The sequence below is a fragment of the Pantoea latae genome, assembly GCF_002077695.1.
GTDB lineage: Bacteria > Pseudomonadota > Gammaproteobacteria > Enterobacterales > Enterobacteriaceae > Pantoea > Pantoea latae.
This window is the reverse complement of record NZ_MWUE01000023.1, coordinates 1-57,671: the sequence shown is the minus strand read 5'-3', so window position 1 is coordinate 57,671 and position 57,671 is coordinate 1. Positions and strand designations below refer to the sequence as shown.

The window sequence follows — 57,671 nt, the reverse complement described above, 5'->3', positions numbered from 1 at the left end:
GGCCGTCGTTATAGCTGTTGGTCGCATCTTTAATGCGTCCCATCACCGGCGGAAACGCCAGCCCGGCGATATTAGCCACCGCATTGATCAGCGCCACCGACGCCGCGCCCGCCACGCCAGAAACCGTTTCGGTGGTGACCGCCCAGAAAACCGGCGTAATCGCCCAGTTAAGGCCCACCATCAGCACCAGCAGCAGGTAGGCCATCCACTGCTGCGGCACCGCCAGCGCCGCCAGCAGCAGCAGACCCGACGCCATTAGCGGCAGGCCGAGATGGCGCGCCCGTTCGCCGGTGCGATCGGAATGGCGACCGTTAAGGTACATAAAGATGCAGGCGAACAGGAAAGGCACCGCCGACAGCAGGCTGACCGTCAGGTTGCTGCGATCCGCCGCCACCGCCTTGACGATCAGCGGCAGGAACAGGGTAATGCCGATGGTGCCGAACGCCTGCAGCAGCCACAGCAAACTGAGCGTCCAGACGCGCCGGCTTGTGAGCGCCACGCGCCAGTTATGATCGCGTATCGCCGCATGCTGCTCGTCGCGCGCCAGCGTCTGCTGCAAATAGTCGCGCTGTTCCGCCGTCAGCCAGCGCGCGCGGGCTGGCGCATCGTCCAGATAGAACCAGGTGACGATGCCCAATACAAAGGCCGGAATGCCCTCCAGCAGAAACAGCCAGCGCCAGCCTTCGACCCCCAGCATGCCGTGCAGGTTAAGCAGGCTGCCGGAGAGCGGCAGGCCGATCACCGACGCCAGCGCCGCGCCGATATAGAACAACGACATCGCGCGGGCGCGATCGCTGCGCGGATACCAGCAGCTAAGGTAGAAAATGATGCCGGGCGTAAAGCCCGCTTCCGCCGCGCCGAGCAAAAAGCGCATCACGTAGAGCTGCGTCGGCGTCTGCACCAGGCTCATGCCGGCGGCGATAATGCCCCAGCTCACCATGATGCGGGCGATCCAGCGGCGCGCGCCGACGCGCGTCAGCAGCACGTTGCTCGGCACCTCGAAGATAATGTAGGTGACATAGAAAATACCGGCGGCGATGCCGTACATCTCGGCTGTCATCGCCAAATCGGCGTTCATTTGCAGCGCGGCGACCGAGATATTGGCGCGGTCGATATAGGCGATAAGGTAGAGCACCATGATAAAAGGCATGATGCGCAGGTTCATTTTTTTAATGGTGCTGAGGTGAAGAGGGTGATTCATGGTGTGATCCTCAGAGCATGGCGTCAGCGCGACGCATTCAGCGTATCGAGGCTGTGCGATGCGCCTCGATAACCGGTTGCCCTCAGCGAACAAGGCGTGTCGCCGATTGTAGTACCCTTAAACAAAGTTGTACTACAATGCAGATCACATAACAGACAGGCAACATCTTCTGGCCTGCGCGGGAAGCGAAAAACGTGAGGTCGGACGGCGCAGCGCCGTCCGTGGGGGATTAGAGCACCAGCTCTTCGATGGCGTGCGCCACGCCGTCTTCCATATTGGTTTTGGTGACGAACTGGGCGATCTGCTTAACGGAGTCGATCGCGTTGCCCATTGCGACGCCCATGCCGGCGTACTCGATCATCGCCAGGTCATTCTCCTGGTCGCCAATCGCCATCACTTCGTCGCGCGCCAGGCCCAGCTTCTCCGCCAGCATTTTGACGCCCTGGCCTTTGTTGACGCGGCGGTCGAGAATTTCCAGATAGTAGGGCGCGCTTTTGAGGATGGTGTAGTTCTGCTGCGCTTTCGCCGGCAGGCGCTGAATGGCAGCATCCAGCAGATCGGGCTTGTCGATCATCATCAGCTTGGGAAAGCGCGTCGCGCGATCCATCTCTTCCACCGCGCGATAGCGCACCGGAATGCCGGTCAGGCTCGCCTCATGGATGGTGTACTCGCTGAGATCTTTGTTCGGCGTATAGAGCGAGGATTTGTCGAACGCCTGAAAATGCACGCCCAGTTCGCGCGACAGCTGTTCGATGTAGAGGTAGTCGTCGAACCCCAGCGTGATCTCCGCCACGCACTCGCCATCTTTGGCCTGCTGCACCAGCGCGCCGTTGTAGCTGATGCAATACTGGCCTTCGTCGACCAGGCCTAGCTCCATCAGGTAACGCTGGATGCCGACATAGGGACGACCGGTCGCCAGCACCACGGCGACCCCTTTTTTATGTGCGCGATCGATGGCCGATTTTACGCCAGCGGTGATCTCGTGCTGCGGGTTAAGCAGCGTGCCGTCCATATCAATTGCTACCAGTTTAATCGCCATAGCGTCCTCGTTAAGTCAGGGTTTGGCTTAAATGCTAGCGCGATCTCGCTCACAATGACCAGTTTCGCGGCGCGTCAGGCATAAAAAAACCCTTCCCGCTGGGAAGGGTTCGCAAGCTGGAGCCGGCGTGGGTGACAGAAACCGATCGCAAAGTCGCTGTTCGTCATCCCTGACCGCTCGGCCCGCGCAAATACGCGCCTCTTCCTGAGGCGCACCCGTAAACGGGCCAACGCGCTGCGTTGTTCAAAAACGCTCCCGGCGTTTTTGTCCTTGTCGCGGGACGCTTTGCTCTTCGGTTTCTGTCACCCGCGCTTTAGCTTTAATCGCCGTATGTAAGCTTAAATATCGATATTCGCCGCTTTCAGCGCGTTCTCTTCGATAAAGGCGCGGCGCGGCTCAACCGCATCGCCCATCAGCGTGGTGAAGAGCTGGTCGGCGGCGATGGCGTCTTTGATGGTGACGCGCAGCATGCGACGGCTGTCGGGATCCATGGTGGTTTCCCACAGCTGCTCGGCGTTCATCTCGCCCAGACCTTTATAACGCTGTACCGACAGACCGCGACGCGACTCTTTCACCAGCCACTCGATAGCCTGCTCGAAGCTGGCGACCGGCTGACGGCGCTCGCCGCGTTCGATGTAGGCGTCTTCCTCAATCAGGCCGCGCAGCTTCTCGCCCAGCACGTTGATTTTGCGGTATTCCGGCCCCTGAACGAAATCGGCGTCCAGCGTGTAGTCGGTGTCGACGCCGTGCGTGCGCACGCGCAGCACCGGTTCGAACAGGTTCTGCTCGCGGTTGGCGCGCACCTGCGCAACGTAGGTGCTGCCGTGCGCTTCGCGCTCGCTCAGGAACGCCACCAGCGCGTCCAGCCAGCCCTGAACCTCTGCTTCATTGCTCAGGTCGCTCAGCGTCGGATGGTAAACCAGCGCGCGCAGCAGCGCGACCGGATAGCGACGCTCCATGCGCTTGATCATCTTCTGCGTGCTGTTGAACTCCGCCACCAGGTTTTCCAGCGGCTCGCCGCCCAGCGCCGGCGCGCTGGCGTTGGTGTGCAGCGTCGCGCCGTCCAGCGCGATGGCGATCTGATACTGATCCATCGCCTCATCGTCTTTGATGTACTGCTCCTGCTTGCCTTTCTTCACCTTGTAGAGCGGCGGCTGCGCGATATAAACGTGGCCACGCTCGATGATTTCCGGCATCTGACGATAGAAGAAGGTCAACAGCAGCGTACGGATGTGCGAGCCGTCGACGTCCGCATCGGTCATGATAATGATGCTGTGGTAGCGCAGCTTGTCCGGGTTGTACTCGTCGCGGCCGATGCCGCAGCCCAGCGCGGTGATCAGCGTCGCCACTTCCTGCGAAGAGAGCATCTTGTCGAAACGCGCTTTTTCTACGTTAAGGATTTTACCCTTCAGCGGCAGAATCGCCTGATTCTTACGGTTACGGCCCTGTTTCGCCGAGCCGCCTGCGGAGTCACCCTCCACCAGGTAGATTTCAGAGAGCGCCGGATCGCGCTCCTGACAATCCGCCAGCTTGCCCGGCAGGCCTGCGAGGTCGAGCGCGCCTTTACGACGGGTCATTTCACGGGCGCGACGCGCCGCTTCACGCGCGCGCGCCGCATCGATGATCTTGCCGACCACGATTTTAGCGTCGCTCGGGTTTTCCAGCAGGTATTCGCTCAGCAGCTCGTTCATCTGCTGCTCTACCGCAGATTTCACCTCAGACGACACCAGCTTGTCTTTGGTCTGCGAGGAGAATTTGGGATCCGGCACTTTGACCGACACCACGGCAACCAGGCCTTCGCGGGCGTCATCGCCGGTAGCGCTGACCTTCGCCTTCTTGCTGTAGCCCTCTTTGTCCATATAGGCATTCAGCGTACGCGTCATCGCGGCGCGGAAGCCCGCCAGGTGCGTGCCGCCGTCGCGCTGCGGAATGTTGTTGGTGAAGCAGTAGATGTTCTCCTGGAAGCCGTCATTCCACTGCAGCGCCACTTCCACGCCAATGCCGTCTTTCTCGGTGGAGAAATAGAACACATTCGGGTGGATCGGGGTTTTGTTCTTGTTCAGGTATTCGACGAACGCCTTGATGCCGCCTTCGTAGTGGAAGTGATCGGCCTTGCCGTCGCGCTTGTCTTCCAGACGAATCGACACGCCGGAGTTCAGGAACGACAGCTCGCGCAGGCGTTTCGCCAGGATTTCGTATTCGAATTCGACCACGTTGGTGAACGTCTCATGGCTCGGCCAGAAGCGCACGCGGGTACCGGTCAGATCGGTTTCGCCGGTGACGTTCAGCGGCGCCTGCGGCACGCCGTGCACGTAGGTCTGCTGGTGCACTTTGCCTTCGCGACGAATGGTCAGCTCCAGCTTCTGCGACAGGGCATTAACCACCGAGACGCCCACGCCGTGCAGGCCGCCCGACACTTTATAGGAGTTGTCGTCGAACTTGCCGCCTGCGTGCAGCACGGTCATGATCACTTCCGCAGCGGAAACGCCCTCTTCTTCGTGAATGCCGGTGGGAATGCCACGGCCATCATCCTGAACGGAAACGGAATTATCGGCATGAATGGTCACGACGATATCACTACAGTGACCGGCGAGCGCTTCGTCGATTGCGTTATCCACGACCTCGAATACCATGTGGTGCAGACCGGTGCCGTCATCCGTATCGCCGATATACATACCCGGGCGTTTGCGTACCGCATCCAGCCCTTTTAGAACTTTGATACTTGAGGAGTCATAAGAATTCGACATCAACGTTTCTCGCTCATTTAATCTTCAGGTTGAACCGCTATTTTACCCTGTTCCACGCGGAACATCTTGCCCTTTTCGTCACTCATATCGATGACATGATCGGTGGCGATAGCGCTGACAAACACCTGAGCCTGCGTGGCTTTCAGTCGCTGCGCCAGCAGGCGTCGACGGCTGTCATCCAGCTCGGAGGCGAAGTCATCAATCAGGTAAAGACAGCGGCGTCCGCTCTGGCGCGTCAGGAACTCGCCCTGCGCCAGACGCAATGCACACATCAATAGTTTTAACTGGCCGCGCGACAGCAGATCTTCGACCGGCGTGCCGTCGGCGCGAATGCGGAAATCCGCTTTATGCGGGCCGCTGGCGGTGTAGGTTAACGCGCGATCGCGTTCGAAATTGCGCTCCAGCAGCTCGCCGTAGGCGCTCTCTTTGTCCCAGCCGCGCTGAAAAGAGAAGTTCAGCGCGAATTCCGGCAAAAACTGCGCGCAGGTGGCGACGATCTCCGCAGAAATGGCGTCGCTGTACTCTGCGCGCCACTGGCTGATCTGCTCCGCCAGCGGCACCAGCTCCTGGTCCCAGGCGCGGATTTGGCTATAGCGCGTGACCTGGCGCAGCGCGGCGTTGCGCTGCTTTAGCAGCCGCCGCAAATTGCTCCAGGCGTTAAAGAAACCGGGCGTGTTGTGAAAACAGCCCCAGTCGACATAGGCTCTACGGTATTTGGGGCCGCCGTTGAGCAAAGTAAACCCTTCGGGCGTAATTAACTGCATCGGCAGCAGCTGCGCCAGCTCGGCGACTTTATGGCCGTCGCTGCCGTCGATGCGCACCTTGCTGTCGCCCGCGCGGTTCTTGGTCAGGCCGACCGATATTTCCCGTTCGCTGCTCTCAATGCGGCCGTGCAGCACAAAGGCGGCCTCGTCGTGGCGGATCACGCGTCCCGCCTGCAGGCTGCGAAACGCGCGGCCGTGGCCCAGCGTGTAGATCGCCTCCAGCACGCTGGTTTTGCCGCTGCCGTTCGCCCCGACCAGGAAGTTAAACCCCGGCGCCAGCGCCAGATCGGCCTGCTCGATATTACGAAAGTCTTTGATAAGGAGGCGGGTTAAAGCCATGAATCAGTCCAGCGTGAAGGCATTTAAGAAGTGTCGTTATTCAGGCGATCCAGGCCGTCGGCGTCGCCGCTACTTTGCGTCCGGCCAGCGCGCAGGCCCTGTGAGCATACTAAAGTATGTGACCAGGGACGAGCACTGCCCGGACGCAAAGTAGCAAGTAAGCCAGGCCGATATATCCTACAAGCGCATGGGCATCACGACGTAGGCCGCTGCCGGACTGGCGAGATCTTCAATCTGCACGCTCGACACCGAATCGGTCAGCAGCAGTCGCACGCTCTCGCACTTCAGCGCATTTAGCACGTCCAGCACATAGCTGACGTTAAAGCCGATCTCCAGCTCGCTGCCGCCGTAGGTGACGTCCAGCATCTCTTCCGCCTCTTCCTGTTCAGGGTTGTTGGCGGTGATCTTCAGTTGATTCTCGGTGATATAGAGGCGAACGCCGCGGAATTTCTCATTCGACAGAATGGCGGCGCGCGCAAAGGCCTGCTTAAGAATATCGCAGCCCGCTTCCAGCACCTTATCGGGATTTTTCGGCAGCACGCGGCGATAGTCGGGGAAGCGGCCATCCACCAGCTTAGAGGTAAAGATAAAGTCGCCGACGTGGGCGCGGATATTGCTGCTGCCGATTTGTACCTGCAGCGGCGTTTCGCCGCCGTCCAGCAGACGCAGCAGCTCAATCACCCCTTTACGCGGCACGATCACCGAATGGTTCGGCAGCGCCTGGCCAATCGGCATCGAACAGACCGCCAGACGGTGGCCGTCGGTGGCCACGGTGCGCAGCTCTTCGCCTTCGGTCTCGAACAGCATGCCGTTAAGGTAGTAACGCACATCCTGATGCGCCATGGAGAACTGCGTCGCCTCGATCAGGCGCTTCAGCGTCGCCTGCGGCAGCGTAAACTCCACTTCGCTCTGCCAGTCGTCCAGATTAGGGAAGTCGCTGGCCGGCAGGGTCGACAGCGAGAAGCGGCTGCGCCCGGAGCGCACCAGCATTCGTTCGCCTTCCAGCGTAACGTTGATCTCCGCGCCTTCCGGCAGTCCACGACAGATGTCGAGGAACTTACGCGCCGGCACGGTGGTCGCGCCCGGCTCGTGCGGCTGGGTCAGCGCCACGCGCGCCACCATCTCCATTTCCAGGTCGGTGCCGGTCAGCAACAGCGTGCCGTCGTTAACCTGCATCAACAGATTTCCCAGGATCGGCAGCGTTGGACGACCGCCTAACGGGCCGCTGACTTGCTGCAGCGGCTTTAGCAACTGCTCACGTTCAACAATAAATTTCATAGCGTCAGGAGGATAAAGTTCGGATGAGATTAGAGAAATCTTCTTTTATGTCGTGGCTCTCTTCGCGCAGCTGCTCGATTTTACGGCAGGCGTGAAGCACCGTGGTGTGGTCGCGGCCGCCAAAGGCGTCGCCGATCTCCGGCAGACTGTGGTTCGTCAGCTCTTTCGCCATCGCCATCGCCATCTGGCGAGGACGCGCGACCGAACGCGAACGGCGCTTGGAGAGCAGATCCGCGACCTTAATCTTGTAATACTCGGCCACCGTCTTCTGGATATTGTCGATGGTGACCAGCTTTTCCTGCAGCGCCAGCAGATCGCGCAGCGCTTCGCGCACGAAATCGATGGTAATGGCGCGGCCGGTAAAGTTGGCGTTGGCGATAACGCGGTTCAGCGCCCCTTCCAGCTCGCGCACGTTGGAGCGCAGCCGTTTAGCGATAAAAAAGGCAACTTCGCCCGGCAGGCGGATATCGTTCTCATCCGCCTTTTTCATCAGGATCGCCACGCGCGTCTCCAGCTCCGGCGGCTCGATGGCGACCGTCAGTCCCCAGCCAAAGCGGGATTTCAGACGATCTTCCACGCCGTTGATCTCTTTAGGATAACGGTCCGAGGTCAGAATGATTTGCTGATTGCCTTCCAGCAGCGCGTTGAAGGTGTGGAAAAACTCCTCCTGCGAGCGCTCTTTATTGGCGAAGAACTGAATGTCATCGATAAGCAGCGCATCCACCGAGCGGTAGTAACGCTTGAACTCTTCGATAGCGTTGTTTTGCAGCGCTTTGACCATGTCCTGCACAAAGCGCTCGGAGTGCATGTAAACCACTTTGGCGTTCGGCTTGCGCGCGATGATGCCGTTGCCCACCGCATGCAGCAGGTGCGTTTTACCGAGACCGGTGCCGCCATAAAGGAAGAGCGGGTTATAGGCGCCGCCAGGGTTGTCCGCAACCTGACGCGCCGCCGCGCGCGCCAGCTGGTTGGACTTACCCTCGACGAAGTTGTCGAAGTTATGGCGGTTGTTCACGTTGGAGCGGTAGGTCACATCGGCCGGCGCCGGGACGTTGTCCCAGCTTGGGCGCAGGATCTGCGCGGGCGCGGGACGGCTCTCGACCGGCGCGGGCGCGCTGACGCTCGCCATTGCCGGCTGGCTCATCGCCGCGGGCTGCTGCTGTACCGGGCGCGTGCCGACTTCAAAACGCAGCAAAGGCACGTCTACGCCGCAAAACTCGTTGAGCAGCCCGTTGATATTATTAATATATTTATCTCGTACCCAGTCGAGCACAAACCGATTTGGTGCATACAAGGCCAGCGTATTGTCGTTTAACTCCGCCTGCAGCGGTCGAATCCACATGCTGAATTCGGTGGCAGGAAGCTCATCCTGCAAACGGGCAAGACACTGTTGCCAGAGCGTAAGTGACACGGCGGACTCCACTTGTACAAAATCGATAAGAAATAGTAGGCGCTAATAAAGAAACGTTCATTTTTGACACAGACGGTAGAAAGCGCCTGCGACCGCTATCAGCGGTTTCCGCCCCTGGGATCGCGACCGGATCGTCAGCGGAAGGGCGGATCATAGCGCAAAGCGAGTCAGAGATCTTCACTTTCTACACAGTTTTGATCCTTTTTATCCACAGGCCGTGGACAGGTAAAACAGTTTACGCCTGCTGGCGAAAAAAGCTGCGGGGATCGTTGGCAAAAGCGGGCTTTTTCAGGCGACCTCTCGTTTTAGCCCGCTTTTTCAGGCCGCCGATCGTAAGAAGATCCCGCAGGATCCTTGCGCTTTAAAGCGGAGGCCGTATAATTCTTCCCCCGGCGTTGTCGCGCTCTGCCCAATGCCCGGACTCAGCGGGCTGTATCCGGGTTTCCAGGTACCGCGACCAGCGAAGTAAATTGACTCCGGACTGTACAATTATTACAATCCCGCCTCTTTATTAAAGACACATTGAGGCGTTGGTCGTTTTACTGGCCCACATAACGCGTCACCCAGTGAAATTTTTCAAGTTTAGGTAGAAATCGCCATGAAACGCACTTTTCAACCGTCCGTACTGAAGCGCAACCGTTCTCACGGCTTCCGTGCTCGTATGGCAACCAAAAATGGTCGTCAGGTTCTGGCACGTCGTCGTGCTAAAGGCCGTTCTCGTCTGACCGTTTCTAAGTAATAAAAGCTAACCCTCGTGGTTAAGCTCGCATTTCCCAGGGAGTTACGTTTGTTAACTCCCACTCATTTCACTTTCGTCTTCCAGCAGCCACAACGGGCTGGCACGCCGCAAATCACCATCCTCGGCCGCCTTAATTCGCTGGGGCATCCCCGCATCGGTCTTACCGTCGCTAAAAAGCACGTCAAGCGCGCGCACGAACGCAACCGGATCAAACGTCTGACCCGTGAAAGCTTTCGTCTGCGTCAGCATGAATTGCCGGCGATGGATTTCGTCGTTGTGGCGAAAAAGGGGATTGCCGACCTCGACAACCGTACGTTGGCGGAAGCGTTGGAGAAGTTATGGCGTCGTCACTGTCGCCTGGCGCGCGGCTCCTGATCGTCCTGATCCGCGTCTATCAGCGCGGCATCAGCCCCTTGCTGGGACCACACTGTCGGTTTCAGCCAACCTGCTCTCATTATGGAATTGAGGCGTTACGCAGGTTTGGCCTGATAAAAGGCAGTTGGTTGACACTCAAACGCGTATTAAAATGCCACCCTTTGAACCCGGGTGGTGACGATCCTGTGCCGCCAAAAAACCTTTGATACCAGAGAACATTAACGATGGATTCGCAACGCAATCTCTTTCTCATCGCTTTTCTGTTCGTGTCTTTCATGATCTGGCAAGCCTGGCAGACGGACCACGCTCCGCAGCCGCAGCAGACCCAGACCACGCAAAACACCAACAGCGCAGCAGGTGATGCCGCCAGCCAGGGCGTACCGGCCAGCGGCCAGGGCAAAACGATCACCGTTAAGACTGATGTCCTGTCATTGAATATCAACACCCGCGGTGGCGATGTCGAGCAAGCACAGCTGCTGACCTACCCGGACAAACTGGGTTCCGACCAGCCGTTCCAGCTGCTGGAGACCACGCCGTCCTTCGTTTACCAGGCACAGAGCGGGCTGACTGGCCGCAACGGTCCGGATAACCCGAACAACGGCGCGCGTCCGCTGTTCACCGCCGCACAGGATCACTTCGAAATGGCCGACGGCCAGACCGAACTGCGCGTGCCGATGACCTACACCGCGGAAAACGGCGTGGTTTACACCAAAACCTTCGTCTTCAAGCGCGGCGAGTACGCGGTGGACGTGAACTACAACGTCAACAACACCACGCAGCAGCCGCTGGAAGTGTCGCTGTTCGGCCAGCTGAAGCAGACCATCGATCTGCCTAAGCATCGCGACACCGGCAGCAACAACTTTGCGCTGCATACCTTCCGCGGCGCGGCCTACTCCACCAGCGACGAGAAGTACGAAAAGTACAAGTTCGACACCATCGCGGATAACGAAAACCTGAGCACCACCACCAGCAACGGCTGGGTGGCGATGCTGCAGCAGTACTTCGCGACCGCATGGGTGCCGCGCACCGCTGGCAACAACGCGCTCTACACCAGCAACCTGGGCAACGGCGTGGCGGCGATCGGCTATAAATCTGCGCCGGTAACCGTGGCGGCGGGTCAGCAGCAGGATCTGGGCGCCACGCTGTGGGTCGGTCCGGAAATTCAGGACAAGATGGCTGCCGTCGCGCCGCATCTCGACCTGACGGTCGACTACGGCTGGCTGTGGTTTATCTCTCAGCCGCTGTTCAAGCTGCTGAAGTTTATCCACAGCTTTATCGGTAACTGGGGCTTCTCCATTATCGTCATCACCTTTATCGTGCGCGGCATCATGTACCCGCTGACCAAAGCGCAGTACACCTCGATGGCGAAAATGCGCATGCTGCAGCCGAAGATTCAGGCGATGCGCGAGCGCCTGGGCGACGATAAGCAGAAGCAGAGTCAGGAGATGATGGCGCTGTATAAAGCGGAGAAGGTCAACCCGCTGGGCGGCTGTCTGCCGCTGGTTATCCAGATGCCGATCTTCCTTGCGCTTTACTACATGCTGTCTGGTTCGGTGGAGCTGCGCCACGCGCCGTTCGTACTCTGGATCCATGACCTGTCGGCGCAGGACCCCTACTACATCCTGCCGATTCTGATGGGCATCACCATGTTCTTCATTCAGAAGATGTCACCGACTACCGTGACCGATCCGATGCAGCAGAAGATCATGACCTATATGCCGGTTATCTTTACCGTGTTCTTCCTGTGGTTCCCGTCAGGTCTGGTGCTGTACTACATCGTCAGCAACCTGGTCACCATTCTCCAGCAGCAGCTGATTTATCGCGGGCTGGAAAAACGCGGTCTGCACAGCCGCGACAAGAAGAAGGCGTAACGCGCTTACGCCCGTCTGACAATCTGGTTTACCCTGAGGCGGTCATTACGACCGCCTTATTTTTTAGCGAGAGAAAAATCCATGAGCCACAGCGATACTATCGTCGCCCAGGCGACGCCTCCCGGACGCGGCGGCGTCGGTATTTTGCGTATTTCCGGCGCGCGCGCCGCTGAGGTGGCGCAGCAGGTGCTCGGCAAGTTGCCGAAGGCGCGCTACGCCGACTATCTGCCGTTTAAAGACGCCGACGGCAGCGTGCTGGATCAGGGCATCGCGCTGTGGTTTCCCGGCCCGAACTCCTTTACCGGCGAGGATGTGCTGGAGCTGCAGGGCCACGGCGGCCCGGTGATCCTCGATCTGCTGCTGAAACGCATCGTCGCGCTGCCGGGCGTGCGCATCGCCCAGCCGGGCGAGTTCTCTGAGCGCGCCTTTCTCAACGACAAGCTCGATCTGGCGCAGGCCGAAGCGATCGCCGATCTGATTGACGCCAGCTCCGAGCAGGCGGCGCGTTCGGCGGTGAACTCGCTGCAGGGCGTTTTCTCCACCCGCATCAATCAGCTGGTGGAAGCCCTTACTCACCTGCGCATCTATGTCGAGGCGGCTATCGACTTCCCCGATGAGGAGATCGATTTTCTTTCCGACGGCAAAATCGAAGCGCAGCTCGACGACGTGATCGTCGAGCTGGATGGCGTGCGCGCCGAGGCGCGTCAGGGCAGCCTGCTGCGCGAGGGCATGAAGGTGGTGATCGCAGGTCGCCCGAACGCCGGGAAGTCGAGCCTGCTCAACGCGCTGGCCGGCCGCGACGCGGCGATCGTCACCGATATCGCCGGCACCACGCGCGACGTGCTGCGCGAGCATATTCATATCGACGGCATGCCGCTGCATATCATCGATACCGCCGGGCTGCGCGAGGCCAGCGACGAGGTCGAGCGTATCGGCATCGAGCGCGCCTGGCAGGAGATTGAACAGGCGGATCGCGTGCTGTTTATGGTGGACGGCACCACCACCGACGCCACGGAAGCGGCGCAAATCTGGCCCGACTTTGTTTCGCGTCTGCCCGCGGCGCTGCCGATTACCGTGGTGCGCAACAAAGCGGACGTCACTGGCGAAACGCTGGGCCTGACGGAAGTGAACAGCCACTCACTGATCCGGCTCTCGGCGCGCACCGGCGCGGGCGTCGAGGCGCTGCGCGACCATCTGAAACAGTCGATGGGCTTTTCCGGCAATATGGAAGGCGGCTTCCTGGCGCGCCGTCGTCATCTTCAGGCGCTGGAGTTAGCGGCGACGCATTTACAGCAGGGCAAGGCGCAGCTGCTGGGCGCCTGGGCGGGCGAACTGCTGGCGGAAGAGCTGCGTCTGGCGCAGCAGGCGCTGAGCGAGATCACCGGCGAGTTTACCTCTGACGATCTGCTGGGACGGATATTCTCCAGCTTCTGTATTGGCAAGTGACCATCGCCTCACCATAGCTTCTGCTTATTTGCGCCTTTGCTATTTGGCGGCGCACGGCCCTTGGGGTATAAACGAGAGAAGACCGCGTTGGCTTTGCCGATGCGCCTTCGACACGACAAGCCTCAGGCGGCCGTTTCCGCCAGACAAAGGAGAGTAGAATGCAGACCCCGCTCGACCAACCCGCGCTGGACCAGCTTTTTAACCAGGCCCGCACCCATAGTTACTGGCAGAACAAACCTCTTGAAGCCGGCGTGCTGGAGCAGCTCTACGCGCTGACCGCGCTGGGCCCAACCTCGGCCAACTGTTCCCCTGGCCGCTTCGTGTTCGTCACCTCGCAGGAAGGCAAAGAGAAGCTGAAGCCCGCGCTGTCGTCTGGCAATCTGGAAAAGACCATGACCGCGCCGGTGACGGTGATCGTAGCTCACGATCTGGCATTCTACGAGCAGCTGCCGCAGCTGTTTCCGCACGCTGACGCGCGCAGCTGGTTCACCGGCAGCCCGGAACTGGCGAAAGAGACCGCCTTTCGCAACAGTAGCCTGCAGGCGGGTTATCTGATTCTGGCGGCGCGTTCGCTCGGCCTCGATGCCGGCCCGATGTCCGGCTTCGATCCGGCGAAAATCAACGAGGCGTTTTTCGCCGGCAGCAGCTGGCAGGTCAATCTGTTGATTAACCTCGGCTACGGCGATGCGGAAAAACTGCATCAGCGCCTGCCGCGCCTGCGTTTTGAACAGGCCTGTCAGTTTGCCTGACGCGCTATCCGCTGCGCCAGCGCGCAGCGGCTCTTCTCTTCCCGCCGCTTTTATCAGTCAATTCTGAATATTGCCCGATTCTGTTTCATGCCGGATGCAATGTGCTCAGAAAATTCTTACAATGCGCCCCTGATGATTAAGTGACCATTTTCACGGAGCGACAGATGGCGGGTCATTTTGTACGTTGGATGGGCGATGCTGGCATCGTTGCCGACGCCATGCGCATGCCGCAGGAGGTGATCGATCAGGCGCGCCTGCTTCCTGATAAGCGACGTGGACGTTTTCTTATTGCCCGCCTGATGCTGGCGCAGTTGATGCTGCGCGTTTACGGCATCCACACCCTTCCCACGCTCGTTACCCACAGCAATGGCCGTCCCGCCTTTGCCGATCGCGATCTGCCTGATTTCAGCATCGCCTATGCTGGCAATATCGTCGGCGTACTGCTGGCGGAGGAAGGCGGCCGCGCCGGGCTGGATATGGAGATCGTTCGCGCCCACAGTCGTCAGACGCAGGAGCAGTTGATGCAGGCGCTGACCTCGGGCGAACGCGCCTGGATCAATGCGCAGCAGGATTTTATGGAGGCGGTGACGCAGATCTGGACGCTGCGTCAGAGCATTCTCAAGCTGACCGGCGAAGGCGACGACCATATGGCGTCGCTGCGGCTGCAGCCTGCGGCCGGGCGTCTGCGCTCGACGAGCTACCCCGATATTCAGGCGGTGTGCGACGCGGAGCCGACGCTGGTCTGGTCATGCGCCCTGTCGCCCGCCACGCAGCGTCTGCACCTGTGGGAAGTCGATGCGTCCCAGCAGTGGCATGCGCTGCGCGACGTAGAGATGAGCAAGCCGAATATCGGGCCGCGCACGCTGCGGCTGACCAGCTCGCCGCTGGAGCGCAGCGCCCGGCCAGAGATGTAAAAAAGGCCGCATAGCGGCCTTCTCTTTAATGCGCGTCGATAAACGCGATTTTCAGCACGAACATCAGCGCCACTACCACCACGCAGGGGCTAATTTCGCGCCAGCGGCCGGTGCCCAGTTTCATCACGCAGTAGGCGATAAAGCCCAGCGCGATGCCTTCGGTAATCGAGAAGCTGAACGGCATCATCGCCGCGGTGACGAAAGCCGGCACCGCTTCAGTAAGATCGTCCCAGCGCACGCGTGACAGGCTAGCGGTCATCAGCACGCCAACGTAAATCAGCGCGCCTGCGGCCGCATAGCCTGGCACCATCGCCGCCAGCGGCGACAGGAACATCACCAGCAGAAAAAGCACGCCGGTCACCACCGCCATCAATCCGGTGCGGCCGCCGATGGCCACGCCGGACGAACTTTCGATGTAAGCGGTCACTGACGAGGTGCCCGCCAGCGCGCCGGTTACCGAGCTGAAGCTGTCGACGAACAGTGCCTGCTTCATGCGCGGAAAGGTGCCTTTCTCATCGGTCAGGCCCGCTTTATCGGTCACGCCGATCAGGGTGCCGGAAGAGTCAAACAGGTTAACCAGCATAAAAGAGAAGATCACGCCCGCCATGCCGATATTGAACGCGCCTTTAATGTCCACCTGGCCAACCACGCTGTTAATCGCCGGCGGCGCGGAGAAAACGCCGACAAACTTCACGTCGCCGAGCGCCCAGCCGAGAGCCGTGGTGATCACCATTGAGATCAGCACCGCCGCATGAATATTGCGCGACGCCAGAATGGCGATAATAAAGAAGCCGAGCGCGCCGAGCAGCACGCTGTGCGAGGTCAGATTGCCGACCGCGGCGATGGTGTCGGGATTGGCAACGATAATGCCGGCGTTTTTCAGGCCCATCATGGCAATAAACAAGCCGATGCCGGCGGTAATGCCAACGCGCAGGCTCAGCGGGATATTGGCGATCATCCAGTAGCGCACGCGCAGCAGCGTCAGGATCAGCAGGCCCAGCGCGCCCCAGAAAATGGCGCCCATGCCCACCTGCCACGAATAGCCCATCGCGCCGACCACCACGAAGGCGAAAAAGGCGTTTAGCCCCATCGCCGGCGCCAGCGCCACCGGCAGGTTGGCGAACAGCCCCATCAGAATACTGCCGAAGGCGGCAATCAGGCAGGTGGTGACGAACACCGCCTGGGTGTCCATGCCGGCCACGCCGAGGATCTGCGGGTTAACGAAGACGATGTAGACCATCGTCAGGAAAGTGGTGACACCGGCGATAACCTCGGTGCGCACCGTGGTGCCGTGTTCCTGCAGCTTAAAAACGCACTGCAAAAGGCCTTGTTTACTCATGCCAACGATCCTGATGAAAAGAACTCGGCGCGTATCCTGACCGCTTTGCCGCGCCAATACAATGATTTTTCGCAACCGTTTCCGGGATCGCAATCTGCCGCGATTAGGTTAAAGTGTGGGCTCTCCCGAAAACAAGAGGATGGCGACAGATGTCAGTAGAGTGTGTGTTTTTTGACTGCGACGGGACCCTGGTGGACAGCGAGCGACTCTGCACCGAGGCCTACGTCAACACCTTTGCCCGCTACGGGATCGACTGCTCCCTGCAGGAGATGTTTGAGAGGTATAAAGGGGTTCAGCTCTACGACATTATTCGCGACGTGGCCGACAGGCATCACACCACGCTGCCGCAGGCGACGTTTGAAACCGACTATCGCGCCGAGGTGGCGCGCCTGTTCGACGCGTCGCTGACGGAAATTCCCGGCGCGAAGGCGCTGGTGGAGAAAATTACCGTGCCGATGTGCGTCGTCTCCAACGGCACGGTTAAAAAGATGCAGCACTCGCTGGGGCTGACCGGCATGCTGCCCTGGTTTCGCGACCGACTCTACAGCGGCTACGATATCGGGCGCTGGAAGCCCGATCCGGCGCTGATGCACCACGCCGCCGGGCAGATGCAGCTGCCGGTAGAGCGCTGCATTCTGGTGGATGATTCGGAAGCGGGCGCGCGTTCCGGCATTGCGGCGGGCATCCCGGTCTTCTACTACTGCGCGGACGCGCACAATCCCGACATCGATCACCCGCTGGTGACGCGCTTTACCGATATGGCGGAGCTGCCCGCCCTGTGGCGCGCACGCGGCTGGCAGCTGGTCGCCGACTAATCCTCTGCGACTTACCCAATCGCGCCCAGCGAATCGTCGTTGCCCTGCTTTTTCGGCAGCAGAAAGAGTGTGGCAACGATATCCAGCAGGTAGATCAGCGCCAGCAGGGTAATCGCCGCGACAAAAGAGATCTTCGCTGCCAGCAGGCCAATCACCAGCGGGCCGAAGCCGCCGACGCCGCGCCCGAGATTAAACAACACGTTCTGCGCCGTGGCGCGCGCCTGCGGCGGAAAGGTGTCGGAGATCAGCGCGCCGTAGCCGCCGATCATGCCGTTGACGAACATGCCCATCAGCGCGCCGGTAAACAGCATCACGGTGGGGTCGCGCAGCTGGGCGTAAATCACCACCATCGCCACGGCACCGAACTGATAGAGCAGGAAAATCTTCCAGCGCGCAAAGCGATCCGCCAGCACGCCGAACAGCCAGATGCCGAAGGTCATGCCGACCACCGTGACCGCGGTCCACAGGCCCGATTTGGTCAGGCTGAAGCCGAAGTTAGCCGAGAGATAGCTTGGCATCCAAATCATCAGCCCGTAATAGCCGAAATTCTGCACCGAGGTCAGGATAAAGATGCCGAGGCTCGCTTTCGCCGTGGCGCGATCCTGTACCAGCATTTTCAGACGCGCGGCGAACGACAGCGACGGCGCGCTCTGCGCCTGACGGGTAAAGGCCTCCGGCTCGCCCATGCTGCGCCGCAGCATAAAGGAAAAGAGCGCTGGCAGCAGGCCGACCAGAAACATGCCGCGCCAGCCGATCACGCCCAGCAGCGGCGGGGTGATAAAGGCCGCCAGCAGCACGCCGAGCTGCCAGCCGATGCCAACCCACGCCGAGGCGCGGTTGCGCTTTTCCGCCGGCCAGGCCTCGGCGATCAGCGCCATACCGATGCCAAACTCGCCGCCCAGCCCCATGCCCGCCAGCGTGCGATACGCCAGCAGATCCCAGTAGCCCTGCGCCACTGCGCACAGCCCGGTGAAAACCGAGAACATCAGAATGGTGACGGTGAGAATGCGAATGCGGCCAAAGCGATCGCTGAGATGGCCGAACAGAATGCCGCCGATCACCGCGCCAATCAGCGTCCAGGTGACCAGCGACCCCGCCTGCGACGGATCCAGCGCCAGCGACAGGCTAATCGCCGGCAGCATAAACCCCAGGATCAGCAGATCGAATCCATCCATGGCGTAACCGCTGACCGCGGCCAGCATCGCCTTCGCCGGCGTTACGCTCTGCTTACTGCGGGAAAGAGACATGAATCAGCACCTTAATCGGGAAAAAGTGCGCCAAGTATATAAAGGAAACGGTTGCGTGTGACAGAAAAAGCGGCGAGCCGTGCACCAGGCGGCGCACGGCGGAGGATAATCAGGAGGGTTTGTTGGAGCCGTCGTCGCCGGAGAGCAGCTCGTCCAGCTTATCGCCGCCGACGTGGCGGAAGTCCTGACCTTTGACGAAATAGAAGATAATTTCGCAGATGTTCTGACAGCGGTCGCCGATACGCTCGATGGCGCGAGCGCAGAACAGCGCGGTCAGCACGCTCGGAATGGTGCGCGGATCTTCCATCATGTAGGTCATCAGCTGGCGCACAATGCCTTCATACTCTTTATCAACCTTTTTATCTTCGCGGTAGATCTGAATCGCTTCGTTGAGATCCATGCGCGCGAAGGCGTCCAGCACGTCATGCAGCATCTCGACGGTATGACGTCCCAGCGACTCCAGGCTCACCAGCAGCGGCATATGCTGCTGGCCGAACTTCTCCAGCGCGGTGCGGCTGATTTTTTCCGCCACGTCGCCGATGCGTTCCAGTTCGGAGATGGTCTTGATGATCGCCATCACCAGACGCAGGTCGCTGGCGGTGGGCTGGCGCTTGGCGATGATGCGCACGCAGGCCTCATCGATCTCCACTTCCATCATATTGACCTTCTGGTCGCCGTCGATCACGCGCTGCGCCAGTTCGCCGTCAAGGTTGTGCATCGCGGTGATGGCGTCGGTCAGCTGCTGCTCCACCATGCCGCCCATGATCATCACCTGGGTGCGAATATGCTCCAGCTCCGCATTGAACTGACCGGAGATATGTTTGTTCAGATTGAGGTTATCCATGGCTATCTCCTGAGAATCAGCCGTAGCGGCCGGTAATGTAATCTTCGGTCTGCTTCTGCGCCGGTTTGGTGAACAGGCGGTCGGTGTCGCTGAATTCAATCAGCTCGCCCAGATACATAAAGGCGGTATGATCGGAGCAGCGCGCCGCCTGCTGCATATTATGCGTCACGATCACCACGGTGTAGTCCTGCTTCAGCTCGGTGATCAGCTCTTCAATGCGGCCGGTCGAGATCGGGTCGAGCGCGGAGCAGGGCTCGTCCAGCAGCAGCACTTCCGGGCGAATGGCGATGCCGCGCGCGATGCACAGGCGCTGCTGCTGACCGCCGGAGAGACTGTAACCGCTCTGATGCAGCTTGTCTTTGGTTTCATTCCACAGCGCCGCCTTGCTCAGCGCCCACTGTACGCGCTCGTCCATATCGGCGCGCGACAGCTTTTCAAACAGACGCACGCCAAAGGCGATATTGTCGTAGATCGACATCGGGAACGGAGTCGGTTTCTGAAACACCATGCCGACGCGGGCGCGCAGCAGGGCGATATCCTGGCTGGAGGCGAGAATATTGTCGCCATCCAGCAGAATGTCGCCTTCGGCGCGCTGATCGGGATAGAGCGAATACATTTTGTTAAAGGTGCGCAGCAGGGTCGATTTGCCGCAGCCTGACGGACCGATAAACGCGGTGACCTGGTTCCTGGCGATATCCAGGTTGATGTTCTTCAGCGCGTGAAATTTACCGTAATAGAAGTTCAGGTTGCGCACCTGAATTTTACCGCTGTTGGAAGTCGCGATGCTCATTGCTCGTCTCTCTTAAACGGCGCCGCCTGAGCAGCGCCGAAGGTTAGCTGTTTTTGCTCTTGGTGAAGATCACGCGCGCCAGGATATTCAGCAGCAGCACGCAAAGCGTGATAATCAGCACGCCCGCCCAAGCCAGGCTCTGCCACTCGGCAAAGGGGCTCATCGCGAATTTAAAGATGGTGACCGGCAGGTTCGCCAGCGGCTGCATCATATCGGTGGACCAGAACTGATTCGACAGCGCGGTAAACAGCAGCGGCGCGGTTTCCCCCGCGATACGGGCGATCGCCAGCAGCACGCCGGTCAGGATGCCCGACACCGACGCCTTCAGCGTAATGGCGGAGATCATCTTCCACTTCGGCGTGCCGAGCGCGTAGGCCGCTTCACGCATGCTGTCCGGCACCAGCCGCAGCATGTTTTCCGTGGTGCGGATCACGATAGGAATCTGCAGCAGCGCCAGCGCAATCACGCCCGCCCAGCCGGAGAAATGCTGCATCTGCGCCACTACGATGGTGTAGACAAACAGGCCGACCACGATCGACGGCGCCGAGAGCAGGATGTCGTTAATAAAGCGGATCACTTCCGCCAGCGCCGACTTGCGGCCATATTCCGCCAGATAGACGCCCGCCAGAATGCCCAGCGGCGTGCCAATCACCGTCGACCATAAAATCAGCAGGCCGCTGCCCGCCAGGGCGTTGGCCAGCCCGCCGCCGGCGGTGTTGGGCGGCGGCGTTGATTCGGTGAACAGCGACCAGCTCAGCCCGTCTACGCCGCGCGTAACGGTGGTGAAGAGGATCCACACCAGCCAGAACAGGCCGAAGGCCATGGTCAGCAGCGACAGCGCCAGCGCGATCTTGTTCTTGGTGCTGCGCCACGCCTGCATTTTGCGGCGTGACGCGTCCAGTTCGGCGCGAGCCTGCAGTTCAATCGTCGTCATGAGCGCGCTCCTTCACGCTTCGCGAGGCGCAGGATCATTAATTTGGAAATCGCCAGCACGATAAAGGTGATAACAAACAGGATCAGCCCCAGCTCCATCAGCGCGGCGACATGCACGCCCGATTCAGCTTCGGCGAACTCGTTCGCCAGCGCGGAGGTGATGCTGTTGCCCGGCATAAACAGCGAAGGGCTGTCGAGCTGGTAGGTGTTGCCAATAATAAAGGTCACCGCCATGGTTTCGCCGAGGGCGCGCCCGAGGCCGAGCATCACGCCGCCAATCACGCCGTTTTTGGTGAACGGCAGCACGATGCGCCAGATCACTTCCCAGGTGGTGCAGCCGATGCCGTAGGCGGACTCTTTCATCATCACCGGCGTCTGCTCGAACACATCGCGCATCACCGAGGCGATGTAAGGAATGATCATGATCGCCAGAATCACGCCCGCCGCCAGAATGCCGATGCCGAAGGCCGGGCCGGAAAAGAGCGCGCCGACGAACGGAATGGTCGACATCACCTCGCCGACCGGCGTCTGGAAATACTCAGCAAACAGCGGCGCGAAGATAAACAGGCCCCACATGCCGTAAACGATGCTGGGGATCGCCGCCAGCAGCTCAATGGCGGTGCCGAGCGGACGGCGCAGCCAGCCGGGCGAGAGTTCGGTGAGGAACAGCGCGATGCCGAAGCTCACCGGCACGGCGATGATTAACGCAATCAGCGAGGTCACGAGGGTGCCGTAAATCGGCACCAGCGCGCCAAATTCTTCGTTCGGCGCATCCCAGGTTTTGTTCCACAAGAAGGAAAACCCAAATTTCTGGATGCTTGGCCAGGAGGAGAAAATCAGGGAGACGATAATGCCGCCCAACAGCAACAGCACAATCAGCGCAGCCAGTTTAACCAGCGCGCCGAAAATCATGTCACCTTGCTTACCGGGGGCTTTGAATGCCGGCTTCGTTGCAGCCATAGAAGTCTCATTCTTCAGAAGTTGTCAGGGCGGCGCGCGGCCGCCCGTCGATCTGGCCGGACGCGCGTCCGGCCGGAGTTGTTCGCTTACTGGTACAGCGCCTTGCCTGAACTGTCTTTGATATTGGCTTTCCAGGCGTCGCGGATCTGCTGCGTTACGCTCTCCGGCAGGGTTGCGTAGTCCAGGCTGGTCGCGGTTTTGTCGCCGTTTTTGTAGGCCCAGTCGAAGAATTTCAGCACTTCGCTGCCTTTCTCGGCGTTCGCCTGATCTTTGTAGACCAGAATGAAGGTGGTGGAGGTGATCGGCCACGCATCATTGCCTTTCTGGAAGGTCAGGTCCTGCGCGAAGGATTTGCTCCAGTCCGCGCCTTTCGCCGCGTTAGAGAAGCTGGTTTCGCTCGGCGCGACCGGCTTGCCGTCAGCGTCGACCAGTTTGGTGTAGGTCAGGTTGTTCTGCTTGGCATAGGCGTATTCCACGTAGCCGATAGAGCCCGGCAGACGCTGAACGAACGCCGCAACGCCGTCGTTGCCTTTGCCGCCCAGACCGGTCGGCCAGTTAACGGTGTTGCCTTTGCCGATTTTGCTGTTCCACTCTTCGTTCACCTTCGCCAGGTAGCTGGTGAAAACGAAGGAGGTGCCGGAACCATCCGCGCGGCGCACCACGTTGATATTGGTCTCTGGCAGTTTTACGCCCGGGTTCAGCTTAGCGATCGCCGGATCGTTCCACTTTTTGATGTTGCCCAGGTAGATGTCGCCAACGGTTTTGCCGTCGAGCGTCAGGCCGCCTGATTTCACGCCCGGAATGTTCACGGCCAGCACAACGCCGCCAATCACGGTCGGGAACTGAAACAGGCCGTTTTTCTGCAGGTCTTCCTCTTTCATCGGCGCATCTGACGCACCGAAATCCACGGTTTTCGCGATGATCTGCTTAACGCCGCCGGATGAACCAATGCCCTGGTAGTTAACTTTGCTACCGGTGGCTTGCTGATATTCTGCTGCCCACTTGGCATAAACCGGCGCCGGGAAAGTACCGCCCGCGCCCGTCAAATCGGTGGCTGCAAAGGCAGAGACCGCGCTGACGGCGAGAGTGGCGGTAAGGATTCGGGCTACGGTGCTACGCATCAGTGTCATGTTCCCTCCAGGGGAGTTTATCTCAGGCTTGAAGCCGTTGTAGTTGGAGTCAGTGATTGCTGCAGGAGGGAAAATAGGACAGTTTGATGACAGTGAAATGTAGGAAATATGACAGATTTATGACAAAGATCGGACTACAAAAGCAGTCTAGCGGGCGGTTCAGCGATCAACTACTGTCGCGCCCATAATCTGTACGGCTATTCTGCAGTCATCGCCATACGAATAATACCTGCGGCTTCGTTTTGCGGCAGCGCCAGTACATTGCGCCACAGATCTTTATAGAGATTGCAGGTTATCTTTTCTTTCTCCGCTCCTTTGCGCGGATCGTTTAAGATTTCCAGGTTCTGACCATATGTCGGCACCATCATTTGTATCACTTTGCGCGCGCTGAGTTGCGCATGCTGCCGCTCTTCGCTAGTGACAATATGTTTGTCAGGCCCCCAGGCGGCGCGCATCATCGCCACATCTGCTTTTATTCGCTGTGACATTACAGTCTGAGGAATGAGTTTGGTGGGGTTTATCCCGCCTTTAACCTCGGGGAAAAGGAATCGGTAGCAGGCATCATCGCTGACCTGCTGCACGGCTTCAATTTGAGCAACATTAACCTGCATCACCGCCACAACCTGTTCGTCCGGCGCATACGCCAGCCGATTTTTCTGGATGGCCAGGATTTGCGGCTGTATAGAGTCAATAACCTGCTGCTCGCGCTTGCCCGCCTTTATCATCAATGCAGCCTGAGCACGTATTTGCTCCACCTTTTCCGGCTCCTGCTCTTTTAGCACCTGCCAGGTTGGCATGCTTGCCATGGCAGCATCCAGCTGCTGATCTATATTCTGGTTAGTCTGATTTTTTAAATAATATGCATCCATAACATTCCAGAGCGCAATCGCCGCTAACGTCAGTACGATAGCGCTAATTCGCCCAATCCAGCCTTTTTTACGCATCAGCGCGACAACCGCAGAAATCACGGCTCCTGCGTAGCCAGCCAACAGTACATGCGTCCAGTTCATAATGCTTTTCCTTATGTTTGCGATAGATTATCCAGCTTCTGCAGCGGCACCCAGCCTGGTCATAAAGCGCGACGCGTGTAAGGGTGATACACGGTGGGAGCGGCGGGCACGTAGCCAGACGGTCACTGAGAGCATGACGCACCTTCTGCTGATGCTGTAACAGCTTAAGCCTGTAGCAGCCAGCGCGGCTGCAGAAAAAGCGCTACACGCCAGCATACGAATTAAATTTTCCCGGTATTCATTGCGTCCATGCATAAAAATCCCTCAATAAAATAAATATCACTATTAGTAATTTTATTACGCTTTTCTCTTATTATCTTTGCGCTGAAAAAAAACTCAAGAGACTCTTGCGGTTTAAAAAATCACCTTAAATTTAAAATTAACAAATCCCATAACATGATCGTTCAAAATAGGAAAAAACACATATAACGACAGCGTATTTGCTTGATGTAATACGGAGTACGTATCGCATCTTACCTGGTTTACTAGCGCTTTCTCATTTGAAAAGAAACAACCGGGGTAATGTCCGTAAAGACATCGCAAAAAGAACATTCTTTTAACATGAATAATTAAGCGAACATAAAATATGTGTGGGTTTAATAGCAACTTAAGGATAGTAAAAGCTTTCTTCAAAAGAAACAGGGAATTTCAATAGGGGAAACAAAAAAATCCGGTAATAACTGTCATTTATTACCGGATACATAATGAATTAAATAATTACTCTACCGTGACGGACTTCGCCAGGTTTCTCGGCTGGTCCACGTCGGTGCCTTTAATCAGCGCGACGTGATAGGAGAGCAGCTGCAGCGGCACAGTGTAGAAGATCGGCGCGATCACCTCTTCCACGTGCGGCAAGGAGATAATCTTCATGCCGTCGCTGTCGCTAAAGCCGGCGTCCTGATCGGCGAACACGTACAGCAGGCCGCCGCGCGCGCGCACCTCTTCAATATTCGACTTCAGTTTTTCCAGCAGCTCGTTGTTGGGCGCCACCACGATCACCGGCATATCGGCGTCGATCAGCGCCAGCGGGCCGTGCTTCAGCTCGCCAGCGGCGTAGGCTTCCGCGTGGATATAGGAGATCTCTTTCAGCTTGAGCGCCCCTTCCATGGCGATTGGGTACTGATCGCCGCGACCGAGGAACAGCGCGTGATGCTTGTCGGAGAAATCTTCCGCCAGCAGCTCGATACGCTTGTCCTGCGCCAGCATCTGCTCGATGCGGCTCGGCAGCGCCTGCAGGCCGTGCACGATATCATGTTCGATCTCTGCCGACATGCCGCGCAGGCGGCCCAGCTTCGCCACCAGCATCAGCAGCACGGTCAGCTGGGTGGTAAAGGCTTTGGTCGAGGCGACGCCGATTTCGGTGCCCGCTTTGGTCATCAGCGCCAGATCGGACTCGCGCACCAGCGACGAGCCGGCCACGTTGCAGATCGCCAGCGAACCGAGGTAGCCCAGCTCTTTTGAAAGGCGCAGCGCCGCCAGCGTATCGGCGGTTTCGCCAGACTGCGACAGGGTGATCAGCAGGCTGTTTTTACGCACTGCGGATTTGCGATAGCGAAATTCAGAGGCAATCTCGACGTCACACGGGATGTTCGCCAGCGACTCAAACCAGTAGCGCGCCACCATGCCGGAGTTATAGGAGGTGCCGCAGGCGATGATCTGAATATGCTCGACCTGGCTCAGCAGCGCTTCAGCGCGCGGACCCAGCTCGCTGAGATCGACTTCGCCGTGGCTGAAACGACCGGTTAAGGTGTTTTTAATCGCCATCGGCTGTTCGTAGATCTCTTTCTGCATATAGTGGCGGTAAAGGCCTTTATCGCCGGCGTCATACTGCACGCTCGATTCGATCTCGGCACGCTGCACCGCATTGCCCGCGCGATCGACGATAGTGACGTCGCGACGGCTGACTTCGGCGATGTCGCCCTCTTCCAGATAGATAAAGCGGCGCGTTACCGGCAGCAGCGCCAGCTGATCGGAGGCGATAAAGTTCTCACCGACGCCGCGGCCAATCACCAGCGGACTGCCTGAGCGCGCGGCCACCAGCAGCGACGGATCGCGGCTGTCCATGATCACCATGCCATAGGCGCCGCGCAGCTGGGGAATAACGCGCAGCACCACTTCGCGCAGCGTGCCGCCCTGTTTCTGCTCCCAGTGCACCAGATGCGCCACCACTTCGGTGTCGGTTTCGGAGACGAAGCGATAGCCGCGCGCCGTCAGCGCTTCGCGCAGCGGCTCATGGTTTTCGATAATCCCGTTGTGCACCACGATAATCGGCCCGGAGACGTGCGGATGCGCGTTGGCTTCCGACGGTTCGCCGTGCGTTGCCCAGCGCGTATGGGCGATGCCGGTGCCGCCGATTAGCGGCTGCTGCTCGGCGGCCTCCGCCAGCATCTGCACCTTGCCGACGCGACGAAGGCGCGTCACGTGCCCCTGACGATCGACCACGGCCAGACCGGCCGAATCATACCCGCGATACTCCAGGCGACGCAGACCTTCCAGCAGGATCTCTGCGATATCGCGCTGCGCTACTGCACCTACAATTCCACACATAAATGTTATTCCTGACCTGATGGCTTTCGGCCATCTTTCGTTGTCATACGACCTGATAACCGGCTTTGCCGGGCTCCCCGAGCCTTGTAGAGAGTGGGGATTATTATTGTGTTACTGCGGCGGCCAGCACGCGGCTGGCCGCTAAAAATCACTTTTTCTTCGCCGGACGCTGCCAGCTCGCTTTGCTGTTCTGCTCTTTACGGTTGTAGACCAGCGCGGCCTCGGTCACGTCTTTCATCACCGTGGTGCCCGCCGCGATAGTGGCGCCCGCCGCTACGTTGACCGGCGCCACCAGCTGGGTGTCGGAGCCGACGAAGACGTTGTCGCCAATGACCGTTTTCGATTTGTTGGCGCCGTCGTAGTTGCAGGTGATGGTGCCCGCGCCGATATTGACGTTGGCGCCGATCTCCGCGTCGCCGAGATAGCTCAGATGTCCTGCCTTCGAACCTTTGCCCAGCGTCGCCTTTTTCATCTCGACGAAGTTGCCGACGTGCGCGGCCTGCGCCAGCTCGCTGCCGGGACGCAGACGGGCAAAAGGCCCGACGGTGCAGTCGGCGGCGAGGCTGGCATCCTCGATTACCGAATAGGGGCTGATTTCACAGTCGTCGCCAATCACGCTGTTTTTAATGATGCAGCCCGCGCCGATTTTCACCCGATCGCCCAGTTTTACCTGGCCTTCAATAATCACATTGACGTCAATCTCAACGTCGCGGCCGTGACGCAGCACGCCGCGCAGATCGAAGCGCGCCGGATCGCGCAGCATTACGCCCGCCAGCAGCAGTTTTTCCGCCTGTTCGTGCTGATAAACCCGCTCCAGCGTCGCCAGCTGCAGGCGGTTGTTGACGCCGTCGGTCTCGCTGGCGCGCGCCGGATGCACCGCGTTGATGCGGCGGCCTTCCTGATGCGCCAGCGCAATAATATCGGTGATGTAGTATTCGCCCTGCGCGTTGTTGTTGGTGAGCTGCGCCAGCCAGCGCTTCAGGTCACCGCCGTTGGCGATCAGGATGCCGGTGTTGATTTCAGTGATTTTCAGCTGGTCGGGCGAGGCGTCTTTCTGCTCGACGATGCCGACAATGGCCTCTTTTTCGCGCACGATGCGCCCGTAGCCGCTCGGGTCGTCCAGCACCACCGTCAGCAGGCCGATGCCGCCTTCGGGTTTAGCGTCGCGCAGGCGCTGCAGCGTCTCCTGAGAGATCAGCGGCACATCGCCGTAGAGCATCAGAATATCTTCGTCGTCGGCGAAGGCGGGCGCCGCCTGCTGCATCGCGTGACCGGTGCCCAGCTGCTCCGCCTGCAGCACCCAGTTAAGCGACGGCTCGGTCAGCGTCGCCTTCAGGCGGTCGCCGCCGTGGCCGTAGACCAGATGAATATGCTGCGCGCCGAGGCCGGTGGCGGCGTCGATCACGTGCTGAACCATGGGCTTGCCTGCAAGGGTGTGCAGAACTTTGGGCAGATCGGAATACATACGGGTGCCCTTGCCGGCAGCAAGGATCACCACGCTCATTGCGCTGTTAGACATAACCATCCTGACAGAGTTTTTGACATGCGAAAGTTAAACGGTTTACCTCTGAGATTACTACATTTTTCTCAGGTCGAAATTAGGCGCGCGCCGCCAGCGACGCGCGGACAAAAAAAATGCCAGCCCGAAGGGCTGGCATTTCGTGACGCATAAAGCCTGATCACATCGCTTTTTTGGTCAGCTCGATCACGCGCAGTTTAGCAATGGCTTTCGCCAGCTCCGCAGAGGCCTGAGCGTAGTCCACGTCACCGTGGCTGCTGTTCATATGCTCTTCTGCTTTGCGTTTCGCTTCCAGCGCACGCGCTTCATCCAGGTCAGTACCGCGGATAGCGGTATCGGCCAGAACGGTGGTGCTGCCCGGCTGCACTTCCAGCACGCCGCCAGAGAGGTAAATAAACTCCTCTTCGCCGTGCTGCTTCACGATACGGATCATTCCAGGCTTGATGGCAGTCAGCAGCGGCGCGTGGCCAGGGAAGATCCCCAGTTCGCCTTCGCTACCTGACACCTGAATTTTCTGCACCAGGCCGGAGAAAAGCTGTTTCTCCGCGCTGACGACGTCCAGGTGATAAGTCATAGCCATATCTGTCCTCCCGGGAAACCGTTATTACAGTTTCTTCGCTTTTTCCACGGCTTCTTCGATAGCGCCGACCATGTAGAAAGCCTGCTCTGGCAGATGGTCGAACTCGCCGTCCATAATGCCTTTAAAGCCACGGATAGTGTCTTTCAGCGTAACGTACTTACCTGGTGAACCGGTGAAGACTTCGGCTACGAAGAACGGCTGAGACAGGAAGCGCTGGATCTTACGCGCGCGTGCCACCAGCAGTTTGTCGTCTTCAGACAGCTCGTCCATACCGAGGATGGCGATGATGTCTTTCAGTTCCTGGTAGCGCTGCAGCAGAGACTGCACGCCGCGCGCAACGTCGTAGTGCTCCTGGCCAACCACCAGCGGATCCAGCTGACGGCTGGTGGAGTCCAGCGGGTCAACGGCCGGGTAGATACCCAGAGAGGCGATCTGACGGCTCAGGGTAACGGTTGAGTCCAGGTGGGCGAAGGTGGTCGCCGGCGACGGGTCAGTCAAGTCATCCGCAGGAACGTAAACGGCCTGTACGGAGGTGATTGAACCGGTGCGGGTGGAGGTAATACGCTCCTGCAGCACGCCCATCTCTTCGGCCAGCGTCGGCTGGTAGCCTACCGCTGACGGCATACGACCCAGCAGTGCGGAAACTTCCGTACCGGCCAGGGTATAACGATAGATGTTGTCGATGAACAGCAGAACGTCGCGGCCTTCGTCACGGAATTTTTCCGCCATGGTCAGACCGGTCAGTGCGACGCGCAGACGGTTACCCGGCGGCTCGTTCATCTGGCCATACACCAGCGCAACTTTGTCGATTACGTTAGAATCGGTCATCTCGTGGTAGAAGTCGTTACCCTCACGAGTACGCTCGCCCACGCCGGCAAATACCGAGTAACCTGAGTGCTCAGCCGCGATGTTACGGATCAGCTCCATCATGTTTACGGTTTTACCTACGCCCGCGCCGCCGAACAGGCCGACTTTACCGCCTTTGGCGAACGGACACATCAGGTCGATAACCTTGATGCCGGTTTCCAGCAGTTCCTGCGAGTTAGACTGATCTTCATAAGAAGGCGCCGCGCGGTGAATAGAGGAGATCTCTACTGCGCTGCCGTCTTCTTCTTTGATGTCGCCTTTCATGTCGATCGGCTCGCCCAGCACGTTCATGATACGGCCGAGGGTGGCTTTACCCACCGGAACCTGGATCGGTTTTTTCAGGTCAACAACTTCCAGACCGCGCTTCAGGCCATCAGAAGAGCCCATGGCGATGGTACGCACCACGCCGCCGCCCAGCTGCTGCTGAACTTCCAGCACCAGACGAGCATCACCATTCTTAACCTCAAGGGCGTTGTACACTTGCGGTACCGCGTCCTGAGGGAATTCGACGTCAACTACGGCGCCGATAATCTGGACAATCTTTCCAGCTGCCATCTTGAATCCTCTACCTAATTCTTACCTGGTTAAACCGCGGAGGCTCCCGAGACGATCTCGGTGAGTTCCTGGGTGATGCTGGCCTGACGAGCTTTGTTGTACACCAACTGCAGCTCTTTGATCAGATTTCCGCCGTTGTCGGTTGCGGCTTTCATCGCCACCATACGTGCGGCCTGCTCACTGGCCAGGTTTTCCACCACACCCTGATAAACCTGCGATTCGACATAACGACGCAGCAGGGTATCCAGCAGCGCTTTCGGATCGGGTTCGTACAGGTAATCCCAGGTCTTCGCCTTCATCTCTTCTTCACCTTCCGCTGGCGGTAACGGCAGCAGTTGGGTAATGGTCGGAGTCTGAGACATGGTGTTATTGAACTTGTTGCTGACGACATAGAGCTTGTCGATACGCCCTTCGTCGTAAGCCTGCAACATCACTTTTACCGGGCCAATCAGATCGGACAGGGCAGGTTTGTCGCCCATGCCGGTGACCTGAGCCACGATGTTGCCGCCTACGGAGCCGAAGAACGCCAGACCTTTGGAGCCGATGATCGACAGATCGCTCTGTACGCCTTTATCGGACCAGGCCTTCATATCTGCCAGCAATTTTTTGAACAGGTTAATGTTCAAACCACCACAAAGCCCGCGGTCAGTGGAAACGACCAGGTAGCCGACGCGCTTAACGTCGCGCTCTTGCAGGTAAGGGTGCTTGTATTCCAGATTACCTAACGCAAGGTGACCGATCACTTTGCGCATGGTATCTGCATACGGACGGCTGGCCGCCATGCGTTCCTGCGTTTTACGCATTTTGGAGGCGGCGACCATTTCCATCGCTTTGGTGATTTTCTGCGTGTTTTTCACGCTTCCAATCTTGTTACGTATCTCTTTTGCGCCGGCCATAAGCTTCTCCTCAAAGCCTTGCGGCCTGCCTTTTCAGACAGGCCGCCAGACATTACCAGGACTGGGTTGCTTTAAACGTATCGAGCAGGCCTTTCAGCTTGGCTTCGATGTCGTTGTTGTAGTTACCAGTTTGGTTGATTTCCTGCATCAGCTCGGCGTGGTCGCGGTCTGCGAACGCCAGCAGCGCAGCTTCGAAGCTCAGGATCTTCGCCAGTTCAACGTCGTTCAGGTAGCCGCGCTCAGCAGCAAACAGCACCAGACCCTGCTGCGCGACAGACATCGGCGCATACTGTTTCTGTTTCAGCAGCTCGGTCACTTTCTGACCGTGGCTCAGCTGTTTGCGGGTCGCGTCATCCAGATCGGAAGCGAACTGCGAGAACGCCGCCAGCTCACGATACTGCGCCAGCGCGGTACGGATGCCGCCAGACAGTTTCTTGATGATCTTGGTCTGAGCAGCACCACCAACGCGCGATACGGAGATACCTGGGTTAACCGCCGGACGAATACCGGAGTTGAACAGGTTCGATTCCAGGAAGATCTGACCGTCGGTAATCGAGATTACGTTGGTCGGAACGAACGCAGAAACGTCGCCCGCCTGGGTTTCGATGATCGGCAGCGCGGTCAGTGAACCGGTTTTACCTTTTACTTCGCCGTTGGTGAAACGCTCAACGTAGTCAGCGCTTACGCGTGACGCACGCTCCAGCAGACGAGAGTGGAGATAGAACACGTCGCCCGGGAACGCTTCACGGCCCGGCGGACGGCGCAGCAGCAGAGAGATCTGACGGTAAGCGACAGCCTGCTTAGAGAGGTCATCGTATACGATCAGCGCATCTTCGCCGCGGTCGCGGAAGTATTCGCCCATGGCGCAGCCGGAGTAGGGCGCCAGGTACTGCAGTGCAGCGGATTCAGACGCGGACGCGACCACCACGATGGTGTTCGACAGCGCGTTGTGTTCTTCCAGCTTACGCACCACGTTGGCGATGGTAGAGGCTTTCTGGCCAATTGCGACGTAGACGCACTTGATGCCGGAATCGCGCTGGTTGATGATGGCGTCGATCGCCAGCGCGGTTTTACCGGTCTGACGGTCGCCGATGATCAGCTCACGCTGGCCACGACCGATTGGAATCATCGCATCGACAGATTTGTAACCGGTCTGAACCGGCTCGTCGACTGACTGACGGTCGATAACGCCCGGTGCGATCACTTCAACCGGCGAGAAGCCGTCGTTGTCGATCGCGCCTTTGCCGTCGATGGGTGCACCCAGGGTGTTCACCACGCGGCCCAGCAGGCCACGACCGACCGGCACTTCCAGAATACGGCCAGTACACTTGACCTTCATGCCTTCGGCGAGGTCAGCGTACGGACCCATTACCACGGCGCCGACAGAGTCGCGCTCGAGGTTCAGGGCGATAGCGTAACGGTTGCCCGGCAGGGCGATCATCTCACCCTGCATCACATCGGCCAGGCCGTGTACGCGGATGATACCGTCGCTTACAGAGACGATAGTACCTTCGTTGTGAGCTTCGCTCACGACATTGAACTGAGCAATGCGCTGCTTGATCAGTTCGCTGATTTCGGTGGAATTCAGTTGCATATGCTCCAGTCCCCTTAAGACTGCAAGGCGTCTGCCAGACGCTCAAGACGGCCGCGCACGCTGCCATCAATCACCAGATCACCCGCACGGATGATCACGCCTGCCATGACAGACTTATCAATTTTGCAATTCAGCTTAACTTTGCGTGACAGACGTTTTTCCATCGCGGCGCTGATTTTGGTCAGCTGGCTGTCACTCAGCGTACTGGCGGAAATCACGTCAACTTCCGCCGTCGCCTCATAGGCGTCGCGCAGTTGAATGAACTGCTCCAGTACAGCCGGAAGCGCGGTCAAACGTCCGTTCTCAGCCATCACCTTAATCAGGTTCTGGCCCTGCTCATCTAATTGATCGCCGCAGACGGCAATGAAAGAAGCCGACAACGCTTCCGGCGCCAGCGCGCCAGAGAGAAGATCGGCCATTTGCTCATTGCGTGCTACGGTCGCGGCAAACGCCAGCATAGATTGCCAGCGTTCGATACTTTGATGCTCAACAGCAAAGTCAAAAGCTGCTTTGGCGTAGGGGCGAGCTACAGTAATCAGTTCAGACATCAGCCCCTCCCTCCTTACAGTTCAGCGACCAGTTTATCAACGATGTCGCTGTTAGCAGCTTCATCCACGGAACGTTCGATGATCTTCTCGGCGCCAGCCATTGCCAGCAACGCGACTTGCTTACGCAGCTCTTCGCGGGCACGTTTACGCTCGGCGTCGATCTCTGCCTGCGCTTGCGCCACGATGCGGTTACGTTCGTTCTCAGCTTCAGTTTTCGCTTCGTCCAGAATCTGAGTGCGGCGTTTGTTCGCCTGCTCGATAATGACCTGAGCTTCTTCCTTCGCTTTTTTCAGCTGGTCGGTCGCATTAGCCTGCGCGAGATCCAAATCTTTCTTCGCGCGTTCAGCAGAAGCAAGGCCTTCAGCAATTTCTTTCTGGCGCTTTTCGATGGCTGCCATGATCGGCGGCCATACGTACTTCATGCAGAACGCGACAAACAGGATGAACGCGATGGCCTGGCCGAGGATTGTTGCGTTAATGTTCACTGCACAATGCCTCTAATTAAGTGAGTAACTTATCTGCCGTTATCTCAGCGATAAGCGGCAGAACCGTTCATTCGTAGCACGTCGTGCGCCGAATGAACTAACAGCGACAGGCTTTAGGCGACAGCAAACATCACATAGAGACCCAGACCAACAGCGATCATCGGGATTGCATCCACCAGACCCATTACAACAAAGAACTGCGTACGCAGCAGAGGGATCAGATCCGGCTGGCGCGCGGCGCCTTCCAGGAATTTACCTCCGAGGATGCCGATACCGATCGCAGCACCGATTGCCGCCAGGCCCATCATCACAGCGGCAGCCATGTACAGCAGATCCATATTCAGGTTTTCCATGACAGTCTCCAGTTTGTTTCAGTTAAACGCTTAGTGTTGAGAAAAAAATCAATGTTCTTCAGATGCCATCGACAGATAGACAATCGTGAGGACCATGAAAATGAAAGCCTGCAACGAGATGATCAGGATGTGGAAAATGGCCCACGGCACATTCAGCACCCACTGCGACCACCACGGCAACAGACCGGCAATAAGGATAAAGATCAGCTCACCCGCATACATGTTGCCGAACAGTCGCAGACCGAGTGAAACCGGTTTGGACAGCAGGCTAACGCCTTCAAGGATCAGGTTGATGGGGATGAAGATCGGGTGATTAAAAGGCTGCAGCGTCAGCTCTTTCGCGAAGCCGCCTACACCTTTCATTTTGATGCTGTAGAACAGAATCAAAATAAATACGCCCAACGCCATAGACAGCGTGATGTTCACGTCCGCGGACGGCACGACGCGCAGCGCCGGCAGGCCCAGCCAATGCTCGCCGATATACGGCAGCAGGTCGATAGGCAGCAGATCCATGAAGTTCATCAGGAAGACCCAGACGAAAATCGTCAGAGCCAGCGGGGCGATAAGTTTGCTTTTACCGTGGTACATGTCGCGCACGTTGCCATCAACGAAGCCGACGACCAGTTCGATAGCAGCCTGCATTTTCCCTGGCACGCCGCTGGTGACGCTTTTCGCCACTTTGCGGAACAACACCAGGAAGATGAATCCCAGCACCAGAGAGAAAAACATTGAATCGATATTTAATGCCCAGAACGTCGCGGGAGCGTCGTGAGCATTCACTAACTCGAAGGTACGCAGGTCCAACTGAAGGTGCGTCAGATGGTGACCGATGTACTCTTGCGGAGTTTGAGTTTCTCCTGCAGCCATGATGCCTTTTACCCTTTGTTGTTAATTACCGCCGGTGCCAACATCTGAACCACCAGCACCGATAACCAGGTTATCCCGAGCGGCCAGAAAACCGCTCTGAAAACACCCAACGCCACAATGAGCAACACGATGGTTGCGATGACTTTGCCGATTTCGCCGAGAGCGAAACTCCACGCAACCCGTCCGGAAGCCGGGGATTGCCCTTGCAGGCGCCAGGCTAAAAACATGAACAACACGTTCGGCAGCCAGGCTGCCGCTCCGCCAGCCAGCGCAGAGACGCCCCATGTGACATCTTTCAGGGCAAAGAGAGCGCCGATGATGACCAGAGTCACCAGCTGGATAGCCAGCACGGTTCGGGCGAATTTCACACTGTAAAGAGACACTGACATGGCGCTGTTACTCTCCTGCCCCATAAGGGGTATGTCGCGTGTCGTATAAGACTGCCTTTACTCACTCGAGTCAAGCAGCAAAAGCCGTGCAAATTATACGGGCCGCACCTGCGATTTCAATCCGTAAGTAGCCAAAAGGTGAACAATTATTTAAATTTCTTTCCGAACGGCTATTTTTCTAAACATCGTCAGGTGGAATCAGCGACCGATTCAGGTGAAATTCCGCATTAGACTTGCGTTTAAAGCGTGCTTTAGATCACATTCTAAACACCCTGCCCCACTTCAAAATTGGTGACAAACAATATTGAAGGCTATTATATCACGCTTGAAAGCAATTAAATCAGTGAGTTGCAATTATCAGCGGGCTAAATCCGCGCTATTTTCGATAAAAACGGCGCATTGACAACCCAGAGTGCGTTAAGAACGTTAAATTGATATTACGCACGCGGAGTTATTACCCTGATATATTTTCCCACGTGATTATCTGCTCCCGCTTCGTTGACCGCAGAAGTGATCTTCCTGATAAATAAATGTGAATTAAACGTTAAATGTAACAGAGCTTTTCGGATAATTTCCGCCTCTGTTGTTAACCTTATTCCGCGGCCGCCACGATTAAAACTGGACGGCGCGGCCGCATCGAATGCCTGATTTTTAAACAGCGTCTGCAGTAAGCCAAACGCCGTCGCCAGGCTTAATCCCTGCTCCCTTTAGGGCTATTCGCGGGCGATCACCACCAGATGGCGCTCGCCGTCCAGTTCCGGTACGTTCAGCGCGTTCACCGAGACCAGGCGAAAACCGGCCGGCAGGCTGGCAATCTCCTCATCCGGACGCACCCCTTTCAGCGCATAAAAGCAGCCCTGAGCAGAAGGCAGATGGTGGCACCAGCTCACCATATCCTGCAGCGAGGCGAAGGCGCGGCTGATCACGCCGTCAAACGGCGGTTCAGACGGGAACGCTTCTACCCTGCTCTGCACCGGCGTAACGTTGGTTAATCCCAGCTCATGCTGCACCTGGCGCAAAAAGCGCACGCGCTTGCCCAGGCTGTCGAGCAGCGTGAAGTGCGCCTGCGGCAGAACGATGGCGAGCGGAATACCGGGCAGACCCGGCCCGGTGCCAACATCGATAAAGCGTTCGCCCTTGAGATGCGGCGCCACCACGATGCTGTCGAGTATATGGCGCACCAGCATCTGCTGCGGATCGCGTACCGAGGTCAGGTTGTAGGCCTTGTTCCACTTGTCCAGCAGGCCGACGTAGGCGACCAGCTGCTCTTTTTGTTGATCGGAGAGGGAAATACCGGCTGCCTTAAGCAGCGAAGTGAGTTTTGTGATCACAGCATGAGTCCAGTCAGCGGGGGCGAGCGGGACTCGCCCCGTTTCAGGTCAGGCGCTTTTGCGCAGCAGCCCTTGTTTTTTCAGGTAAATCAACAGAATCGAGATGGCCGCCGGCGTGATACCGGAGATGCGCGACGCCTGGCCGATAGATGAGGGCTTATGATCGTTAAGCTTGGCGATCACCTCGTTCGACAGGCCGTTGACCTGACGGTAATCCAGCTCAGCCGGCAGCAGGGTGTTTTCATTGCGCAGCTGGCGATCGATCTCTTCCTGCTGGCGCGCAATGTAGCCTTCATACTTCACCTGAATCTCAACCTGCTCGGCCGCCTGCGCGTCAGCCAGCGACGGGCCGAAGCTCGGCAGCGCGGTGAGCTGAGCGTAGGTCATTTCCGGACGGCGCAGCAGATCTTCGCCGCTCGCCTCTTTGGTCAGCGCGCTGTTGAGCAGGGTATTAACTTCCTCGACGTTTTCCGACTTCGGATGCACCCAGAAATCGCGCAGACGCTGACGCTCTTGTTCAATTGCTTCCAGCTTCTGGTTGAAGCGCGCCCAGCGTGCGTCGTCCACCAGGCCCAGTTCGCGACCGGCTTCGGTCAGGCGCAGATCGGCGTTGTCTTCGCGCAGCATCAGACGATACTCGGCGCGCGAGGTAAACATACGGTACGGCTCTTTGGTGCCCAGCGTGCAGAGGTCGTCCACCAGCACGCCCAGGTAGGCCTGATCGCGACGCGGCGCCCAGCCCTCTTTGTCGGCGGCGTGACGTCCGGCGTTAAGGCCGGCCAGCAGACCCTGCGCGGCCGCCTCTTCGTAGCCGGTGGTGCCGTTGATCTGGCCGGCGAAGAACAGCCCGTGAATATATTTGCTCTCCAGCGTCGGCTTGAGATCGCGCGGATCGAAAAAGTCATACTCGATCGCGTAGCCCGGACGAACGATTTTCGCGTTCTCCAGTCCCTTCATCGAGCGGACGATCTGCATCTGCACGTCGAACGGCAGGCTGGTAGAGATGCCGTTCGGGTAAATTTCGTTGCTGGTCAGCCCTTCCGGCTCAAGGAAGATCTGATGCGCGTTGCGATCGGCGAAGCGCATGACCTTGTCTTCGATCGACGGGCAGTAGCGCGGGCCGATCCCTTCGATGATCCCGGCATACATCGGGCTGCGATCGAGGTTATTGCGGATCACTTCATGGGTCTGCTCATTGGTATAGGTGATCCAGCAGGGAACCTGCTGCGGATGCTGCGACGCATCCCCCATGAACGAGAAGACCGGCATCGGGTTATCGCCATGCTGCGGGCTGAGCACGGAGAAATCGATGGTGCGCGCGTCGATGCGCGGCGGCGTACCGGTTTTCAGACGGCTAACGCGCAGCGGCAGCGCACGCAGACGCTTCGCCAGCGGTATCGACGGCGGATCCCCGGCGCGACCGCCGCTGTAGTTATCCAGTCCGATATGAATTTTTCCGTCGAGGAAGGTGCCGACGGTAAGTACCACCGCCTTCGCGCGGAATTTCAGTCCCATCTGCGTGACGGCGCCGACCACGCGATCGTTTTCCACGATAAGATCGTCTACCGCCTGCTGGAAGATCATCAGGTTGGGCTGGTTCTCCAGCGCGATGCGTACCGCCTGGCGATACAGCACGCGATCCGCCTGCGCACGGGTAGCGCGCACCGCCGGACCTTTGCTGCTGTTTAGTATCCTAAACTGGATACCCGCTTTGTCGATCGCGGTGGCCATCAGACCGCCTAAGGCATCCACTTCCTTAACCAGATGTCCCTTTCCAATGCCACCGATCGCCGGGTTGCAGGACATTTGTCCAAGCGTATCAATGTTATGGGTGAGTAACAGAGTTTGCTGACCCATTCGAGCAGCAGCCATCGCGGCTTCTGTGCCCGCATGACCACCACCAATTACGATGACGTCAAAGGGATCTGGATAAAACATGAAGTGGTACCTCGTTGATGAACAGGCAGGGATCGTTGCCCTGGGCGGTGGATTCTACTGAAATTCCGCCGAGGGTGAAAGCGGCGGGATCCGCGGGTTTAAAAGAAAGGATCTTTATTCTGTATATGATCTTTCTGTTAGATCTCTTTATTAGGATCGCGCCTGTCTGTGGATAAGCGTGAAAAGCGAAAATTTATCAGACAGATAGCGAGGATCCTTTGCTGTGAATGATCGGTGATCCCGATCCGTATAAGCTGGGATCAAAACAGGGAGTTATGCACAGCTCACAAAAGCATCAGCGGTTGTTATCTGGATAACTACCGGTTTTACGCAGTATTCCAGCCTGGTTATCCACAAACGATCGTAACGAGATCGGAAAAAAACAGAGTTTTTAACTGGGGATCCGATGCAATACCCGATCCCCTGCGGCAAAGGATCCGATCAAATATGCGTGGTCCAGCCGCTTAGCCAGGCTTCCGCCGGATCTTCGGGGATTTCATGCTCCAGCACGTCGATTTCGAGACGATCGCCGATGCGCTGCGCGCCGCGTGCGATTAACAGATCGTCCAGCGAGCGTATCGCGCCGCAAAAGAGATCGTATTCGTGGTTGCCCAGGCCGACCGCGCCAAAGCGCACCGCCGACAGATCGGGCTGGCTCTCCGCAATCGCCTCATATAAAGGCTGCAGATTATCAGGCAGTTCGCCGGCGCCGTGGGTCGAGCTGACCACCAGCCAGATGCCCTGCAGCGGCAGCTCGTCCAGCGCGGGACCATGCAGCAGCTCGGTAGAGAAACCCGCTTCCTGCAGCTTCTCTTCCAGATGTTCGGCCACATATTCGGCGCTGCCCAGCGTGCTGCCACTGATTAAAGTAATGTCGGCCATGATGCTCTCCCCGGAATAAAGGCGAGCATTGTACGCTGTGATCAAGCCGTGATCCACCTGTGGAAAACAGGGTTAATAGAAATGGCGAGGCGAACGCAGCCGTTGGTACAGGCGGCGTTCGTCGGGGATAAGTTTGTGCACAGAAAAAAAAGGATCAGGGTTTGATGGTGCGCATGATCGGGTTTTGCAGCGAGATCAGCGTTTCGGTGGACTGAATTTCATCGATGGTCTGGATCTTGTTGATCAGCACCTGCTGTAGCGCGTCGATGGATCGGCACATCACCTTAATAAAGATGCTGTAGTGACCGGTGGTGTACCAGGCTTCGACTACTTCATCCAGCGCCTCCAGCTTGCTCAGCGCGGCAGGGTAGTCGCGTGCGCTCTTCAGGATGATGCCGATAAAGCAGCAGACGTCGAACCCCAGCCGGCGCGGATCGATCTCCACGCGCGTGCCGAGAATAATGCCGGCCTGTTTCATCTTCTCAACGCGGACATGGATGGTGCCCGGGCTGACGTTGAACTGTTTCGCCAGCTCGGCGTAAGCGGTGCGGGCGTTGTCCAGCAGCGCGTTCAGGATCCCGCGATCCAGGTTGTCCAGTTGCAGTGAGTCGGCCATGTCATCCTCGTGTTAGCTCTTCTTCTATGAACAGAGGAGAATGTGCAGCAAAAAGGGACGACAGGCAATCTCCGGCAGCGGCAAACGCCGCTGCCGTTGCGTTTAACGCTTACGCCACAGCGTAACCTGCGCCAGCGTATGCTGATATTTGCGCGCGGTTTCGCGGATAACGAAGGGCAGATCCTGGGGATCGCCGACGGGTTCGAACTGCGCCGCCAGCAGACGCTGCAGCGCCTGCAGTGTGGTAAGCGCTTCGCCGTTCTCGCGGATGCCGCCCAGCCAGTTCTCTTTCGGCGTAAAGTCCTCCAGCCAGGTGTAGGGCGAGGAGAGCAGCAGCAGGCCGCCGGAGCGGATCATCGGCGCGATATCCTGCAAAAAGCGCTGCGGCTGACGCAGGCGATCGATCAGATTGGCGGCCAGCACCAGATCGTATTCGGCAGGCTGCGGTTTCAGGTTGCAGGCGTCGCCCTGAACGAACTGAATGCGCTGCGCCTGTTCCACCTCCAGGCCAACATCTTTCAGACGCGCCTGGCGATACGCCACCAGCTCGCCCTCTTCCGGCACCACGTAGCGGAAATCTTCACCGGAAGCGAGCTGCTGCGCCACGTCGATAAAGCGCGCCGAATAATCCATCCCGATCACCCGTTCGAAATGGCGCGCCAGTTCGAAGCTGGCGCGGCCGGTGGCACAGCCGATATCGAGTGCGCTGCCGCGCGCCTGGCAGTGAGGCAGTGCCTGCGCCACCAGCGCTTCGGCGTAGTTGGCGACACTGAAATAGCGCGGGCCGTACTGGAAGTCGAGATACTGCGACACCATCTCGTCAGTTTCGTAGGGGTTAAGCGTCATCGATTCCTGATGGGAAGAGACGACGTAGCGGAAGCCCGCGTGCTGGAAAAAGTGGCGACGAAACGCGTAGCGCGACGACTTCAGCGCTTCGTTACCGGTGGAGATCCAGCTGCCACCCTTGATAATCGAATGCTTGCCGTCGAATGTCGGGGTAGAGAAGTCATCGTAGAGCGGATGCACGCGAAACCCTTCAAAACCGTTGATCGGCGTGGTGGTCCACTGCCAGACGTTGCCCACCACGTCGAAAAAGTCACCCTGCGCGAAGCGGTCGACGGCGCAGGATGATGCCCAGTACGCCAGGTTCAGGTTGCCCGGCGCCTGCTGCCAGGTCGGCTGATCGCCCTCGACCTGCTCGCGCAGCTGCATCCACTCCGCCTCGCACGGCAGCTGCACCGATGTGTCGGTCTGCTCTGCTTTCCAGCGGCAAAACGCGGCGGCCTCCAGCTGGTTCACCTCAGCCGGCCAGTCCCAGGGCATCGCCACCTCTTCGGTCATCAGACGCAGTTTTAGCGCGTCCGGCTGCTGCGCATCGCCCACCCAGAAGGTCGGCATCTGCGCCTCGGCGAAGCTGCGCCAGCCCCAGCCTTCGTCGTCCCAGTAGCGGCGCTGCTGGTAGCCACCCGCCGCCACGAATTCAAAAAATTCGGCGTTGCTGACCAGCATCTTGCTCGCCTGGAACGGCTGCAGCTCGGTGGCCAGGCTGCCATATTCATTGTCCCAGCCGTAGGTGTCGTCGCTTTTTCCCTGCGTGACGACGCCGCCGGGCATGGCAACCAGGCTGTTAACGGGCACCGCTTCCCGCGCATGGCGCGCTTCCTGACAGACCGGCCACTGCGGCTGGGTTTTTACCCACTCGACGGGCAGCTGGCGCATCAGCACGCTGGAGGTTTCCAGATGGATACGCTCGTGTTCTATGCCCATCAGGATCACCCAGGCCGGGCTTTCCCAGTCAATCGGCAGCGCCAGCGGCATAGTCTCAATAAAGCGCGTCACCAGGTTTTTCACCTTGCCGCGGTAGTCGCGCACCTCCTGCACGCTGGGCCAGGCGTAGTGGCTGTCGTCGAGGTCATCCCAGCTCATCTCATCCACGCCGATCGCCATCATCGCCTCGATGCGATCGTCAATGCGTCCGTCAATATAGCGGCCCGCCATCAGCTTATTGATATAGAACGAGGCGGTATGACCAAAATAGAAGATCAGCGGGTGGCGCAGGGTAATGGCTTTGGTGAACCAGGCGCGATCGTCGGCGAGACAATCGAACAGGCTTTCATAGAGTTCCCAGGTTTGCGTGTAGTAAGCCAGCAGCTCAGCGCGTTTTTCTGCGACGCTGCTGCCGGAAAGGCGGACCGTACGGGTCGGCGCCGGTAAAGAATCATGTTGTTGTGCGGTTGTCACAGTGAACTCCGTTAGCTGAATAAACACAGCGGGTCATTCACTATAGCAAATAAGGATTTCTGCCCTGTGACTAACGCCGCCAGCGGCGCAGCAGGCGGCTTTTCATGCCGGTATCGAAACGCCAGATATGATCGAAGATGCGCAAAATGCCGGGCTTGCCGTGGGCCGACATCGCCACGGCGTGAAAGCGCTGCTGCTGCTGTTGCTGACGTCGCTTAACCGCCGTGACGATCTCGTCCGGCAGGCGCTGGGCGATAAAGTCGGAGACGATCACGGCGTCGGCCTCCTGCCACAGCGATCCCTCCATGCGCTTCACCACCGCCGAGAGACAGGCGGCGAGATCGGTGCCGCCGCGAAACCGCTGACTCAGAAAGCGGATCGCCTGCTCCAGCCCGTCGTCGCCGGTCAGCTCATAGCCGATGACGTCGTGGGCGAACAGCATAATGTAGCAGCGGCGGCGATCGGCCAGCGCCACCTTGAGCAGCGCGAGGCAAAAGGCTTTGGCGCAGCGCTCGTTGAAGCCGCCCATCGAGCCTGAGGTGTCGACGCAGACGATAAAGGGGCCGCGCGGCTGCTCTTCGTGCTGCTGGTGGCTGACCGGGCGCAGCGTGACCTTTTCATGCCAGGCGTCGCCCTGCAGTTTATAAGTCAGCAGCCGCTTCTCCACCAGACGGCGGTAAAACTCCAGCTCCAGCTCGCTGATGCTGATGGTGGCCAGCTCCGGCGGCAGCAGGCGCAGCACGTCGTCGCTCTGATGAATGCCGCTGACCTCTTCCGGCACCGCGTCCGGCTCGCGCACCAGCTGGTGGAACGCCTCCAGCGGCGCCTCCTGCGCGGGTACCGACTTCGCCTCGCGGCTGCGGCCCAGCTGCTGCGCCAGCGCCAGCAGCTCCGGCTGCTGCGCGAGAAAATCGCCATACTCCAGCATCAGCTGATAGCTGCCGTGCTGCAGCGGCGCCTTGCTCATATCCCATAAGCGACCAGCGGCCGCTTCGTCGTCGTCGCTCAGCAGCGGCGCCAGCTGGCCGCTCAGCGCCATGCGCTGCTGTAGCTCGGCCATCAGCCGTTCGCGCTGCTGCTCCAGCAGCTGCTCGTTAAGCGTCAGGGTTTGCAGCGTCAGGCTCAGGCGCCAGCGCTGCAGAAACAGCGTATGCTGCGCGCCGCTCAGCTGATGCGGATCGAGGTGCTGCAGCAGCCGCTGCGCCTCCTCAAGAAAGGGCGACGAGAGCGGCGTCAGCGCGCTGACTATCTCCGACAGCTGCTGGCTGAAGTCGTGATGGCTAAGCAGCTGCGCGCGCTGGAACAGCTGAAACTCGCTGGCCAGCGCCTCCGGCACCGGCGTCGCTTTTAGCTCGGCGTTGATTTCGGCTTTCCAGCGCGGCACGTCGCGCAGCATCGCCTGCTTCAGGCCAGGGAATTTTTCAAAAAAGATCGCCAGCTGCGGCGAGGCGAGCAGCGCGAGGATCAGCTCTTCGATCAGTTCGGCTTCGCCGACAGAGAGCAGGGCGCTGAGCGTCTCCAGTGAGATCATTTACGCGCCTGTTTCAGCTGATCGGCGACATCCTGCAGGCTGGTTTCGATGCGCGCCAGCCAGTCATCGCTGATAAACAAACAGCGCTGATGCTGGCTGAACTGATGGCGCTGCGCGCGCAGCTGCGTCTCCAGCTCGTCGAGCGCCTCGCTGATTTCCGCCGGCAGTTCGCTGTGCGCTGTGACGCCGGGCAGCGTCAGGCGCACCGTTTGCAGGCTGACGTCGCGCAGTGCCAGACAGTGCTGCGCGTCCACCAGCAGATCCAGCGTCTGGGCGAAACCGATGCCGTTCAGCTTGCCGCGCACCTCGCCGCCCTTCAGCAGCCACTGCTCCAGCGCGTCGCGGGCGATCACCACATGGGAAACCTGCATATCGTGCAGCGTCAGCGGCTGTTGCAGCATCAGGGTGAGCTGTTCGTCGGTGAGGCTGGCGGGAAGGTCGTAGTGCGGCTTGCGGCTGAACATGCCGCTGTGTTTTTCCAGGGCGATCGCCTGCGCCACGCTTTGCTGCTGCTGCAGCGCCAGACGACGCGTCTTAATCTGCTGCAGCCTGAGCAGCAGCGTCTGCTGTTGCCACGCCTGCTGCGTCATTAGCTGATCGATGGCGCGCTCCAGCACCTGCATCGAGGCGACGTCGTGCCACAGGCAATCTTTGAGCAGCACCAGATCGATCGGCGCGATGGCGCTGCGGCCGCTGTAGAACGCGCTCGCCTGCAGCAGGTGAATCGCTTTTTTCCAGCGGCGATCGGAGATATAGGGCGCGTCTGGCAGCGTTTCCAGCTGCTGACGCAGCTGATAAATCAGTTCGAAGACATTGTCCGGCAGGCTGACCTGGCTGATGCCCTGCTGCCACTGATGGTACTCTTCATCGCTGATGCGCAGCGCTTCCGCAACCGGGTTGGCGTTCTCGTCCTGCTGGTGGGTCAGCATGCTGCGGAAGTTCTGCTTCTCATGCACGTTGTCGAGCCACAGGCGGATCAGCATGCGGTCGTAGAGCGCCTCCAGCCCGCTGTCCGCTTCCGGCAGCTCGTTCGACGCGGTGACCAGCAGGCGCATCGGGATTTTTTCCTCGCTGTCGCCGTTGCGAAAGCGCCGCTCGTTGATGGCGGTCAGCAGGGTATTGAGGATAGCGGGGCCCGCTTTCCAGATCTCATCGAGAAAAACAATTTCCGCGTCAGGCAGATAGCCTTTGGTCAGGCGCTGGTAGCGCCCTTCATCTTTTAACGCCTGAATCGACAGCGGGCCGAAGACTTCTTCTGGCGTTGAAAAGCGCGTCATCAGGTATTCAAAGGCGCGGGCGTGCTGAAAAGCGTATTTTAAGCGGCGGGCGATCAGGCTTTTCGCGATGCCGGGCGGCCCAAGCAGGAACACGCTTTCGCCGCTCAGCGCCGCCAGCAAACAGAGGCGGATGGCGTCGTGGCGCTCGTACAGGCCTTTCTCCAGGGCATTGCTGAGGCGAGAAATTCTTTCCGCCAAAAGATGGGGTTGAGCCATAATCACTTCATTGTCCTTCTGTTTCAGCTGCCGTCGCATTATGGCAGGCGCACTACTCTACTGATTATGATGCGTGAAAGCGTTGATTGCCGTCCGCTTTTTTGTGTCACAAAATCCAACTATCGCATAATGCCGCTGCGGCTTGTAAGGCCGCGAGAAAAATGGGCGGCGGACAGGCTGTGCGGCGACGGCAGAGGTCTGGCTTTTTGGGAAACAGGCGCATACTGTGCGCTTTTTGCTGGCAAGAGTGATAAGGTTTTGCGCCTCTCGCTCCAACAAAAGATAACTTTATGAGCTCGGATAATAAGCAATCACTTAGCGCGTTGACGCTGGCGGCGATTGGCGTGGTGTATGGCGATATCGGCACCAGCCCGCTTTATACTCTGCGAGAGTGTCTCTCCGGTCAGTTTGGCTTCGGCGTGGAACGCGAAGCGGTTTACGGCTTTTTGTCGCTGATTTTCTGGCTGCTGCTGCTGGTGGTGTCGCTGAAATATATCAGCTACGTGATGCGCGCGGATAACGCCGGCGAAGGCGGCATATTGACGCTGATGTCGCTGGCGGGGCGCAATACCGGCGCGCGCGCCACGGCGGCGCTGGTGATTATGGGGCTCATTGGCGGCAGCTTTTTCTATGGTGAGGTGGTGATTACGCCCGCCATCTCCGTGATGTCGGCGATAGAGGGGCTGGAAATTGCCGCGCCGTCGCTTGATCCCTATATCGTTCCGCTCTCCATCGCGGTGCTGACGCTGTTGTTTATTATTCAGAAACACGGCACCGGCATGGTCGGCAAGCTCTTCGCGCCGGTGATGCTGGTCTGGTTTGCCACGCTGGCGATCCTGGGCGTGAGCGGCATTATGAAAAACCCGGATGTGCTGCAGGCGCTTAATCCGGCCTGGGCGGTCAGCTTCTTCGTGCACTACAAAACCATTTCCTTTTTTGCGCTGGGCGCGGTGGTGCTGGCGATCACCGGCGTGGAGGCGCTCTACGCGGATATGGGCCACTTCGGCAAACTGCCGATCCGCATCGCCTGGTTTATCGTGGTGCTGCCGTCGCTGGTGCTGAACTACTTCGGCCAGGGCGCGCTGCTGCTCAGCGATCCCAAAGCGATTAAAAACCCCTTCTTTCTGCTGGCGCCGGACTGGGCGCTGATCCCGCTGCTGATCCTGGCGACGCTGGCGACAGTTATCGCCTCGCAGGCGGTGATCTCTGGCGTCTTCTCGCTGACGCGCCAGGCGGTGCGTCTGGGCTATCTGCCGGGTATGCGTATCATCCACACCTCGGAGATGGAGTCCGGCCAGATCTACGTGCCAATGATTAACTGGGTGCTCTACTTCGCCGTGCTGATCGTGATTATCAGCTTCGAGCACTCCAGTAACCTGGCGGCGGCCTACGGCATCGCGGTTACCGGCACCATGGTGCTGACGTCGATCCTCTCCTGCACCGTCGCCGTGAAAAACTGGCACTGGAACAAGCTGGCGGTCGGTTTGATCCTGACGCTGTTCCTCTGCATCGACGTGCCGCTCTTCTCCGCCAACCTGATTAAGCTCTTCTCCGGCGGCTGGCTGCCGATCTGTCTGGGGCTGATTATGTTCCTGATTATGACCACCTGGAAAAGCGAGCGCTTCCGCCTGCTGCGCCGGATGCATGAGCACGGCAACTCGCTGGAGGCGATGATCGCCTCGCTGGAGAAATCGCCGCCGGTGCGCGTGCCGGGCACCGCCGTTTATATGTCGCGCGCGCTGAATGTCATTCCCTTTGCGCTGCTGCACAACCTCAAGCACAACAAGGTGCTGCACGAGCGGGTGGTCTTTTTGACGCTGCGCACTGAGGACGCGCCTTACGTACACAACGTGCGCCGTGTCGCCATTGAGCAACTGTCGCCCACCTTCTGGCGCGTGGTCGCCAGCTACGGCTGGCGTGAAACGCCCAACGTAGAGGAAATTTTCCACCGCTGCGGTCTGGAGGGGCTGAACTGTCGCATGATGGAGACGTCGTTCTTTATGTCGCACGAGTCGCTGATTATGGGCAAACGTCCGTGGTATCTGCGCCTGCGCGGCAAGCTCTTCCTGGCGCTGCAGCGCAATGCCCTGCGCGCCCCTGACCAGTTCGAGATCCCGCCGAACCGGGTGATCGAGCTGGGCACCCAGGTCGAGATCTAACGGTTACCAGCGCAGGGCGACGAGCAATCCGCCGCCCTGCCGCTGGCTAAAGCTGAGCCGCATGCCGTGCAGCTGCGCGACGTTGCGCACAATCGACAGGCCCAGCCCGCTGCCGCTCTTCTCCTGCCCCGGCGGCCGCCAGAAGCGTTCACCCAGACGCTGCATCTCCGCCTCGCTTAATCCCTTGCCGTTATCTTCGACGCATATGCTGCGGCTCTCCAGCACTATCCTGACTTCGCTGCCTTCAGGCGTGTAGCGGATGGCGTTGTCCAGCAGGTTGCGCACCAGCAGCGACAGCAGCAGCGGATGGCCCTGTATCACCGGTTCGGCGCGGCTTTCCAGACGCAGCGCGACGCCCGCGCGATCGGCGTGCGGCAGCTGTTCGGCCAGCGCCGTCTGCAGCAGGCGTTGCAGGTCGACAGGCTGAAACGCGCCGCGCGCGTCATCGGCCTCGGCGCGCGACAGCGCCAGCAGCTGATCCACCAGCCGCGTGGCGCGCTGAATGCCGGCGTCCAGCTGCTGCAAGGCGTGCTGCCGCATCGCCGCATCGTCTGCCGCCAGCTGCACCACCTCACTCTGCACGCGCAGCGCCGCCAGCGGGCTGCGCAGCTCATGGGCGGCGTCGGCGGTAAAACGGCGCTCGCGCTGCACCATCGCGCCGATGCGGCTGAACAGCCCGTTCAGCGCCTCGGTTAGCGGCTTAACTTCCTGCGGCACCCGGCCGGCGTTCAGCGGTGCGTCGTCGTCCGGCGCGCGCTGCGCCAGAAGTTGGGTGATGCGCTTCAGCGGGCGCAGCTCGCGCCACACCAGCCCAAGCAACAGCAGCAGCATCAATGGCAGCGCAATCAGCCAGGGCAGAATGCTGCTCTGCACCAGCGCTTGCGCCATATCGTCGCGGTATTCCCACTCCTGGCCGACCACGATGCGATGCTGACCATCCGGCGTCGTTAGCCAGACAAAGCGCCAGGCATCATCATCGTCGGTGAGCTGACCGTCGTGAAATCCCTGCGCCTCGGCGTCGAACGGCAGCCTGCGGCCGTTTTCGCCGTCGTTCAGCACTGGCCGGCCGTCGCGGGTGAAAATGGCGAAGGCGAGGGCGTCGTCATCCTGATCGCCGCGATGATGGCGCAGCAGCGCCTTGTTTTTCGGCAGCGCGGCGCGTTCGGGCGCGGTGAGATCGAGCGTGATCAGGCGCTTGGCGAACAGCAGCTGCTGCGTGTCGAACAGCTCGTTGATGGTGTCGCGCGTCTGGAACCAGGCGCTCAGGCTGGCGCTGCCCCAGCAGAGGCCGAGCAGCAGCACGAAGCCGACGCCGAGCCGGAGAAACAGGCTCATTCCGCCTCTCCCAGGGTATAGCCGACGCCGTGCACGGTGCGGATAAAGGCGACGCCGAGTTTTTTGCGCAGGTGATGAATATGCACTTCAACCGCGTTGCTGGAGACGTCGGCGTCCCAGCTGTAAAGCTTCTCCTCCAGCTGCGCACGCGTCAGCACCCGGCCGGGATGGCGTAGAAAGAGCTCCAGCAGCGCCAGCTCCCGGCTTTTCAAGGTTACAGCTTCGCCATCCCGCGTTACGCTGTGGCTGGCGGGCTGCATAATGACGCTACCGTGACGCAGTTCCGGCTGCAGCTGGCCGTGGCGGCGGCGGATAAGTGCCTGTAGCCGCGCGGCGACTTCTGTCAGGGCGAAAGGTTTGCAGAGATAGTCGTCCGCGCCCAGCTGCAAGCCTTCGACACGCTGATCGAGCGCGTCGCGCGCGGTCAGGATCAGCACCGGCACGTCCGCGCCCTGCTGCCGCCAGGCGCGCAGAATATCGAGGCCGTCGCGCTGCGGCAGCGACAGGTCGAGGATTACCGCATCCCAGGGCGCGGCCTCCAGCGCGGCGAAACCCTCATCGCCGGAAACAAACCAGTCAACGCTAAAGCCCAGTTTGCCCAGGCCTGCCTTGATGCCGTCGCCAATCAGCCGATCGTCCTCGATCAGTAAGATACGCATATGCTCTCCTTTATCCGAAAAAGCTTTATACGAAGCAGAACGCGGCTTGTACAGGCTATATCGCGACTTTTCGCCTATTTTTGTCCCTTAAGATCCTGTTAAGAAGTTCCTGCTGTAATTGAGGACATCGCACACCTACATTCATGGACACAGGGGTAAAAGATGAAAAAACATGCCGCACTTCTCGCTATTTTCGCGCTGACCAGCGCGCCGGTTTTCGCTGCCACGCAGGGCGGATTTGTCGATACGAATGCGCCAGCTGTTCAGGCGAAACAGGGCGGTTTTCAAAACGATCAGAGCAGCGTCGTCACCGTTAAGCAGGCGGAAGAGATGAAAGATGACAGCTGGATCACCGTACGCGGCCAGCTGGAGAAGCAGATCGGCGATGAGGACTATCTGTTCCGCGACGCCACAGGCACCATGAAAGTCGAGATCGACCACAAGCGCTGGGATGGTCTGACGATTACGCCGAAAGATCGCGTTGAGCTGACGGGCGAACTGGACAAAGATTTCAACAGCATCGAGCTTGACGTGAAACAGGTGCGCAAAGCGCCGTAATACCCTTCCTGCCGGGCTGCGTCAGCGGCCCGCTCTCTCTCCTAAACCAAATTCCTGCGCGCGTGAGCGAAACGTTTCGATAGCGATCACACTTCTCGATCTCTCCCGTTGAGTTACCGCCGCTATTTCATACACTGCCGCGAGCGAAACGTTTCGCTCTGGAGCAGAAAATGAAAAAAGGTCGCCTGTTAAACGCTGAACTCTCTTACGTGATTGCCCGCCTGGGCCATACGGATACGCTGACCATTGCCGATGCCGGCTTGCCGATCCCGGCAGGGCCGCAGCGCATCGATCTGGCGCTGACGCCGGGCACGCCCGATTTTATGCAGGTGGTGCAGGCTGTCACGCTGGAGATGCAGGTGGAAAGCGCCCTGATAGCGGAGGAGATCAAGCAGCATAATCCGCAGCTCCACAGTGAACTTCTCGCCGTGCTCGAAGCCTTGCAACAGCACCAGGGAAATAACATCGCCGTACGCTACATCAGCCACGAACAGTTCAAACAACAGACGCAACGCAGTCAGGCGGTCATTCGCAGCGGAGAGTGCTCTCCGTTTGCGAATGTCATCCTGAGCGCTGGCGTCACCTTCTGAGGCCGTTATGCAACCCTTATTACAGCTCCAGGGGATTGAAAAATCCTTTCCCGGCGTAAAGGCGTTAAAGAACGCGTCGCTGGCGGTCTATCCGGGACGCGTGATGGCGCTGGTCGGCGAGAACGGCGCCGGCAAGTCCACCATGATGAAGGTGCTGACCGGCATCTACAGCCGCGACGCGGGTTCGCTGCGCTGGCTCGGCGAAGAGACCACCTTCAGCGGCCCCAAGGCGTCGCAGGAGGCGGGCATTGGCATTATTCATCAGGAGCTGAACCTGATCCCCCAGCTGACCGTGGCGGAGAACATCTTCCTGGGCCGCGAATTCGTTAACCGCTTCGGCCGCATCGACTGGAAGCGGATGTATGCCGAGGCGGACGCGCTGCTGAAGCGTCTTAACCTGCGCTTCAACAGCCACAAGCTGGTGGGCGATCTCTCGATTGGCGATCAGCAGATGGTGGAGATCGCCAAGGTCCTGAGCTTTAAGTCGCAGGTGATCATCATGGATGAGCCGACCGACGCGCTGACTGATACCGAAACCCTGTCGCTGTTTCGCGTCATCAACGAGCTGAAGGCGCAGGGCTGCGGCATTGTCTATATCTCTCACCGCATGAAAGAGATCTTCGAGATTTGCGACGACGTCACGGTGTTCCGCGACGGGCAGTTTATCGCCGAGCGCCCGGTGAAGGATCTCAGCGAAGAGAGCCTGATCGAGATGATGGTCGGCCGCAAGCTGGAAGATCAGTATCCGCGCCTCGATCAAACGCCGGGCGACGTTCGCCTTAAGGTTGAGAACCTGAGCGGGCCGGGCGTGCACGACGTCAGCTTTACGCTGCGCAAAGGTGAAATCCTCGGCGTTTCCGGGCTGATGGGCGCCGGACGCACTGAACTGATGAAGCTACTCTACGGCGCCTTGCCGCGCAGCAAAGGCCGCGTCTGGCTCGACGGTCGTGAAGTGACGACACGCGCGCCGCAGGACGGGCTGGCCAGCGGCATCGTCTACATCTCCGAAGACCGCAAACGCGACGGGCTGGTGCTGGGGATGTCGGTAAAAGAGAACATGTCGCTGACCGCGCTGCGCTACTTCAGCCACGGCGGCGCGCTAAAACACGCCGCTGAACAGCTGGCGGTGGGCGATTTTATCCGGCTGTTCAATATCAAAACGCCGTCGATGGATCAGGCGATCGGCCTGCTTTCCGGCGGCAATCAGCAGAAAGTGGCCATCGCGCGCGGGCTGATGACGCGTCCCAACGTGCTGATCCTGGACGAACCGACGCGCGGCGTTGACGTCGGGGCGAAAAAAGAGATTTACCAGCTGATCAACCAGTTCAAGGCCGAAGGGCTGAGCATCATCCTGGTGTCGTCGGAGATGCCGGAAGTGCTCGGCATGAGCGACCGCATCCTGGTGATGCATGAAGGCCGCTCAGGCGGCGAATTTACCCGTGAGCAGGCGACGCAGGAATCGTTAATGGCGGCAGCCGTCGGCAAGCAACACAGCGAGGATTTAGTTGTATGAGTACCCAAACCTTACCGTCCAGCCGTCGCTGGTTTAGCAAAGCCTGGCTGATGGAGCAGAAATCCCTGATTGCGCTCATCGTGTTGATCGCGGTGGTGGCAAGCCAGAGTCCTAACTTCTTCACCGTAGCGAACCTGTTCAATATTCTGCAGCAGACCTCGGTCAACGCCATTATGGCGGTCGGCATGACGCTGGTGATCCTGACCTCCGGCATCGATCTCTCGGTGGGATCGCTGCTGGCGCTGACGGGTGCGGTCGCCGCCTCGCTGGTGGGCATGGAGGTGAACGCGCTGGTGGCGGTGGCGGGCGCGCTGGCGCTGGGAGCGGCTATCGGCGCCGTGACCGGCACCATCGTCGCACGCGGCAAGGTGCAGGCCTTTATCGCCACGCTGGTGATGATGCTGCTGCTGCGCGGCGTCACCATGGTTTACACCGACGGCAGCCCGATCAACACCGGCTTCAACGACAACGCCGATCTCTTCGGCTGGTTCGGCATTGGTCGTCCGCTGGGCATTCCGACGCCGGTGTGGCTGATGGCCGTCGTCTTCCTGCTCGCCTGGTACATGCTGCACCACACGCGCCTCGGCCGCTATATCTACGCGCTGGGCGGCAATGAAGCGGCGACGCGCCTCTCCGGCATCAACGTGAACCGCGTAAAAGTGATCGTCTATGCCCTGAGCGGCATGCTGGCGGCGCTGGCGGGCACGATTGAAGTGGCGCGCCTCTCTTCCGCGCAGCCGACGGCGGGCACCGGCTACGAGCTGGATGCTATCGCGGCGGTGGTGCTGGGCGGCACCAGCCTGGCGGGCGGCAAAGGGCGCATTATGGGCACCCTGATCGGCGCGCTGATCCTCGGCTTTCTCAATAACGGCCTGAACCTGATGGGCGTCTCTTCCTACTACCAGATGATCGTTAAAGCGGTGGTCATCCTGCTGGCGGTGCTGGTAGATAACAAAAGCAGCAAATAACTCTGACCTTTACACAGGATGAAATGATGAAAAAGTTGACCGCACTGGCTGTGATCCTCGGCGCGACATTGAGCGCCAGCGCAGTGGCGAAAGATACCATCGCGCTGGTGGTGTCTACGCTGAATAACCCCTTCTTCGTCTCGCTGAAAGAGGGCGCGCAGAAAGAGGCTGACAAACTGGGCTACAACCTGGTGGTGCTCGATTCGCAGAACAACCCGGCAAAAGAGCTGGCTAACGTGCAGGATCTCACCGTGCGCGGCGCAAAACTGCTGCTGATCAACCCTACCGACTCCGATGCGGTCGGCAACGCGGTGAAAATGGCCAACCAGGCTAATATCCCGGTGATCACGCTGGACCGCGTGGCGGCGCAGGGCAAGGTGGTGAGCCATGTCGCCTCTGACAACCGCTTCGGCGGAAAAATGGCGGGCGACTACATTGCTAAGCGTCTGGGCGACAGCGCGAAAATTATCGAACTGCAGGGCATTGCCGGCACCTCGGCGGCGCGCGAGCGCGGCGAAGGCTTTAAGCAGGCGTCAGACGCGCATAAATTTCAGGTGCTGGCGAGCCAGCCGGCGGACTTCGATCGCACCAAAGGCCTGAACGTGATGCAGAACCTGCTGCAGGCGCATCCGGACGTGCAGGCGGTGTTTGCGCAAAATGATGAAATGGCGCTTGGCGCGTTACGCGCATTGCAAACCGCCGGGAAATCTGATGTCGTGGTAGTCGGCTTTGACGGCACCGCTGACGGCGTGAAAGCGGTCGAAGGCGGCAAGCTGGCGGCGACGGTCGCTCAGATGCCGGATAAGATCGGCATGATTGGCGTGGATACCGCCGATAAAGTGCTGAAAGGTGAAAAAGTGCAGGGCATCAATCCCGTTGACCTGAAACTGGTCACCAAATAACTCAAAGAAAAGCAGGGCAATGCGCCACCCTTAAACCGGTGGCGCACTCTTTCTGGATCACACCCTATGAGCAAAAGCGCAAAACTGGCCGTTCTCGGCAGCATTAATGCTGACCACATTCTTAACCTGACGCACTTTCCCCGTCCCGGCGAAACGGTGATCGGGGAGCAGTATAACGTGGCGTTTGGCGGCAAAGGGGCCAATCAGGCGGTGGCGGCAGGACGCGCTGGTGCGGACATCGCCTTTATCGCCTGCCTTGGCGACGACGCCATCGGCGAACGCATCCGCGCGCAGCTGGCGCAGGACCGTATCGATACCGCGTCGGTGGAAACCGTCAGCGGTGAACCGACCGGCGTGGCGCTGATTTTCGTCAACGGCGAAGGGGAGAACAGCATCGGCATCTGCGCCGGCGCCAATGCGGCTCTGACGCCCGACTGCGTCGCGCGCCATCAGCAGGTTATTGCGGACGCGTCGGCGCTGCTGATGCAGCTGGAGTCGCCGCTGGAAAGCGTGCTGGCTGCGGCGAAGATCGCGCGCGCGCATCAGACGCAGGTGATCCTTAATCCCGCGCCGGCAACGTCGCTCGATGACGAACTGCTGGCGCTGGTGGATATCATTACGCCGAATGAAACCGAAGCGGAAAGCCTGACCGGCATCGCCGTTGCCAGCGATGACGACGCCGCGCGCGCCGCCGAGGCGCTGCACGCTAAAGGCATTGCTACCGTGCTGATTACCTTGGGACGCCGCGGCGTCTGGCTGAGCGAGCAGGGCAAAGGGCAGCGCATCGCCGGCTTTACGGTGAAGGCGGTAGACACTATTGCGGCTGGAGATACCTTTAACGGCGCGTTTATCACGGCGCGGCTGGAAGGCAAAAGCCTGCATGACGCGGTGCGCTTCGCCCATGCGGCGGCGGCGATTGCCGTCACTCGTCCAGGCGCGCAGCCCTCCGTGCCGTGGCGCGCGGAAATCGACGACTTTTTACTTCAGCAGGGTTAAGCCTTGGCGACCATGAAAGATGTCGCCCGCATGGCGGGCGTCTCCACCTCTACCGTCTCGCACGTGATCAACAACAACCGTTTCGTCAGCGAGGCGGTGCGCGAGAAAGTCGACCGGGCGATCAGCGCGCTCAACTATGCGCCCTCGGCGCTGGCGCGCAGCCTCAAGCTTAACCAGACGCACACCATCGGCATGCTGCTGACCGCCAGCAGCAACCCGTTCTACGCTGAAGTGGTGCGCGGCGTTGAAGAGAGCTGCTACGAGCGCGGTTACAGCCTGATCCTCTGCAACACGGCGGGCGACGAAGAGCGCATGAACCGCAGCCTGGAAACGCTGCTGCAAAAGCGCGTCGACGGACTGCTGATCATGTGCACCGAAAGCCATCTGCCGTCGGCGGCGATCCTTAACCGCTATCCTGCTATCCCCACCGTAATGATGGACTGGGCGCCGTTTGAAGGGCGCGGCGACATTATTCAGGATAATGCGCTGCTCGGCGGTGAGATGGCGACGCAGCATCTGATCGATCGCGGCTATACCCGCATCGCCTGCATTTCCGGCCCGCTGGATAAAACCCCGGGGCGCATGCGCCTTCAGGGCTACTACCATGCGATGGAAAAAAATGGCCTGGCAATCCCGGCCGGCTATGTGATCAACAGTGATTTCGAATTTCAGGGTGGCTACAGCGCCATGACGGCGCTGCTGGCGCTGGAGACGCCGCCGCAGGCGGTGTTCGCCAGCAATGATGCGATGGCAGTCGGCGTCTATCACGCGCTGTTTGAAGCGGGTCTGCGCATTCCGCAGGATATCGCGGTGATGGGCTATGACGATATCGAGCTGGCGCGCTACCTGACGCCGCCGCTGACGACTATTCACCAGCCGAAAGATGAGCTGGGCCAGCTGGCGATTGATACCTTACTTCATCGCCTGGCGGACCCCGACGCCAGCCAGCAAACCCTGGTGCTGACGCCGGAGCTGGTGGTTCGCGCCTCGAGCTAGGCGGTTTTCTTCTTTTTATCGCGGTTGGTGATCAGGTGACGGCCGTCGCCGGGGCGCAGCAGCGCAAAGGTAAAGGCGGAGATCACCGTAACGATGCCCATTGTCAGGAAAGTGGCGTGGAACTGCTCGACGGTGCCGGTTTCAAATTCCTGATAAAAGCGCAGCACCGCCGCGCTCACTGCGACGCCGAAACTGATCGACAGCTGCTGCGTCACTGCCAGCACGCTGTTGCCGCCGCTGGCGTTCTCATCATTCAGGTCGGCCAGCGTAATGGTGTTCATCGCCGTAAACTGCGTTGACATCGACATGCCGAGAATAAACAGCGGCAGCAACAGCAACACAACGCTTTCAGACGGCGACTGCAGCGAAAAGCTGGCAATCAGAATGCCGATGATCACGGTGATGCCGACCAGCGTGCGGCGATAGCCGAACAGGCGCAGCACCTGCGTCACCGTGGATTTCGCCAGAATCGAGCCGACTGCCGTCGGCGCCATCATGCAGCCCGCCACCACCGCCGAGAAGCCAAATCCCACCTGTAGCATCAGCGGCATCAGAAAAGGCACGCAGCCGGTGCCGAGGCGCGAGGCGATATTGCCGATAATGCCGACCGAGAAGGTGCGCGTTTTAAACATCGGCAGGCTGATCAGAGGGGCAGGGTGACGGCGCGCATGGACTATATAAAGGAGCAGCAGTAGCACGCCGGCGATCAGCACGCCGGAAGCGAGCCAGGCGGAGACGATACGCTCGCCGAACAGCTCGATGCCGATCGACAGCAGCACCAGCCCGGCACCAAACAGCAGAAAGCCGAGAAAATCGAAGCGGCGTTTGGGCAAGGTAAAATCAGGCATATATTTGCGCGCATACAAAATGCCAAGAATGCCGACGGGAATGTTGATTAAGAATATCCAGTGCCAGGTCGCATAGGTGACCAGCAGGCCGCCCAGCAGCGGCCCAAGGATCGGGCCGACCAGGCCAGGCATGGTGACGAAGTTCAGTACCGGCAGGAGTTCGCTACGCGGATAGGCACGCAGCAGCGCCAGACGCGCCACCGGCATCATCATCGCCCCGCCGACACCCTGCACGATGCGTGAAATGACCAGCACCATCAGCGACTGCGACAGGGCGCAGGCCAGCGAACCGAGCGTAAAGAGCGAAACGGCGATGATAAACACTTTGCGCGTGCCGAAGCGGTCGGCGAGCCAGCCGCTCACGGGAATAAGCATAGCTACGGTAAGCGTGTAGCTGATTACGGCGGACTGCATAGCCAGAGGAGAGCGGTCGAGACTGGTGGCGATGGCGGGTAGTGCGGTGTTGAGGATCGTGGCGTCCAGTGCCTGCATAAAGAACGCCATTGCGGCTATCCATGGCAAACCGGCCATACTGCGCGCGGATCGTATCATCGAAAATCCTTCTATATATGTCAGTAGCGGGCGAGAGGCCGAAGAGAGAGCATAGCATCGGCACGACGCGTTATTGTGGCAATTTTCCAGCGGCAATGCCCGCTTCTGTGCGGTTTTTCAGCGGAAAACGCCTGCTTTTGCGCCTTTCGCTTAAAAAAGAGGCATGCAGTAATTATTTTTAAAGAAATGCTTGTCAGCCCGGAAGAACTCCCTATAATGCGCCTCCACTGACACGGCACAACGGCTTACGGAATGCGGTGTTCAGGAGACTCAGGCAGCTGAGTCGCCGGATGAAGTCCCTGAAAAAAGGGGTTGACTCCGAAGGAGAGTAGCGTAATATACGCCACCTCGCAGCAGCAGGCTCAGCCGCTGACTGCACCGCTCTTTAACAATTTATCAGACAATCTGTGTGGGCACTCGAG

The 57,671-nt window shown here is 59.2% G+C and carries 50 protein-coding genes and 1 pseudogene (1 of these 51 running past the window's edge); 16 read left to right on the top strand and 35 right to left on the bottom strand.

Annotated elements, in window-relative coordinates; translation table 11 throughout:
- From B2J69_RS15540 to dnaA, 6 genes are all read right to left on the bottom strand, one after another.
- Positions 1 to 1,201 carry the 5' portion of an MFS transporter gene (locus B2J69_RS15540; RefSeq protein WP_081140555.1) on the bottom strand. 116 nt of this gene lie to the left of the window's left edge, so 1,201 of the gene's 1,317 nt are visible here — the first part of the coding sequence; the start codon lies at positions 1,199 to 1,201; its stop codon lies off the left edge, out of view.
- 229 nt (positions 1,202 to 1,430) lie between these two features.
- On the bottom strand, positions 1,431 to 2,240 hold the full coding sequence (gene yidA, locus B2J69_RS15535; RefSeq protein WP_081140554.1) for a sugar-phosphatase: 810 nt from the start codon (positions 2,238 to 2,240) through the stop codon (positions 1,431 to 1,433).
- 338 nt (positions 2,241 to 2,578) lie between these two features.
- The gene (gene gyrB, locus B2J69_RS15530) at positions 2,579 to 4,987 is read right to left on the bottom strand and encodes a DNA topoisomerase (ATP-hydrolyzing) subunit B (protein ID WP_081140553.1); all 2,409 of its coding nucleotides are present in this window, start codon (positions 4,985 to 4,987) and stop codon (positions 2,579 to 2,581) included.
- Positions 4,988 to 5,004: 17 nt separating this feature from the next.
- Positions 5,005 to 6,090 carry a DNA replication/repair protein RecF gene (gene recF, locus B2J69_RS15525; RefSeq protein ID WP_081140552.1) on the bottom strand — a complete coding sequence of 362 codons (1,086 nt, stop codon included), beginning with the start codon at positions 6,088 to 6,090 and terminating at the stop codon, positions 5,005 to 5,007.
- A 177-nt stretch (positions 6,091 to 6,267) separates the two neighbouring features.
- Positions 6,268 to 7,368, bottom strand: coding sequence for a DNA polymerase III subunit beta (gene dnaN / locus B2J69_RS15520; RefSeq protein WP_081140551.1), 1,101 nt, complete (start codon positions 7,366 to 7,368; stop codon positions 6,268 to 6,270).
- A 4-nt stretch (positions 7,369 to 7,372) separates the two neighbouring features.
- Entirely contained in the window at positions 7,373 to 8,779 is a 1,407-nt protein-coding gene (gene dnaA / locus B2J69_RS15515) for a chromosomal replication initiator protein DnaA (RefSeq protein ID WP_081140550.1), read from the bottom strand.
- Positions 8,780 to 9,377: 598 nt separating this feature from the next.
- On the opposite strand from dnaA, the gene rpmH reads away from it, so the two are divergent.
- The 7 genes and pseudogenes from rpmH (at position 9,378) to B2J69_RS15475 (ending at position 14,873) form a co-directional block, all read left to right on the top strand.
- Entirely contained in the window at positions 9,378 to 9,518 is a 141-nt protein-coding gene (rpmH, locus tag B2J69_RS15505) for a 50S ribosomal protein L34 (RefSeq protein ID WP_003849659.1), read from the top strand.
- Positions 9,519 to 9,533: 15 nt separating this feature from the next.
- Positions 9,534 to 9,893 carry a ribonuclease P protein component gene (gene rnpA / locus B2J69_RS15500; RefSeq protein ID WP_081140549.1) on the top strand — a complete coding sequence of 120 codons (360 nt, stop codon included), beginning with the start codon at positions 9,534 to 9,536 and terminating at the stop codon, positions 9,891 to 9,893.
- Positions 9,857 to 10,115: pseudogene (gene yidD / locus B2J69_RS15495) on the top strand (membrane protein insertion efficiency factor YidD). The gene rnpA and the pseudogene yidD overlap by 37 nt, the downstream one beginning before the upstream one ends.
- Before the next feature lie 2 nt (positions 10,116 to 10,117).
- Positions 10,118 to 11,764 carry a membrane protein insertase YidC gene (yidC, locus tag B2J69_RS15490; RefSeq protein ID WP_081140548.1) on the top strand — a complete coding sequence of 549 codons (1,647 nt, stop codon included), beginning with the start codon at positions 10,118 to 10,120 and terminating at the stop codon, positions 11,762 to 11,764.
- An 81-nt stretch (positions 11,765 to 11,845) separates the two neighbouring features.
- Positions 11,846 to 13,210, top strand: coding sequence for a tRNA uridine-5-carboxymethylaminomethyl(34) synthesis GTPase MnmE (gene mnmE / locus B2J69_RS15485; RefSeq protein WP_081140547.1), 1,365 nt, complete (start codon positions 11,846 to 11,848; stop codon positions 13,208 to 13,210).
- 158 nt (positions 13,211 to 13,368) lie between these two features.
- Positions 13,369 to 13,959: a malonic semialdehyde reductase gene (locus B2J69_RS15480; protein WP_081140546.1), complete on the top strand. Its 591-nt coding sequence runs from the start codon at positions 13,369 to 13,371 to the stop codon at positions 13,957 to 13,959.
- Between the two features lie 164 nt (positions 13,960 to 14,123).
- Complete coding sequence (locus B2J69_RS15475; RefSeq protein WP_081140545.1) at positions 14,124 to 14,873, top strand: 4'-phosphopantetheinyl transferase family protein; 750 nt, start codon at positions 14,124 to 14,126, stop codon at positions 14,871 to 14,873.
- A 25-nt stretch (positions 14,874 to 14,898) separates the two neighbouring features.
- Here the strand turns inward: B2J69_RS15475 and B2J69_RS15470 are convergent, their stop codons facing one another.
- Entirely contained in the window at positions 14,899 to 16,212 is a 1,314-nt protein-coding gene (locus B2J69_RS15470) for an NCS2 family permease (protein WP_081140544.1), read from the bottom strand.
- A gap of 149 nt (positions 16,213 to 16,361) precedes the next feature.
- On the opposite strand from B2J69_RS15470, the gene yieH reads away from it, so the two are divergent.
- Positions 16,362 to 17,027 (top strand): 6-phosphogluconate phosphatase, encoded by a 666-nt coding sequence (gene yieH / locus B2J69_RS15465; protein ID WP_081140543.1) that lies wholly within the window; start codon positions 16,362 to 16,364, stop codon positions 17,025 to 17,027.
- Between the two features lie 11 nt (positions 17,028 to 17,038).
- Here yieH and B2J69_RS15460 read toward each other — a convergent pair whose 3' ends face one another.
- The 25 genes from B2J69_RS15460 to ravA form a co-directional block, all read right to left on the bottom strand.
- Complete coding sequence (locus B2J69_RS15460; RefSeq protein WP_081140542.1) at positions 17,039 to 18,274, bottom strand: MFS transporter; 1,236 nt, start codon at positions 18,272 to 18,274, stop codon at positions 17,039 to 17,041.
- A 109-nt stretch (positions 18,275 to 18,383) separates the two neighbouring features.
- Positions 18,384 to 19,118, bottom strand: a complete 735-nt coding sequence (gene phoU, locus B2J69_RS15455) for a phosphate signaling complex protein PhoU (RefSeq protein ID WP_081140541.1) — start codon at positions 19,116 to 19,118, stop codon at positions 18,384 to 18,386.
- A gap of 16 nt (positions 19,119 to 19,134) precedes the next feature.
- Positions 19,135 to 19,908, bottom strand: coding sequence for a phosphate ABC transporter ATP-binding protein PstB (gene pstB, locus B2J69_RS15450; protein WP_081140540.1), 774 nt, complete (start codon positions 19,906 to 19,908; stop codon positions 19,135 to 19,137).
- A 43-nt stretch (positions 19,909 to 19,951) separates the two neighbouring features.
- On the bottom strand, positions 19,952 to 20,842 hold the full coding sequence (pstA, locus tag B2J69_RS15445) for a phosphate ABC transporter permease PstA (RefSeq protein WP_081140539.1): 891 nt from the start codon (positions 20,840 to 20,842) through the stop codon (positions 19,952 to 19,954).
- Positions 20,839 to 21,801: a phosphate ABC transporter permease PstC gene (gene pstC / locus B2J69_RS15440; RefSeq protein ID WP_081140538.1), complete on the bottom strand. Its 963-nt coding sequence runs from the start codon at positions 21,799 to 21,801 to the stop codon at positions 20,839 to 20,841. Before pstC ends, pstA begins: the two co-directional genes overlap by 4 nt.
- An 86-nt stretch (positions 21,802 to 21,887) precedes the next feature.
- The gene (gene pstS / locus B2J69_RS15435) at positions 21,888 to 22,931 is read right to left on the bottom strand and encodes a phosphate ABC transporter substrate-binding protein PstS (protein ID WP_081140537.1); all 1,044 of its coding nucleotides are present in this window, start codon (positions 22,929 to 22,931) and stop codon (positions 21,888 to 21,890) included.
- Between the two features lie 197 nt (positions 22,932 to 23,128).
- On the bottom strand, positions 23,129 to 23,941 hold the full coding sequence (locus B2J69_RS15430) for a topoisomerase II (protein ID WP_081140536.1): 813 nt from the start codon (positions 23,939 to 23,941) through the stop codon (positions 23,129 to 23,131).
- Positions 23,942 to 24,658: 717 nt separating this feature from the next.
- Entirely contained in the window at positions 24,659 to 26,488 is a 1,830-nt protein-coding gene (gene glmS / locus B2J69_RS15425; protein WP_081140535.1) for a glutamine--fructose-6-phosphate transaminase (isomerizing), read from the bottom strand.
- A 148-nt stretch (positions 26,489 to 26,636) separates the two neighbouring features.
- Complete coding sequence (gene glmU / locus B2J69_RS15420) at positions 26,637 to 28,007, bottom strand: bifunctional UDP-N-acetylglucosamine diphosphorylase/glucosamine-1-phosphate N-acetyltransferase GlmU (RefSeq protein WP_081140534.1); 1,371 nt, start codon at positions 28,005 to 28,007, stop codon at positions 26,637 to 26,639.
- A gap of 160 nt (positions 28,008 to 28,167) precedes the next feature.
- A complete protein-coding gene (locus tag B2J69_RS15415; RefSeq protein ID WP_033755408.1) occupies positions 28,168 to 28,587 on the bottom strand; it encodes a F0F1 ATP synthase subunit epsilon in 420 nt (139 codons plus the stop codon).
- 24 nt (positions 28,588 to 28,611) lie between these two features.
- Positions 28,612 to 30,009, bottom strand: a complete 1,398-nt coding sequence (gene atpD, locus B2J69_RS15410) for a F0F1 ATP synthase subunit beta (RefSeq protein ID WP_081140533.1) — start codon at positions 30,007 to 30,009, stop codon at positions 28,612 to 28,614.
- Between the two features lie 29 nt (positions 30,010 to 30,038).
- Complete coding sequence (gene atpG / locus B2J69_RS15405) at positions 30,039 to 30,905, bottom strand: F0F1 ATP synthase subunit gamma (protein ID WP_081140532.1); 867 nt, start codon at positions 30,903 to 30,905, stop codon at positions 30,039 to 30,041.
- A gap of 52 nt (positions 30,906 to 30,957) precedes the next feature.
- Positions 30,958 to 32,499 carry a F0F1 ATP synthase subunit alpha gene (gene atpA / locus B2J69_RS15400; protein ID WP_048781249.1) on the bottom strand — a complete coding sequence of 514 codons (1,542 nt, stop codon included), beginning with the start codon at positions 32,497 to 32,499 and terminating at the stop codon, positions 30,958 to 30,960.
- 14 nt (positions 32,500 to 32,513) lie between these two features.
- Complete coding sequence (gene atpH / locus B2J69_RS15395; protein ID WP_081140531.1) at positions 32,514 to 33,047, bottom strand: F0F1 ATP synthase subunit delta; 534 nt, start codon at positions 33,045 to 33,047, stop codon at positions 32,514 to 32,516.
- Positions 33,048 to 33,061: 14 nt separating this feature from the next.
- Entirely contained in the window at positions 33,062 to 33,532 is a 471-nt protein-coding gene (gene atpF / locus B2J69_RS15390; RefSeq protein ID WP_081140530.1) for a F0F1 ATP synthase subunit B, read from the bottom strand.
- A gap of 113 nt (positions 33,533 to 33,645) precedes the next feature.
- Complete coding sequence (gene atpE, locus B2J69_RS15385) at positions 33,646 to 33,885, bottom strand: F0F1 ATP synthase subunit C (RefSeq protein WP_003849523.1); 240 nt, start codon at positions 33,883 to 33,885, stop codon at positions 33,646 to 33,648.
- A gap of 48 nt (positions 33,886 to 33,933) precedes the next feature.
- Positions 33,934 to 34,752, bottom strand: a complete 819-nt coding sequence (gene atpB, locus B2J69_RS15380) for a F0F1 ATP synthase subunit A (protein ID WP_081140529.1) — start codon at positions 34,750 to 34,752, stop codon at positions 33,934 to 33,936.
- A gap of 8 nt (positions 34,753 to 34,760) precedes the next feature.
- A complete protein-coding gene (atpI, locus tag B2J69_RS15375; protein ID WP_081140618.1) occupies positions 34,761 to 35,141 on the bottom strand; it encodes a F0F1 ATP synthase subunit I in 381 nt (126 codons plus the stop codon).
- 713 nt (positions 35,142 to 35,854) lie between these two features.
- Entirely contained in the window at positions 35,855 to 36,472 is a 618-nt protein-coding gene (gene rsmG, locus B2J69_RS15370) for a 16S rRNA (guanine(527)-N(7))-methyltransferase RsmG (RefSeq protein WP_081140528.1), read from the bottom strand.
- A 48-nt stretch (positions 36,473 to 36,520) separates the two neighbouring features.
- On the bottom strand, positions 36,521 to 38,410 hold the full coding sequence (mnmG, locus tag B2J69_RS15365; protein ID WP_081140527.1) for a tRNA uridine-5-carboxymethylaminomethyl(34) synthesis enzyme MnmG: 1,890 nt from the start codon (positions 38,408 to 38,410) through the stop codon (positions 36,521 to 36,523).
- Between the two features lie 441 nt (positions 38,411 to 38,851).
- Positions 38,852 to 39,292 carry an FMN-binding protein MioC gene (gene mioC, locus B2J69_RS15360; protein ID WP_081140526.1) on the bottom strand — a complete coding sequence of 147 codons (441 nt, stop codon included), beginning with the start codon at positions 39,290 to 39,292 and terminating at the stop codon, positions 38,852 to 38,854.
- Between the two features lie 154 nt (positions 39,293 to 39,446).
- Entirely contained in the window at positions 39,447 to 39,908 is a 462-nt protein-coding gene (gene asnC / locus B2J69_RS15355; protein ID WP_081140525.1) for a transcriptional regulator AsnC, read from the bottom strand.
- Between the two features lie 102 nt (positions 39,909 to 40,010).
- Complete coding sequence (gene ovoA, locus B2J69_RS15350) at positions 40,011 to 42,149, bottom strand: 5-histidylcysteine sulfoxide synthase (protein ID WP_081140617.1); 2,139 nt, start codon at positions 42,147 to 42,149, stop codon at positions 40,011 to 40,013.
- Positions 42,150 to 42,219: 70 nt separating this feature from the next.
- Positions 42,220 to 43,680, bottom strand: a complete 1,461-nt coding sequence (gene viaA / locus B2J69_RS15345) for an ATPase RavA stimulator ViaA (RefSeq protein ID WP_081140524.1) — start codon at positions 43,678 to 43,680, stop codon at positions 42,220 to 42,222.
- Positions 43,677 to 45,173 (bottom strand): ATPase RavA, encoded by a 1,497-nt coding sequence (gene ravA, locus B2J69_RS15340; RefSeq protein WP_081140616.1) that lies wholly within the window; start codon positions 45,171 to 45,173, stop codon positions 43,677 to 43,679. Before ravA ends, viaA begins: the two co-directional genes overlap by 4 nt.
- A 290-nt stretch (positions 45,174 to 45,463) precedes the next feature.
- On the opposite strand from ravA, the gene kup reads away from it, so the two are divergent.
- Positions 45,464 to 47,332 carry a low affinity potassium transporter Kup gene (kup, locus tag B2J69_RS15335; protein ID WP_081140523.1) on the top strand — a complete coding sequence of 623 codons (1,869 nt, stop codon included), beginning with the start codon at positions 45,464 to 45,466 and terminating at the stop codon, positions 47,330 to 47,332.
- Positions 47,333 to 47,335: 3 nt separating this feature from the next.
- On the opposite strand, the gene qseC is transcribed toward kup, so the two are convergent.
- Both qseC and qseB read right to left on the bottom strand, forming a co-directional pair.
- A complete protein-coding gene (gene qseC / locus B2J69_RS15330) occupies positions 47,336 to 48,667 on the bottom strand; it encodes a quorum sensing histidine kinase QseC (RefSeq protein WP_081140522.1) in 1,332 nt (443 codons plus the stop codon).
- Positions 48,664 to 49,326, bottom strand: coding sequence for a quorum sensing response regulator transcription factor QseB (gene qseB, locus B2J69_RS15325; RefSeq protein ID WP_081140521.1), 663 nt, complete (start codon positions 49,324 to 49,326; stop codon positions 48,664 to 48,666). Before qseB ends, qseC begins: the two co-directional genes overlap by 4 nt.
- Positions 49,327 to 49,488: 162 nt before the next feature.
- On the opposite strand from qseB, the gene B2J69_RS15320 reads away from it, so the two are divergent.
- The 7 genes from B2J69_RS15320 (at position 49,489) to rbsR (ending at position 55,849) form a co-directional block, all read left to right on the top strand.
- Positions 49,489 to 49,884 (top strand): YgiW/YdeI family stress tolerance OB fold protein, encoded by a 396-nt coding sequence (locus B2J69_RS15320; protein ID WP_081140520.1) that lies wholly within the window; start codon positions 49,489 to 49,491, stop codon positions 49,882 to 49,884.
- A 170-nt stretch (positions 49,885 to 50,054) separates the two neighbouring features.
- On the top strand, positions 50,055 to 50,474 hold the full coding sequence (rbsD, locus tag B2J69_RS15315) for a D-ribose pyranase (RefSeq protein WP_081140519.1): 420 nt from the start codon (positions 50,055 to 50,057) through the stop codon (positions 50,472 to 50,474).
- A 7-nt stretch (positions 50,475 to 50,481) separates the two neighbouring features.
- Positions 50,482 to 51,987, top strand: coding sequence for a ribose ABC transporter ATP-binding protein RbsA (gene rbsA / locus B2J69_RS15310; RefSeq protein ID WP_081140518.1), 1,506 nt, complete (start codon positions 50,482 to 50,484; stop codon positions 51,985 to 51,987).
- On the top strand, positions 51,984 to 52,955 hold the full coding sequence (rbsC, locus tag B2J69_RS15305) for a ribose ABC transporter permease (protein ID WP_033755349.1): 972 nt from the start codon (positions 51,984 to 51,986) through the stop codon (positions 52,953 to 52,955). Before rbsA ends, rbsC begins: the two co-directional genes overlap by 4 nt.
- A gap of 26 nt (positions 52,956 to 52,981) precedes the next feature.
- Positions 52,982 to 53,857 carry a ribose ABC transporter substrate-binding protein RbsB gene (gene rbsB, locus B2J69_RS15300; RefSeq protein WP_081140517.1) on the top strand — a complete coding sequence of 292 codons (876 nt, stop codon included), beginning with the start codon at positions 52,982 to 52,984 and terminating at the stop codon, positions 53,855 to 53,857.
- Positions 53,858 to 53,923: 66 nt separating this feature from the next.
- On the top strand, positions 53,924 to 54,853 hold the full coding sequence (gene rbsK / locus B2J69_RS15295) for a ribokinase (protein WP_081140516.1): 930 nt from the start codon (positions 53,924 to 53,926) through the stop codon (positions 54,851 to 54,853).
- Positions 54,854 to 54,856: 3 nt separating this feature from the next.
- The gene (gene rbsR, locus B2J69_RS15290; RefSeq protein ID WP_371824350.1) at positions 54,857 to 55,849 is read left to right on the top strand and encodes a ribose operon transcriptional repressor RbsR; all 993 of its coding nucleotides are present in this window, start codon (positions 54,857 to 54,859) and stop codon (positions 55,847 to 55,849) included.
- On the opposite strand, the gene mdtD is transcribed toward rbsR, so the two are convergent.
- Positions 55,846 to 57,249 carry a multidrug transporter subunit MdtD gene (gene mdtD / locus B2J69_RS15285; protein WP_081140514.1) on the bottom strand — a complete coding sequence of 468 codons (1,404 nt, stop codon included), beginning with the start codon at positions 57,247 to 57,249 and terminating at the stop codon, positions 55,846 to 55,848. The genes rbsR and mdtD overlap by 4 nt on opposite strands.
- Positions 57,250 to 57,671 lie beyond the last annotated feature (422 nt).

What these genes read in the sequence shown, in the direction of transcription:
- yidA (WP_081140554.1), bottom strand. Translation starts at nt 2,240, where the DNA reads ATGGCGATTAAACTGGTAGCAATTGATATGGACGGCACGCTGCTTAAC.
- phoU (WP_081140541.1), bottom strand. Translation starts at nt 19,118, where the DNA reads ATGGATAACCTCAATCTGAACAAACATATCTCCGGTCAGTTCAATGCG.
- kup (WP_081140523.1), top strand. Translation starts at nt 45,464, where the DNA reads ATGAGCTCGGATAATAAGCAATCACTTAGCGCGTTGACGCTGGCGGCG.
- rbsA (WP_081140518.1), top strand. Translation starts at nt 50,482, where the DNA reads ATGCAACCCTTATTACAGCTCCAGGGGATTGAAAAATCCTTTCCCGGC.
- atpD (WP_081140533.1), bottom strand. Translation starts at nt 30,009, where the DNA reads ATGGCAGCTGGAAAGATTGTCCAGATTATCGGCGCCGTAGTTGACGTC.
- rpmH (WP_003849659.1), top strand. Translation starts at nt 9,378, where the DNA reads ATGAAACGCACTTTTCAACCGTCCGTACTGAAGCGCAACCGTTCTCAC.
- rbsC (WP_033755349.1), top strand. Translation starts at nt 51,984, where the DNA reads ATGAGTACCCAAACCTTACCGTCCAGCCGTCGCTGGTTTAGCAAAGCC.
- B2J69_RS15430 (WP_081140536.1), bottom strand. Translation starts at nt 23,941, where the DNA reads ATGAACTGGACGCATGTACTGTTGGCTGGCTACGCAGGAGCCGTGATT.
- B2J69_RS15475 (WP_081140545.1), top strand. Translation starts at nt 14,124, where the DNA reads ATGGCGGGTCATTTTGTACGTTGGATGGGCGATGCTGGCATCGTTGCC.
- mnmG (WP_081140527.1), bottom strand. Translation starts at nt 38,410, where the DNA reads ATGTTTTATCCAGATCCCTTTGACGTCATCGTAATTGGTGGTGGTCAT.
- viaA (WP_081140524.1), bottom strand. Translation starts at nt 43,680, where the DNA reads ATGATCTCACTGGAGACGCTCAGCGCCCTGCTCTCTGTCGGCGAAGCC.
- mdtD (WP_081140514.1), bottom strand. Translation starts at nt 57,249, where the DNA reads ATGATACGATCCGCGCGCAGTATGGCCGGTTTGCCATGGATAGCCGCA.
- B2J69_RS15480 (WP_081140546.1), top strand. Translation starts at nt 13,369, where the DNA reads ATGCAGACCCCGCTCGACCAACCCGCGCTGGACCAGCTTTTTAACCAG.
- atpE (WP_003849523.1), bottom strand. Translation starts at nt 33,885, where the DNA reads ATGGAAAACCTGAATATGGATCTGCTGTACATGGCTGCCGCTGTGATG.
- atpA (WP_048781249.1), bottom strand. Translation starts at nt 32,499, where the DNA reads ATGCAACTGAATTCCACCGAAATCAGCGAACTGATCAAGCAGCGCATT.
- B2J69_RS15460 (WP_081140542.1), bottom strand. Translation starts at nt 18,274, where the DNA reads ATGTCTCTTTCCCGCAGTAAGCAGAGCGTAACGCCGGCGAAGGCGATG.
- B2J69_RS15415 (WP_033755408.1), bottom strand. Translation starts at nt 28,587, where the DNA reads ATGGCTATGACTTATCACCTGGACGTCGTCAGCGCGGAGAAACAGCTT.
- gyrB (WP_081140553.1), bottom strand. Translation starts at nt 4,987, where the DNA reads ATGTCGAATTCTTATGACTCCTCAAGTATCAAAGTTCTAAAAGGGCTG.
- yieH (WP_081140543.1), top strand. Translation starts at nt 16,362, where the DNA reads ATGTCAGTAGAGTGTGTGTTTTTTGACTGCGACGGGACCCTGGTGGAC.
- mnmE (WP_081140547.1), top strand. Translation starts at nt 11,846, where the DNA reads ATGAGCCACAGCGATACTATCGTCGCCCAGGCGACGCCTCCCGGACGC.
- B2J69_RS15320 (WP_081140520.1), top strand. Translation starts at nt 49,489, where the DNA reads ATGAAAAAACATGCCGCACTTCTCGCTATTTTCGCGCTGACCAGCGCG.
- qseB (WP_081140521.1), bottom strand. Translation starts at nt 49,326, where the DNA reads ATGCGTATCTTACTGATCGAGGACGATCGGCTGATTGGCGACGGCATC.
- pstC (WP_081140538.1), bottom strand. Translation starts at nt 21,801, where the DNA reads ATGGCTGCAACGAAGCCGGCATTCAAAGCCCCCGGTAAGCAAGGTGAC.
- asnC (WP_081140525.1), bottom strand. Translation starts at nt 39,908, where the DNA reads ATGGCCGACTCACTGCAACTGGACAACCTGGATCGCGGGATCCTGAAC.
- qseC (WP_081140522.1), bottom strand. Translation starts at nt 48,667, where the DNA reads ATGAGCCTGTTTCTCCGGCTCGGCGTCGGCTTCGTGCTGCTGCTCGGC.
- pstB (WP_081140540.1), bottom strand. Translation starts at nt 19,908, where the DNA reads ATGAGCATCGCGACTTCCAACAGCGGTAAAATTCAGGTGCGCAACCTG.
- mioC (WP_081140526.1), bottom strand. Translation starts at nt 39,292, where the DNA reads ATGGCCGACATTACTTTAATCAGTGGCAGCACGCTGGGCAGCGCCGAA.
- glmU (WP_081140534.1), bottom strand. Translation starts at nt 28,007, where the DNA reads ATGTCTAACAGCGCAATGAGCGTGGTGATCCTTGCTGCCGGCAAGGGC.
- ravA (WP_081140616.1), bottom strand. Translation starts at nt 45,173, where the DNA reads ATGGCTCAACCCCATCTTTTGGCGGAAAGAATTTCTCGCCTCAGCAAT.
- B2J69_RS15470 (WP_081140544.1), bottom strand. Translation starts at nt 16,212, where the DNA reads ATGAGTAAACAAGGCCTTTTGCAGTGCGTTTTTAAGCTGCAGGAACAC.
- rbsB (WP_081140517.1), top strand. Translation starts at nt 52,982, where the DNA reads ATGAAAAAGTTGACCGCACTGGCTGTGATCCTCGGCGCGACATTGAGC.
- atpH (WP_081140531.1), bottom strand. Translation starts at nt 33,047, where the DNA reads ATGTCTGAACTGATTACTGTAGCTCGCCCCTACGCCAAAGCAGCTTTT.
- glmS (WP_081140535.1), bottom strand. Translation starts at nt 26,488, where the DNA reads ATGTGTGGAATTGTAGGTGCAGTAGCGCAGCGCGATATCGCAGAGATC.
- pstS (WP_081140537.1), bottom strand. Translation starts at nt 22,931, where the DNA reads ATGACACTGATGCGTAGCACCGTAGCCCGAATCCTTACCGCCACTCTC.
- recF (WP_081140552.1), bottom strand. Translation starts at nt 6,090, where the DNA reads ATGGCTTTAACCCGCCTCCTTATCAAAGACTTTCGTAATATCGAGCAG.
- atpG (WP_081140532.1), bottom strand. Translation starts at nt 30,905, where the DNA reads ATGGCCGGCGCAAAAGAGATACGTAACAAGATTGGAAGCGTGAAAAAC.
- dnaN (WP_081140551.1), bottom strand. Translation starts at nt 7,368, where the DNA reads ATGAAATTTATTGTTGAACGTGAGCAGTTGCTAAAGCCGCTGCAGCAA.
- rbsD (WP_081140519.1), top strand. Translation starts at nt 50,055, where the DNA reads ATGAAAAAAGGTCGCCTGTTAAACGCTGAACTCTCTTACGTGATTGCC.
- pstA (WP_081140539.1), bottom strand. Translation starts at nt 20,842, where the DNA reads ATGACGACGATTGAACTGCAGGCTCGCGCCGAACTGGACGCGTCACGC.
- atpB (WP_081140529.1), bottom strand. Translation starts at nt 34,752, where the DNA reads ATGGCTGCAGGAGAAACTCAAACTCCGCAAGAGTACATCGGTCACCAT.
- rbsK (WP_081140516.1), top strand. Translation starts at nt 53,924, where the DNA reads ATGAGCAAAAGCGCAAAACTGGCCGTTCTCGGCAGCATTAATGCTGAC.
- atpI (WP_081140618.1), bottom strand. Translation starts at nt 35,141, where the DNA reads ATGTCAGTGTCTCTTTACAGTGTGAAATTCGCCCGAACCGTGCTGGCT.
- yidC (WP_081140548.1), top strand. Translation starts at nt 10,118, where the DNA reads ATGGATTCGCAACGCAATCTCTTTCTCATCGCTTTTCTGTTCGTGTCT.